The organism is Streptomyces sp. NPDC058701, from assembly GCF_042715295.1.
In the GTDB taxonomy this organism is placed as follows: domain Bacteria; phylum Actinomycetota; class Actinomycetes; order Streptomycetales; family Streptomycetaceae; genus Streptomyces.
Map to the genome: position 1 here is coordinate 3,629 of NZ_JBHXSY010000042.1, position 53,590 is coordinate 57,218.

General features: G+C 70.1%; 42 protein-coding genes and 3 pseudogenes. 23 read left to right on the forward strand and 22 right to left on the reverse strand.

All coding sequences use genetic code 11. The features are described 5' to 3' along the window. Positions 1-1,049 precede the first annotated feature (1,049 nt). On the forward strand, positions 1,050-1,475 hold the full coding sequence (locus tag ACFWW8_RS30930) for a hypothetical protein (RefSeq protein ID WP_386534033.1): 426 nt from the start codon (positions 1,050-1,052) through the stop codon (positions 1,473-1,475). A 1,318-nt stretch (positions 1,476-2,793) separates the two neighbouring features. Here the strand turns inward: ACFWW8_RS30930 and ACFWW8_RS30935 are convergent. The 3 genes from ACFWW8_RS30935 to ACFWW8_RS30945 all read right to left on the reverse strand — a co-directional run bounded on the left by ACFWW8_RS30935 (position 2,794) and on the right by ACFWW8_RS30945 (position 4,463). Beyond that, on the reverse strand, positions 2,794-3,087 hold the full coding sequence (locus ACFWW8_RS30935; RefSeq protein ID WP_386534036.1) for a hypothetical protein: 294 nt from the start codon (positions 3,085-3,087) through the stop codon (positions 2,794-2,796). A 7-nt stretch (positions 3,088-3,094) separates the two neighbouring features. Next, entirely contained in the window at positions 3,095-3,742 is a 648-nt protein-coding gene (locus ACFWW8_RS30940; protein ID WP_386534039.1) for a hypothetical protein, read from the reverse strand. A gap of 244 nt (positions 3,743-3,986) precedes the next feature. Then, positions 3,987-4,463, reverse strand: a complete 477-nt coding sequence (locus ACFWW8_RS30945; protein WP_386534042.1) for a hypothetical protein — start codon at positions 4,461-4,463, stop codon at positions 3,987-3,989. 162 nt (positions 4,464-4,625) lie between these two features. Between ACFWW8_RS30945 and ACFWW8_RS30950 the strand changes: the two genes are divergently transcribed. From ACFWW8_RS30950 to ACFWW8_RS30965, 4 genes are all read left to right on the forward strand, one after another. After that, a complete protein-coding gene (locus tag ACFWW8_RS30950; protein ID WP_386534045.1) occupies positions 4,626-5,486 on the forward strand; it encodes a hypothetical protein in 861 nt (286 codons plus the stop codon). Continuing rightward, positions 5,483-8,140 (forward strand): Helicase associated domain protein, encoded by a 2,658-nt coding sequence (locus ACFWW8_RS30955; RefSeq protein ID WP_386534047.1) that lies wholly within the window; start codon positions 5,483-5,485, stop codon positions 8,138-8,140. The genes ACFWW8_RS30950 and ACFWW8_RS30955 overlap by 4 nt, the downstream gene beginning before the upstream one ends. 58 nt (positions 8,141-8,198) lie before the next feature. Further along, positions 8,199-10,151, forward strand: coding sequence for an ATP-binding protein (locus tag ACFWW8_RS30960; protein ID WP_386534050.1), 1,953 nt, complete (start codon positions 8,199-8,201; stop codon positions 10,149-10,151). 636 nt (positions 10,152-10,787) lie between these two features. Next, complete coding sequence (locus ACFWW8_RS30965; protein WP_386534053.1) at positions 10,788-12,683, forward strand: hypothetical protein; 1,896 nt, start codon at positions 10,788-10,790, stop codon at positions 12,681-12,683. Between the two features lie 317 nt (positions 12,684-13,000). On the opposite strand, the gene ACFWW8_RS30970 is transcribed toward ACFWW8_RS30965, so the two are convergent. After that, entirely contained in the window at positions 13,001-13,321 is a 321-nt protein-coding gene (locus ACFWW8_RS30970) for a hypothetical protein (RefSeq protein ID WP_386534055.1), read from the reverse strand. A gap of 1,819 nt (positions 13,322-15,140) precedes the next feature. Between ACFWW8_RS30970 and ACFWW8_RS30975 the strand changes: the two genes are divergently transcribed. Then, entirely contained in the window at positions 15,141-15,353 is a 213-nt protein-coding gene (locus ACFWW8_RS30975) for a hypothetical protein (RefSeq protein WP_386534058.1), read from the forward strand. A gap of 853 nt (positions 15,354-16,206) precedes the next feature. Here ACFWW8_RS30975 and ACFWW8_RS30980 read toward each other — a convergent pair. Then, positions 16,207-17,634: a hypothetical protein gene (locus tag ACFWW8_RS30980; protein WP_386534060.1), complete on the reverse strand. Its 1,428-nt coding sequence runs from the start codon at positions 17,632-17,634 to the stop codon at positions 16,207-16,209. 105 nt (positions 17,635-17,739) lie between these two features. Between ACFWW8_RS30980 and ACFWW8_RS30985 the strand changes: the two genes are divergently transcribed. After that, entirely contained in the window at positions 17,740-18,639 is a 900-nt protein-coding gene (locus ACFWW8_RS30985) for a hypothetical protein (protein ID WP_386534063.1), read from the forward strand. 961 nt (positions 18,640-19,600) lie between these two features. Next, entirely contained in the window at positions 19,601-19,990 is a 390-nt protein-coding gene (locus ACFWW8_RS30990; protein WP_386534066.1) for a hypothetical protein, read from the forward strand. 157 nt (positions 19,991-20,147) lie between these two features. Here ACFWW8_RS30990 and ACFWW8_RS30995 read toward each other — a convergent pair whose 3' ends face one another. Both ACFWW8_RS30995 and ACFWW8_RS31000 read right to left on the reverse strand, forming a co-directional pair. Continuing rightward, positions 20,148-21,422 carry a hypothetical protein gene (locus ACFWW8_RS30995; RefSeq protein WP_386534069.1) on the reverse strand — a complete coding sequence of 425 codons (1,275 nt, stop codon included), beginning with the start codon at positions 21,420-21,422 and terminating at the stop codon, positions 20,148-20,150. A gap of 327 nt (positions 21,423-21,749) precedes the next feature. Continuing rightward, positions 21,750-21,974 carry a hypothetical protein gene (locus ACFWW8_RS31000; RefSeq protein WP_386534071.1) on the reverse strand — a complete coding sequence of 75 codons (225 nt, stop codon included), beginning with the start codon at positions 21,972-21,974 and terminating at the stop codon, positions 21,750-21,752. Positions 21,975-22,235: 261 nt separating this feature from the next. Here ACFWW8_RS31000 and ACFWW8_RS31005 point away from each other — a divergent pair, with 261 nt between their 5' ends. Continuing rightward, positions 22,236-22,634: an STAS domain-containing protein gene (locus ACFWW8_RS31005; RefSeq protein WP_386534073.1), complete on the forward strand. Its 399-nt coding sequence runs from the start codon at positions 22,236-22,238 to the stop codon at positions 22,632-22,634. A gap of 131 nt (positions 22,635-22,765) precedes the next feature. Here the strand turns inward: ACFWW8_RS31005 and ACFWW8_RS31010 are convergent, their stop codons facing one another. Further along, positions 22,766-23,245, reverse strand: a complete 480-nt coding sequence (locus tag ACFWW8_RS31010; RefSeq protein ID WP_386534076.1) for a hypothetical protein — start codon at positions 23,243-23,245, stop codon at positions 22,766-22,768. A gap of 474 nt (positions 23,246-23,719) precedes the next feature. Between ACFWW8_RS31010 and ACFWW8_RS31015 the strand changes: the two genes are divergently transcribed. The 3 genes from ACFWW8_RS31015 (at position 23,720) to istB (ending at position 26,628) form a co-directional block, all read left to right on the forward strand. Beyond that, on the forward strand, positions 23,720-23,935 hold the full coding sequence (locus tag ACFWW8_RS31015; protein WP_386534078.1) for a hypothetical protein: 216 nt from the start codon (positions 23,720-23,722) through the stop codon (positions 23,933-23,935). Positions 23,936-24,208: 273 nt separating this feature from the next. Next, complete coding sequence (gene istA, locus ACFWW8_RS31020; protein ID WP_386534143.1) at positions 24,209-25,840, forward strand: IS21 family transposase; 1,632 nt, start codon at positions 24,209-24,211, stop codon at positions 25,838-25,840. Beyond that, positions 25,837-26,628: an IS21-like element helper ATPase IstB gene (gene istB, locus ACFWW8_RS31025; RefSeq protein ID WP_386534081.1), complete on the forward strand. Its 792-nt coding sequence runs from the start codon at positions 25,837-25,839 to the stop codon at positions 26,626-26,628. Before istA ends, istB begins: the two co-directional genes overlap by 4 nt. 78 nt (positions 26,629-26,706) lie before the next feature. Here the strand turns inward: istB and ACFWW8_RS31030 are convergent, their stop codons facing one another. After that, entirely contained in the window at positions 26,707-27,075 is a 369-nt protein-coding gene (locus ACFWW8_RS31030) for a hypothetical protein (RefSeq protein WP_386534084.1), read from the reverse strand. 603 nt (positions 27,076-27,678) lie between these two features. Between ACFWW8_RS31030 and ACFWW8_RS31035 the strand changes: the two genes are divergently transcribed. The 4 genes from ACFWW8_RS31035 to ACFWW8_RS31050 all read left to right on the forward strand — a co-directional run bounded on the left by ACFWW8_RS31035 (position 27,679) and on the right by ACFWW8_RS31050 (position 32,559). Next, on the forward strand, positions 27,679-30,390 hold the full coding sequence (locus ACFWW8_RS31035) for a Helicase associated domain protein (RefSeq protein WP_386534087.1): 2,712 nt from the start codon (positions 27,679-27,681) through the stop codon (positions 30,388-30,390). A 58-nt stretch (positions 30,391-30,448) separates the two neighbouring features. Continuing rightward, positions 30,449-30,724 (forward strand): hypothetical protein, encoded by a 276-nt coding sequence (locus tag ACFWW8_RS31040; RefSeq protein WP_386534089.1) that lies wholly within the window; start codon positions 30,449-30,451, stop codon positions 30,722-30,724. A gap of 455 nt (positions 30,725-31,179) precedes the next feature. Beyond that, entirely contained in the window at positions 31,180-31,758 is a 579-nt protein-coding gene (locus tag ACFWW8_RS31045; protein WP_386534092.1) for a hypothetical protein, read from the forward strand. 201 nt (positions 31,759-31,959) lie between these two features. Beyond that, the gene (locus ACFWW8_RS31050) at positions 31,960-32,559 is read left to right on the forward strand and encodes a hypothetical protein (protein WP_386534094.1); all 600 of its coding nucleotides are present in this window, start codon (positions 31,960-31,962) and stop codon (positions 32,557-32,559) included. A gap of 235 nt (positions 32,560-32,794) precedes the next feature. Here ACFWW8_RS31050 and ACFWW8_RS31055 read toward each other — a convergent pair whose 3' ends face one another. Both ACFWW8_RS31055 and ACFWW8_RS31060 read right to left on the reverse strand, forming a co-directional pair. Then, a complete protein-coding gene (locus ACFWW8_RS31055; protein WP_386534097.1) occupies positions 32,795-34,147 on the reverse strand; it encodes an SWIM zinc finger family protein in 1,353 nt (450 codons plus the stop codon). Continuing rightward, a complete protein-coding gene (locus tag ACFWW8_RS31060; protein ID WP_386534146.1) occupies positions 34,144-36,834 on the reverse strand; it encodes a DEAD/DEAH box helicase in 2,691 nt (896 codons plus the stop codon). The genes ACFWW8_RS31055 and ACFWW8_RS31060 overlap by 4 nt, the downstream gene beginning before the upstream one ends. A gap of 538 nt (positions 36,835-37,372) precedes the next feature. Here ACFWW8_RS31060 and ACFWW8_RS31065 point away from each other — a divergent pair. Together ACFWW8_RS31065 and ACFWW8_RS31070 are read left to right on the forward strand one after the other, a co-directional pair. Then, on the forward strand, positions 37,373-38,263 hold the full coding sequence (locus ACFWW8_RS31065) for a transposase family protein (RefSeq protein WP_386534100.1): 891 nt from the start codon (positions 37,373-37,375) through the stop codon (positions 38,261-38,263). Further along, positions 38,218-38,697: a Mu transposase C-terminal domain-containing protein gene (locus ACFWW8_RS31070; protein ID WP_386534103.1), complete on the forward strand. Its 480-nt coding sequence runs from the start codon at positions 38,218-38,220 to the stop codon at positions 38,695-38,697. The genes ACFWW8_RS31065 and ACFWW8_RS31070 overlap by 46 nt, the downstream gene beginning before the upstream one ends. Positions 38,698-39,489: 792 nt before the next feature. Here ACFWW8_RS31070 and ACFWW8_RS31075 read toward each other — a convergent pair. Both ACFWW8_RS31075 and ACFWW8_RS31080 read right to left on the reverse strand, forming a co-directional pair. Then, positions 39,490-39,717 (reverse strand): hypothetical protein, encoded by a 228-nt coding sequence (locus ACFWW8_RS31075; RefSeq protein WP_386534106.1) that lies wholly within the window; start codon positions 39,715-39,717, stop codon positions 39,490-39,492. Positions 39,718-40,499: 782 nt separating this feature from the next. Further along, positions 40,500-42,422: a hypothetical protein gene (locus tag ACFWW8_RS31080; RefSeq protein ID WP_386534109.1), complete on the reverse strand. Its 1,923-nt coding sequence runs from the start codon at positions 42,420-42,422 to the stop codon at positions 40,500-40,502. A gap of 155 nt (positions 42,423-42,577) precedes the next feature. Between ACFWW8_RS31080 and ACFWW8_RS31085 the strand changes: the two genes are divergently transcribed. Together ACFWW8_RS31085 and ACFWW8_RS31090 are read left to right on the forward strand one after the other, a co-directional pair. After that, positions 42,578-42,751 (forward strand): hypothetical protein, encoded by a 174-nt coding sequence (locus tag ACFWW8_RS31085; protein WP_386534112.1) that lies wholly within the window; start codon positions 42,578-42,580, stop codon positions 42,749-42,751. 1,547 nt (positions 42,752-44,298) lie between these two features. After that, positions 44,299-44,568 (forward strand): hypothetical protein, encoded by a 270-nt coding sequence (locus tag ACFWW8_RS31090; RefSeq protein ID WP_386534115.1) that lies wholly within the window; start codon positions 44,299-44,301, stop codon positions 44,566-44,568. A gap of 241 nt (positions 44,569-44,809) precedes the next feature. Here the strand turns inward: ACFWW8_RS31090 and ACFWW8_RS31095 are convergent. From ACFWW8_RS31095 to ACFWW8_RS31130, 8 genes and pseudogenes are all read right to left on the reverse strand, one after another. After that, a pseudogene (locus ACFWW8_RS31095) lies at positions 44,810-45,097 on the reverse strand (IS5/IS1182 family transposase); the annotation flags it as partial. Positions 45,098-45,284: 187 nt separating this feature from the next. Then, positions 45,285-45,971: a hypothetical protein gene (locus ACFWW8_RS31100; RefSeq protein WP_386534118.1), complete on the reverse strand. Its 687-nt coding sequence runs from the start codon at positions 45,969-45,971 to the stop codon at positions 45,285-45,287. A gap of 586 nt (positions 45,972-46,557) precedes the next feature. Further along, positions 46,558-46,911 carry a hypothetical protein gene (locus ACFWW8_RS31105; protein WP_386534120.1) on the reverse strand — a complete coding sequence of 118 codons (354 nt, stop codon included), beginning with the start codon at positions 46,909-46,911 and terminating at the stop codon, positions 46,558-46,560. Between the two features lie 357 nt (positions 46,912-47,268). Continuing rightward, on the reverse strand, positions 47,269-47,517 hold the full coding sequence (locus ACFWW8_RS31110) for a DUF6087 family protein (RefSeq protein ID WP_386534123.1): 249 nt from the start codon (positions 47,515-47,517) through the stop codon (positions 47,269-47,271). A 12-nt stretch (positions 47,518-47,529) separates the two neighbouring features. After that, positions 47,530-48,708, reverse strand: coding sequence for a methyltransferase domain-containing protein (locus ACFWW8_RS31115; RefSeq protein WP_386534126.1), 1,179 nt, complete (start codon positions 48,706-48,708; stop codon positions 47,530-47,532). A 2-nt stretch (positions 48,709-48,710) separates the two neighbouring features. Then, a complete protein-coding gene (locus ACFWW8_RS31120; protein WP_386534129.1) occupies positions 48,711-48,863 on the reverse strand; it encodes a hypothetical protein in 153 nt (50 codons plus the stop codon). Positions 48,864-48,957: 94 nt separating this feature from the next. Further along, positions 48,958-49,161, reverse strand: coding sequence for a hypothetical protein (locus ACFWW8_RS31125; RefSeq protein WP_386534132.1), 204 nt, complete (start codon positions 49,159-49,161; stop codon positions 48,958-48,960). Next, positions 49,158-49,421: a hypothetical protein gene (locus ACFWW8_RS31130; protein WP_386534134.1), complete on the reverse strand. Its 264-nt coding sequence runs from the start codon at positions 49,419-49,421 to the stop codon at positions 49,158-49,160. Before ACFWW8_RS31130 ends, ACFWW8_RS31125 begins: the two co-directional genes overlap by 4 nt. A gap of 234 nt (positions 49,422-49,655) precedes the next feature. Between ACFWW8_RS31130 and ACFWW8_RS31135 the strand changes: the two genes are divergently transcribed. The 3 genes and pseudogenes from ACFWW8_RS31135 (at position 49,656) to ACFWW8_RS31145 (ending at position 52,303) form a co-directional block, all read left to right on the forward strand. Further along, positions 49,656-50,936 carry a hypothetical protein gene (locus ACFWW8_RS31135; protein WP_386534137.1) on the forward strand — a complete coding sequence of 427 codons (1,281 nt, stop codon included), beginning with the start codon at positions 49,656-49,658 and terminating at the stop codon, positions 50,934-50,936. An 11-nt stretch (positions 50,937-50,947) separates the two neighbouring features. Next, positions 50,948-51,496, forward strand: a complete 549-nt coding sequence (locus ACFWW8_RS31140) for a GNAT family N-acetyltransferase (RefSeq protein ID WP_386534140.1) — start codon at positions 50,948-50,950, stop codon at positions 51,494-51,496. 23 nt (positions 51,497-51,519) lie between these two features. Continuing rightward, positions 51,520-52,303 (forward strand): annotated as a pseudogene (locus tag ACFWW8_RS31145) (IS5 family transposase). A 723-nt stretch (positions 52,304-53,026) separates the two neighbouring features. Here ACFWW8_RS31145 and ACFWW8_RS31150 read toward each other — a convergent pair. Next, positions 53,027-53,590, reverse strand: a pseudogene (locus ACFWW8_RS31150) (hypothetical protein); the annotation flags it as partial.

Genomic DNA, 53,590 nt, shown 5'->3' on the forward strand with positions numbered 1-53,590 from the left:
GCTGGCCAGCGGGTCTGCCTTGCCGCGGGCGGGTGTGTGGGGGGGTTGCCTTTGGGGGGGGTGGGGGGGTCCGCCCCCCCGCCCCCCCCGCCCCCCGGAACGTCATGCCCTCCGCCCGCCGGGGTACGGCCACCTGCCACGGCCAGACCCGGCCGGCCCGCCCCGCCCAGGACGGGAGACTCCGGCGCAGTGGCGTCCACGCCAGCAAGCCGTCAGAAGACACAACGGGCTGGGGGTGGGCTGCCCGCGCCGAGCTCTGTCAGACGCGCGCAGCCCACAGCGACCTGCCGGGGAACCGGTGTGTGATCGCAGCACCCATTCGATCATGAAAACCGGCGATGCCCGCCGAGTAGCCGCTACTCCATCACGCACACCCGGCAGCCCCACACCCCGATCACCGACCGGACTGACGCCGGGGTCGGTCGCGACACACGCGACAGCAGACCTTCAGCGGGAAACGACACCGGCCTCCAGTAGAAGAACGACACCACCCAACCCGCCCACCAGCAAAAACACCTGCTGGAAGCCCTGTCGCCAACCACTGAAAATCACACGCCGCGCATCACCCACCGGACACAGGCCCCGCCTCCCACACACCCGCCACAACCCCCCGGAAAGGCCCCGCCGGCCCCAGGAGGGGGCCGGGGTCGCAGGGCCTGCACCCCGAGCGTAGAACGCAGCACAGCCGGACACAGGGCGCAGGTGGGGCCACCCCCCACCGTTCCCCCGGAAGACGCAGAAACGGAAACGAACGGGATCCGGTACGCGCGAACCGTACAAAACGCGTACGAACAGCGTACGAAGGGGTGGGGGCGGGTCCGACGGCGGCAGCATCGGCCGGACGTTGGCACGCCGCCGGACCCGAGGGCCAGTGTGGCCTACTCCGGGCCCGCTGGTACATGCCCGCACCCCATCTGCATGTGGGGCTAGCTTGGGTGGGATACGCGGTTGTCCGTGCGGCCCCATGCCCGCTTCTGGGACCGTGGCCGGATGAATGCCGCTCACATCAGTTGTCCCACAGGCTTCCAGTCCCCCGTCTGGACCCGTTCATGGTGAGCGCCGGGCGCTCCCGGGTCTGGCTGCGGATCGGTCCCGCCCGTATCCGGGCCGACCGGATCACCGCCGTCACCACGGATGCAGAGACGCTGCTACTCCGCGTCACCGGTGACCGCGACCCCGTCACCCTGCCCCTCCCCGGAGGCGCGGACCCGGACGGTACGGGCCGTCCCGGAGTGGAATGGGCAGACGAACTGCTCCGGATCATCGAATACGCCGCACAACAGCCGGCCGGAACCCTGATCAGCTACACGCCCGCCACCACGATGACCCTCGCCGGCTTCACCATCCACTCCCTCACCGACGACAGCCGCCCCCTCCTGCAACCCGCGCTGCAACCCCTCCCCGACACCCTCACCACCCCCCGGTCTCCCGTTCCCGCCACCTGGACCGCGCCCCGCAGCAACACGCGCACCTGACGCCTGGCCCTTGGCCAGGCAGGGAGCCATAGGAGGAGCATGGGGAAGGTGACCAGGAAGAATGTCCGGCGGTGTTCGCAATGTGGGGCCCCGCTCCCGCCAGAGGCAAGGACATCCCGCCGGTACTGCGACGCAGCCTGCCGGACGGCGGCATGGCGGCAGTGGAGAGCCCGGCGGGCGCAGATCGACGCGGGAGGCGAAGCACTGCGTGCGGTGCTGGAGGGGCGTTGGCATCCCTGGCCGCAGTTCGAATGCCCCGAGTGCCGGGGAACGTGGTACTCCAGCGACACCCCGTTCGGGAAACGGAAGCGGTCCGACAGCCGGTACTGCTCCCCACGCCGCCGCACGCGGGCATGGCGGCGGAAGGCTTCCCGTTCAGCAGGCGGCACCGGGTGACGCCTTCCGGTGACGCCAACCAGGGTGCTGCGGCGGTGTGCAGCGCGAAGGAAAGGATGAGGCGGCCCGGCGGTACTGCCCCCGTCGAAGCGGGCACCGGGCCTGACCCACACACCCATGTCGGCGCAGGCTGCCCCGACCCTATCCGCAGGCTGGACGGCCGCTAACCCGCCGAGAGCCTGACGCCTGGACGTGGGCACTGCGGAATGCAGTACGGGCGCCTCAGTCCGGCCCGGGGGGGTAGGCGGGGAGGAGCGTACGGCCAGGCGTCAGGCGAGAGGAGCGTTTCCCGGAAGCTCGGGGGAGACCTCCGGAACGGGCGTTCCCGCCCCACCCAACGAGCCACCCCGCCCACAGGTGCGGGCACCCGCCCGGCAGTCGCCTCTGCCCCGCCCCGTGACGGGCAGAGACGACCGGCCGAGCGGCCCGGATGCTCGGGGCGCCGGGGACCACAGGGTATGCATTCCCGTCCCCTCCAACGACCGCGGCCGGCACCCGGTACAGGTGGCTACGGGCGGCAGGGGTGGGGCGGTTGGGTGGATTGGGAGGGTGGCAGAGTGAGGCGCACGTTCCCGGGGCAGGGCGCGGGGACCCAATGTCCGCGACGGCGCGCCCTACCCCGGGACGCCTGAACGGGAAGGACCATTGCGCTGTGATCCCGCACCCGCACCGTATGAAAGGCGGAGCCGCCACACTCGGCGCAGCTCCCGGCCAGGCCGGCCCGTTCGGCACCGCACCGCCCGCCGACGACAACCTGGAAGCGCCAGCATCCGGCTCCGGCCAGGGACAGGGCGCGCCCTTTGTCCGGTCGCCTGTCTCGATGGCGGGCGTCAGGTCGCATTGACCGCCGTTCCTTCACAGCGCTGGGAAGCTTTCACGGTTCGCCGGCGTGGTCTGCGCCCGACCGGCGGGGGCGCTGCTGCTACGGAGAGACGGTCAGGGCCGCCCTTTCCCGGGCCTGCGTCAGCTCCGTGCAGCGGATGCCTCCGCCGGGGTGCCACTCCATCACCGGTGACGCCGCCGCCCCGTGCTCCGCGCACCAGGAAGCGGGGACGATCCCGCCGCAGGCGTGCCGCGCGCACGGGCACCCCTCCCCCACGGCATGCGCCAGGCCGTGCCGGACGATGCCCGCGGCGGAGTCGGCGCGGCCCCGCACGCGGGCGGGCCAGGACAGCTCGATGTACACCCCGCCCGCCGAGGCAGCATGGTCGGTCACCCGCACGTCACCCGTCACCGAGACCGCTCCGGCCCCGGGGACGGCAAGGCGCCGCACGGTCATCCCCCACGCTGCACCGGAGGCACCGGTCAGGGTGTCCGCGTCGGCCGGCTCCACCCACCCGGACACCCGGTCCGTCCCGTCGACGTCGTCGGCCAGGGCGCAGTTCCGGGTCGGCCAGGCGGACGCGGAGCGCGTCGAATGCCGCGGCGGTCACCGACAGGACGGCGGTGGGAAGCGTGTGGGGGACGGTGAGCTTGTCGTGGGCCAGGAGCCAGGTGTCAATCGCGCGCCGGTCGAAGCGGGGGTGCACGTCGGTGCCTGCGACCGGTTCGGGGAAGCCGGGCAGGTTACGGCGCCAGACGACGACGGCGGCGCGGCCCACCCGGGCGATCCGCGCGACCTCCGCCAAGAACGCCGTGTCGTCGGCGGGGGCGGCCGGTTGCAGCGCGGCGAGTGGGGAGCGGTGGCCGGGTGCGGTCCGGCGGACCTGTCGCCAGTCGACGTGGGGGCGGGTCTGCGGCAGCGGCGCGACCGCGGCCGCGGAGTACAGCGGGACCTGCACCACTCCCCCGTACGCCCGCCCGTAGTCGACGGGAGCGGGGACACCGGGCGGGTACGTGGCCTGCCGGAGGCGCGCCCCAGGAATCGCCACCCGCCCACGCCTGATATCGGTACCGGCGCACGCGGTGCCGCCGAATGATCGACTGACAGGTCCGGGGCTCCCCGTAACCGGCGGCCGGCTCCGGCCCGACGCGTGCCCCCGGTTCCATCGCCGGGCCGGCACCTCACGACGGCCCTGCCCCCGTCCGTCCGGCGGCAGGGCCGTCCCCATGCCGACGCAGGCACCACGCACCCACAGTCCCTCTCAACCGGTTTGAGAGTTCTGTGAAGGCCCTTCAGGCAGCATGTGCGGTAGCGCTGCCGAAGACGTCATCGAAACGACGGGCTCGGTCGGTGCGGACGAGGTGGTAGGCGCCGCTGTGGTGGCGCAGGGCGTGGTCGGTGTAGTGGAGGACTTCTGCGGGGGTGAGGACCTTGAGGTCACCGAAGACGTAGTAGAGGGGTGTGGGCGCGTGGGCGGCGGTGAAGATGAGGCCGGCGTTGAGGGTGGCGGTGCTGATGGCGTAGCGGTCTGAGTGAGTGCTGGGCATGCGGTCTTTGGCGTCGATGGTGATGAGGTCGCTGCCGCGGGCCGCGATGAGGTCGGGGAACTGGCGCAGGGCTGAGCGGGTGCGGCGGAGGGCGTCTTGGATGGTGGGCGGGTAGGTTCCCTGGCCGCAGGATTGGACGGTCCATCCGTGTTGGCGCAGCGCGGTTGTGACGCGCTGCTCGTGGGCGTCTCCGACCGGCTTGCGTTCCTGCCAGCTCGTCACTACGGCTCCTTGTCACGCCAGTTCAGGGACAGTGATACGAGACTTTCAGTTTTCGTATTTCTCCGTAGGGCTATGATGCCCAACATGGCGGCATACGGTGACCCACGATTTCGTCCCACTCTCTGGCCTGGCTCGCCTGTCCCTCCTCCGCAGCTGACGCCTTTGCGCGGAGCGCGGGCGGACGGCGAGTGGGTCATCTGGGATATCAGCGACCCGGAGTGCGTCGACGGAGAGCGAACCTGCCTGCCCGCGGACTTCTACCTACGCGAACTGATGGAGGCGGATCCCCGCGACCTGGTCACAGTGGCCGACTGGATGAGCCACTACGGCCACCTAGGGGGCAACATCCACGCGGGCGGGTGGGTCGAGGAGGAGTACGAGCGGCTGCGGGAGCTGGAGGACCGCGAGCACCCGCGGTACGGCCCGTGGGCCATACACGGCGACCTGGTCGAGTTCCACATCCGCGAAGCTCAGCAGGCCGTCATGACCTGGCTCGCCTGCAGCCGCGAGGGAGGGCTCGACGAACTCGTGGAAGCAGAAGTCACCGAGGAACGCCTCGCCCAGGAGAGGGCCGACAACGCGCACAGCGAGGAGGTACACCCTCGCGACCTCGACCATCTACGGCAGCTCGTTCTGTGGCTGCGGCTGAACCAGCTGCGGACAACCCTGGACAGCGCTCTGCAGCCATTCAGCGTCGGTCTCAGCAGCCTCGAAGATCGACACGTACCGCTGCTGTCCGTGGCATTCCTGCAGATGTACAACCACATGGCCGAAGAAGCCACGGTTCGTACCTGCGCAAACGAGACCTGCCGAGGCTCCTTCGTCCGCCAGCGCGGCCGCGCCGAGTACGGGCAGAACCGCACCACCGGCATCAAGTACTGCACCCGCGAATGCGCCCGCGCCCAAGCCCAACGCGAACACCGGCGCCGCCGCAAGGCCGCCACCGTCCGACCCGGCGCCGGACCGGTCGACATGACACAGGCCGCACCGGCCGCCCGGTCTCGGAAGGAGGCAGACACGTGATTCACCTCCGCGAGCACCAGGTCGACCAGAAGTCGGCATTCCGAAAATGGGTGGGATTCCCTGCAAGGTCATCCGTGCCCCCGCAGGGCGCCAGGGGCACAATCGTGTCAGCGACCGGCTCCGGCAAGACGATCACCGCCGCCGCGTGCGCGCTGGAGACCTTCGCGGGCGGCCGGATCCTCGTCACCGTCCCGACCCTGGACCTGCTCGCGCAGACCGCCCAGGCGTGGCGCCTGGTGGGCCACCGGGCCCCGATGATCGCGGTGTGCTCCCTGGAGAACGACGCGGTGCTAAACGAACTGGGCGTGCGCACCACCACCAACCCGATCCAGCTCGCCTTGTGGGCCGGGCAGGGGCCGGTCGTCGTGTTCGCCACGTACGCCTCTCTCGTGGACCGTGAGGACGTCGACGCTCCCGTGGACCAGCGGAGGGTTCGCGGGCCGCTGGAGGCCGCTCTGGCGGGCGGGGAGCGGCTGTACGGGCAGCAGATGAGCCCGTTCAACCTCGCCATCGTGGATGAGGCGCACGGAACCGCTGGTGATCTTGGGAGGCCGTGGGCGGCGATCCACGACAACCAGCGGATCCCGGCGGATTTCCGGCTCTACCTCACCGCGACCCCGCGCATCCTCGCCGCGGCCCGCCCGCAGAAGGGCGCGGACGGCCAGGAGGCGGAGATCGCGACCATGGCCGATGACCCGGAGGGCACCTACGGCGCGTGGCTCGCGGAGCTGGGTCTGAGCGAGGCGATCGAGCGGGAGATCCTTGCCGGGTTCGAGATCGACGTGCTGGAGATCCGCGATCCCTCGCCGGTCCTCGGGGAGTCGGAGGAGGCGCGGCGCGGCCGGCGCCTGGCCCTCTTGCAGACCGCCCTGCTGGAGCACGCGGCGGCGTACAACCTGCGTACGGTCATGACGTTCCACCAGAAGGTGGAGGAGGCCGCCGCGTTCGCGGAGAAGCTGCCGGAGACCGCTGCCGAGCTGTACGTCAACGACGCCTCCGCCGCCGACCTGGCCGCCGCCGACAAGCTGCCGAAGTCCTCCATCGACGCGGAGTTCTACGAGCTGGAGGCCGGCCGCCACGTCCCGCCGGATCGCGTGTGGTCGGCGTGGCTGTGCGGCGACCACCTCGTGTCCGAGCGCCGCGAGGTGCTGCGGCAGTTCGCCAACGGCATCGACGCGGCCGGGCGCCGGGTGCACCGGGCGTTCCTCGCCAGCGTTCGCGTGCTCGGTGAGGGCGTCGACATCACGGGCGAGCGGGGCGTGGAGGCCGTGTGCTTCGCGGACACCCGCGGCTCGCAGGTGGAGATCGTGCAGAACATCGGCCGGGCGCTGAGGCTCAACAAGGACGGCTCCACCAAGGTCGCCAGGATCATCGTGCCGGTGTTCCTCGAGCCGAACGAGGACCCCACCGACATGGTCGCCAGCGCCAGCTTCCGCCCCCTTGTAGCGGCCCTCCAGGGCCTCCGCAGCCATGATGAGCGACTTGTTGAGCAGCTCGCTTCCCGCGCGCTCACCAGCGGCAAGCGCAAGGTCCACGTCCGGCGTGACGAGGACGGGCAGATCGTCGGGGCCGGCGGCGAGGGCGACGGCGAGGACCAGGAGGACGACACGCAGGCCGCCGCCGAAGCCCCCCTGCTCCACTTCTCCAACCCGCGCGACGCGGCGACCATCGCGGCCTTCCTCCGGACGCGGGTGTACCGGCCGGAATCGCTGGTGTGGCTGGAGGGTTACCAGGCCCTGCTCCGGTGGCGGGCGGAGAACGAGATCACCGGCGTCTGCGCCGTGCCCTACGACGTTGAGGTCGAGGTGGGGGTCACGAAGGGGTTCCCGCTTGGCCGATGGGTCCACCAGCAGCGGAAGGCGCTGCGGGCGGGTGAGCTGGAGGACCGGCGCAAGACCCTGCTGGACGCCCCGGAGGCCGGGATGGTCTGGGAGCCGGGCGAGGAAGCGTGGGAGACCAAGCTCGCCGCACTCAGGTCGTATCGGCGGGCCACGGGACACCTCGCGCCGCGTCAGGACGCGGTGTGGGGCGAGGGCGAGGCAATGGTGCCCATCGGGCAGCACATGGCGAACCTGCGCCGGAAGGGCGGCCTGGGCAAGAACCAGGAGCGGGCCGCCGTACGCGCGCAGCAGCTGGCCGCGGTCGACGAGGACTGGGACTGCCCGTGGCCGCTGGACTGGCAGCGGCACTACCGGATCCTGGCGGACCTGGTCGACGCCGACGGCGTCCTGCCCCACATCGCGCCGGGCGTCGTCTTCGACGGCGACGACGTCGGCCGGTGGCTCCAGCAGCAGAAGCAGCCGGCCCACTGGGTGCGGCTGCTGCCCGAGCAGCAGGAGCGGCTGACCGCGCTGGGCGTACAGCCCAACCAGACGCCCCCTCCCGCCGCCGCAGCCAGCCGCGGAGCGAAGGGGCCGAGCAAGGCACAGCAGGCGTTCCAGCGGGGCCTGGCGGCCCTCACCCAGTGGGTGGAGCGGGAAGGCGCGGACCGGCCGGTCCCACGTGGGCACAGTGAGACGATCACTGTCGGCGGCGAGACCGAACCGGTGACCGTGAAGCTGGGCGTATGGGTCTCGAACACCCGCGCCCGGCGCGACAAGCTCACCGCCGACCAGCTCGCTGCCCTCGCCAAGCTCGGCGTCGTTTGGGTTTAGCCCCATCAGCAGGTGCGACCGGGCTCGCATGGAGCGTCAACGGTGGCATTCTTCGTTCATGCGGATCCCTGTGGAAGTGCGCCCCGACTTCATCGAGAAGGTTGCCCGCCGCACCGACCCTCTAGGCGCTGTTGAAGAGCTGGTCTGGAACAGCCTCGACGCCGACGCCACCGAGGTCCGTGTTGACCTGGAGTTTGACGATCTCGGTGGCATCGCCGCAGTCGTCGTGAGCGACAACGGGCAGGGGATTCCGGCTTCCTCCGTGGAGACCGCATTCAAGGGCATGGGCGGCTCTTGGAAGCGGGGCGCCGCCGGCACCGAAAGCGGCAGGCAACTCCATGGCCGCCACGGATACGGCCGTTTCAGGGTTTTGGCTCTCGGCTCGCGCGCCTGTTGGACTTCCGTGTCGAACGGACCGGGCGGCCGTTCCAAAGTCCTCATCCGCTTCAGCGACGGCGACAGCGACTTTGACGTCGATGACCGCGGCCAGGCCGATACCGAGGAGACCGGAACGGTCGTCCGCCTGACCGGGGAAGCCCAGCGCAAAGACCGGCTCACCCTGGAATCGATGAAGGGGGAGCTGACTGGCCGCTTGGCGATGTACCTGAGCAAGTACCCGACGGCGAAAGTCTGGTGGTGTGGCGCGCTCCTCGATCCCAGTGAGGTCATCCAGCATCAGCACGAGGAGCAGCTCAGTCTCGGCTCGGGATCGGATCGTGAGGGGCCTGTACTGCGCATCGTGGAGTGGAAGACGAAGCCGCCGCGTCGGGAGCTCCTGGTCTGCGACGCGGTTGGGGTCCATCGCATCACCCTTCGGGCAGGTATCCAGGCGCCCGACTTCGATTTCACGGCGTACGTGCTGTGGGACAAGTTCGCTGGCCTGACCGACCACGACATGCTGGAAGGCGAGTTCGAGCAGTCCGACTCCTACCTGGGCCGTGCGGTGGAGGCCGCACGGACGAGGCTGCGGTCGTACTTCCGGGAACGTGAACGCGACCGGGCCAAGGAGCTGATCGCGAAGTGGATCGAGGAAGGGGTCTACCCCTACAGCGGTGAGCCGGCGGTGCCGGTGGATGTCGCCGAGCGAGAGGCGTTCGACTCGGTTGCCGTCCTGGTGAGCCGACACCTGCAAGGCTCACGACAGGCCCGTCGCACGCAGATGGTGCTGCTCCGTGAGGCGCTACGGCGACAGCCCCACGCCATGCCCAAGGTTCTCGACGAATTGTTCGGGCTGAGCGGGCCGCAGAGGGAGCGCCTGGAGGACCTCGTCGACCGCACGCCGCTGGCGAACCTGATCGCCGCCAACGCCCAGGCCGTCGACCGCATCGACTTCCTCGGCATGCTGCGGTCCCTGCTCTTCGAGCCCACGTCCCGAGCCGCCATGCGGGAGGTCGACCAACTCCACCGCATGCTGGAGAAGGAGCTGTGGATCTTCGGAGACGCCTACGCCAGTGCCGTGTCCGAGGTCGGGCTGACCGAGGCGCTGGAGCGGGCCCTCGGTCGCGTCGACGGTGTGCCTCGCCAGCAGGTCCGCCGAGCCGATGGCCGAAGCGGCCGCCTGGACCTGATGCTCTCCGCGGTCTCCGGTGCCGGACAGACCAAGCGGCACCTCGTGGTGGAGCTTAAGCGGCCGAGCGTGACCCTGGCGGAGAAGGAAGTGGCCCAGGTCCGCTCCTATGCCTTCACCGTGAGCCGGGACCAGCGCTACAGCCACGACGACCAGACGAAGTGGGACTTTTGGCTCGTCGGCAACGCCATCGACGACGTCGTGCGGTGGATGATCGAGAGCCACGGGGAAGGCGGCGGCCTCATCCAAAATGACGGCCGGATCAGCATCCGCGTCGTCACCTGGGGCGAGATCCTGGACACCTGCGAGGAACAGCTGAAGAAGCAGCAGGAGCGGCTGAACTACGCCTCCAGCCATGCCCGCAGCGCCGCGTACGCCGAACGCGCCCACGCCGACGCTGACGTTGTGCAGCTCCTGGCCGTCCGCGGTAACGACAGTGCCTGACCCCTGCACCGTGACTCGCAGCCGAGTACGGACCGGGACCCTGAGCGGTGCACGCTCCGGCCGGGCCGCGCCCCTGCGGCCGAGTCCTCTAACTCGCCCTGCGATGTCACCTAATGGCCAACTGCCCGGCCCGGACGTGGCGCGGGCGGGCAACGCAAGGTGCAACACGGGCACCACGGCCCCCCATCCGGGGTATCACCGCAGGTCAGCGCTGCACGACGGGGCGGTGTTGCGCTGGGATGTTGCAGTGAGCGGCCGCATCACCACACCGGGGGACCAGCGGAGATCCGGCGCGTTCTCAACCTCTGAGTGCCGTGATCGACAGCCCCTCTGTAGCCCGTGGGTCGGCTATACCGGAGCGGAGCTGACCGCCCTGTCCTCATAGTCGAAGGAGTCCACTGGACTTACCCCAAGGCGCTCGCACTCTTGGGTAGATTTCGGACGTTTGGTTGGCTATTTGCCGTCGGCTCCCTGGATGGCAATCGCTCTGAGTAGCGTCCTGGCTGGGGTCGGGTCACGAACGGCCTGAGCTTCCGAGCTGAGGAGGAACAAGCCATGGATGGTGGGGAGACGACTGCCCAGCAGCGGCTGGATCGGTTGCGGGGGTTGCTGTCGGGGACGCGGAGCGACTCGCGGGTGGCACGGAACCTGGCGCGGGTGCCGAAGGCGAACGTGATGTTCGGGGCGCTGCTGCACACCGCGGACCGGTTGCGCCAGGGTGAGGAGCTGACCGAGCTGGAGGAGATGCTGCTGGGTTCGCTGCGGGACGGGCTCGGGGAGGAGGAGGTCAGGGAGTGGGGCCGCGTCTACCGTGAGTCGGTGACCGCGCGCGGGACGCTGGTGGGGGTGCCGGGGGCCATCACCAGCCGTCCGGTGTCCGCCGGGTACAGCTTCGCTGATCTGGCTGAGGACCTGCCGGCGGTGACCGCGGAGTGGAGGGCGCAGTCGAACTGGTCGGCTGTGGACCACAAGGCGCTGGCCGCGGGTGAGGACTTCGACAGCCCGGAGTTCATCGAGGGCATGCGCGAGTGGGGATTCGCCGTCACCCTGCCCGCCTATCTGGCCGTGCCCGGGGATGGCCAAGCGAGCCAGGAGCCTCCAGGGGAGGACGAGGCGGCGGCGTACGGGTTCCGGCTGGAGTACGAGAACTTCCATGTCCACCGGCAGGTGGGTGACGGGTGGCCGAGTACCGGGGATGAGATCCGCTGGCTCTCCGGCGGCCGGAGCGACTTGGGTGCGCGTGCCACTCCGTTCGTGTCGCAGGAGTTCGGCGGGGCCTCGGCGGAGGCAGGGCGGACGACGCGCTTCAACGCCAACGACCCCCACCTGCGGCTGGCCTTCCAAGGAGGTGGCGAGCGTGGGCTGATCCTGAACGTCGCATGCTGGGAGTGGGACACCGGTGACGGCACCATCGACAGTGTCAGCGAGGCCCTGATCAGGCTCAACAACGATCCTGTGTTCACCGTCGCGTGGGCGGCTGCCGGCTCGCTGGCGCCCACGTTCCTCGGGCTGCTGATGGACATCAGCTCCCTCGCGATCACCGTCGTCAGCGTGGTCGCGAAGAACGACCTCTCCTCCTCCCGCACCCTCTATCTCGACCGCAACACCCTGGCCGCGCTCTCCCAGAACGGGAGCGCGCAATGGCACTTCAACGGCGACGGCCACCACGAACTGAAGGTCAAGTTCACCGGCGCCGCCATCCCCTACCCCACCCTGCAGTACGCCGTCCGCACCGGCAGCACCTGGGGCGCGCCCATCACCCTGCCCTTCGAGAGTCTGACTCCGCCGGCCCTGGCCTCATACAACGGGAAGCTGTACGCCCTGTTCGTGCGCAGCGACAAGGCGGTGATGTGGACCCGTCTGGAAGGGCAGACCTGGAGGACCCCCGAGCGGGTCGGCGGCCGGGACGGCAGCGACCATCTGGCACCGGCGGTGACCGTGGCCCACGGGAAGTTGTACTACGCCGTCACGGGCGACGGCGGCAAGCTGTGGTGGCGGACTTATACCGAGAGCGGCGGCTGGAGCCCCATCTCGCAGTTCACCGGTTACCACTCCGCCCACGCGCCCGCCCTGGCCGCGCACCCCCACACCAACGGAGTGTTCCTCAGCCACGTCGGTGCCACCGGCAAGGTGTTCACCAACTACAACGACAGCACCCACTGGGGCAGCGCCTGGCGCGACCCGAGCACCTGGGTCGTGCCCAACAGCATCGCGATGGCCCCTCTGCGGGAGCACCTGTGGCGGGTCTCGAACGGGCTGAACAACAGGGTCTACACCAGCCGCTGGATCTACGGCCAGGGATGGCACAACGTCGAGGCCCACCCGACCTGGCACACCGCGCACGCCCCCGCGCTCGCCACCCACGGCGACCTCATGTGGATCTTCATGCGCGGCACCGACGGCCGCCTCTACGCATCGACCTGCGACAACCACACCTGGTCACCCGCCGAGACCATCAACGGAGCCAGCCCCATCGACGCACCGGCCGCGGTCTCCCACGACGACAAGCTGTACGTGATGTACCGCCGCTGAGCCCGGCCACCGACACACAAGATCGTCCTGCCCACGCTCAACGCAGGCAGGACACGCGCCGACACAACGACCGACGGAACCGCGCTGCCCGACGGGGCGGAGGCGGCCCCCGCTCTCACCGAACGGCGCGCAGTTCCTTTGTCCCGACGATGTCGCGCGCCCCTCGGACCGCCCGCTGCCGACCGCCCCCGCGCACGGACCGGTCCCTTCCTAGGCGGAAGTGCGGGTGAGCCGGGCCGGTGCTCCCAAAGGGCGGTGGAGCACCGGCCCGACAAGGCCGCAGCAGTCCTGCTTCTGCCGTGGCGTGCCGAGTCGTACTAGGGAAGTTGGACGGAACCGCGCCTTGCGAGTTCCAGCGTGTACTCGGACAGCCACGGCCAGTCGCTACCGGGCCCGTCATCCGCCCCTGCCATGTACGTCTTGACGGTGTTTCCGGCTCCGTCAATGACCGTCAGCCCCGCTGGAACGTACTTTCCGCCATTGACAACGATCACGGGCCGACCGTCCCGGTACTCGATCGACAGTGTGCCGATGTCCTCGGGCTTGGCCTGGTCGACCGGGATGAATACAGGTTTGGTTGCTTCGGGCGTGAGCTGGACCGGGGCGGGTCCCTTGGAGTTGGGCGTGATCTCTGACATGACGTCTCCAATACCGGCCGGCTCCCTGCCTGCCTGGTCAGAGCGTCGCAGTGCGGAGCATCACCGCAAGACAGCACCCGAGGGAACGGCTGAGAATCGTCAGAATGGCGCGAAAGGCACCACCGTGCGGCGCTTCGCAACTAGGCGTGGATTGGGCGCGGTGATGCGGCCAGGCTGCCAAGCCACCATTGACACCGACCCGACCACCGGCCACACCCCGGACACAGCAACACCCGGCCAGCGGCAGAGTGGCAGGGGCGCGGCGGACCGACGCAGGACCCGCGGGGCGGGGGCCGGACAGGCGGGCGGCGGAGGCGGGCCGAGGCGCGGCCGAGGCGCGAAGGCGCGGCGGCGCGGCGGCCGGGGCGCGGAGCTCAGGCGGCACGGGCGAGCCGAGGTGCGGGGGCGGAGCGGCAGCGCGACGGCCGGACGGGCGGCGCGGCGGCGACGGCGGGGGCGACGGCGCGGGGGGCCGAGGCGCGGGAACGGACCGGCGGCGGGGCGCGGGGCGGACAGGAGCCGGGTACGGCGGCGGACAGGAACGAGGTACGGCGGCGGCCCGGAGCACGGAGGCAAGGGCGGGCCGGGGCGGAACGGGAGCGCGCGGCACCGAGGCCGGGGCGCCGCGCGGCGGCGGCCGGACGGGCGGCGGACTGGGAGCGGGGCGGCACGGTGGCGGCCGGGCAGGCGCCGGAACGGCCGGGCGGCAAGCGCGCCGAAGACGGGACGGCGCCGGACACCGACGGACGGCATCGGACAGCCGCAACCCGCCAGCAGCAGCCGCAACGGCCCAGCGGCCCAGGACACCGACGGACGGACCGCCGAACACACTGGACACCGCTGACCGCTCCAGCCCCGGCACGAACAGAACAGAACACCGGACCACGGGCCACGGGCGGCCGGCAGCGGGCCCGGACCGGTGAACGCGGCAAGGGGCCGGGCACGGGCGCAACGGACGCGCGGCCCGCACACGAAGCGGCGGCGTGACGGCGGCGCGGCGGGCCGGCGGGGCCGGGCCCGGCGGCGGCGGCGGGAGCGAGAACGAGCAGGCCGGCCACGGCGCACAGCGTCCTGACCGCCGCGGTGATGAAGACCGACACGGCGGACACGGCCAGCCCGGACGGCATCGGTGGGACCGGGGCGGGCGCCGCGCCCGTGAGGGACCGTCTGGGGCGCTCTGGATGGTGTTCTCCAGGGCGGTCCCAGCTGCTCGGCGCCCTGGAGGCCAGGGGCAGGTCCTAGGCGTGCATTACCGGGTGACCTTTGTGGGGTCGATGGTGCCCGTTCACCCAACTACTCGCCGCTGCGTCGAAGCCGATGCCCATCTTCCTGCTGACGATTGCGCTCTGTACGTCTACCGCGGGTGCCGTGTAAGCCCCTACGGGGTTGCCGGACGCGCCAACGACCACGATGTCCGCGGGAACGAACGTCCCTTCCCTGACAACGATCACGGGCTGCCCGTCCCGGTACTCAATCGCCAAGGTACCGATGTCCTCAGGCTTGACTTCGGAGGCCGCGGTGGCCGGCGTCTGGTTCAACCACGCAGATGCCTGAACCGGAGCAGGACCTTTGGAGTTACCGGCGTCTGTCATATGTCTGGCTCCCTACCGGCAGACACGGCGCCTGCCTGGTCAGAGCGTGCCAGTACGCAGCGTTACCGATCAACAACCCCTGGCGAAACGGCCGAGAACCGACAAGATGGCCGAAAACACCCCTACCTGTACCCGTCGCAAAAGCCTTGCTGCGCCCGCCCTCCGGGGCACCGTGCCCGCGGGTTACTGCCTGACGCTGGACTCGTTCACGGGGCATGAAGCCATCCATGAAGTCGTACGTCTCGGCCGGGGCAGTCATCGCAGCAGCGCTCGTATGCGGTGCTGCCCCGGCAGCACAGGCCAGTGACGACATCACTTCCAACACCGTCAACACCGACCACATCCAGAAGATCACCAACCACCCCGCCGTCCTCCAAAACAACGGCGGGTTTGACGGCCCCGGCAATGTTGCCGGATCCGTCATCGACAACCTGCCGTAGCCGAGGCACAGCGAAGCCGGATCGGCACATGCCGACCCGGCTTCGCCATCACGCCTCTGGCCCCCATCCTCACCGACTTGAGCGCCGTAGAGTCCGCTACGAGACGGGCAGCCCAGCACATCCCCGGGCCAGTTCCGCGCAGCGGATCCCGCCCCCGGGATGCCACTCCATCACCGGGCCCACCGCGTCCCCGTGCTCCGGGCACCAGGAGACCGGGACGACTCCCCCACAGTCGTGGCCCTTGCACACACCCTTCCCCCGGGCCGGCGTACGCCACCCCGTGACGGACCACCCCGGCCGCCGACCTCTCCGCCCCGCAGGCCGGACGGCCACGCCAGCGTCACCCGCAGACCGCCCGACCCCGAACGGAATGGTCGATCACCCGCACCTCGTGTCCAAGGCGGGTCCCGGACACACGAAAGCGCGGGCCGCCACCAGGTGGTGGGGCCCGCGCTGGGGCTCATCGAAGGCAGTCGCTCAGGCGCAAGCCTCGCGGGCCAGGGAGGGCCTACTCCTCGTGGTCATGGCCGATCAGGCCGGGCAGTGACTCGACCGCATCCTCCTCGTACGGGCGGCTCGCCTCCCTGACCACACCATCCCGCCCGCAGCGGCACGGCGAGGATGCCGGAAGTGATCTTCATGGCCTGCCCAACGACCGGATCGTAGGACCGTCACCCGCAACGCGCTCCTGGACCAGCACGCTACGCAGGGCCCCGAACCCCGGCACGTCCTCGGCCGTGACGTCCAGGCGCAGCCGCTTGAACCGGAGCGGGTGCCGTGCCCCGACCTTTCCCCCGCCGACGCCCCCCGCTGGTGAGAGGGCGAGGGCCGCTGCGGTGACGGTGTCCCGCTGTCAGCCTTGGGCTGCCAGCGGCACTTGGGACGGACCGGCGGGTGAGCGTTCGAGGAGCGCGGCGAAGAAGTCGGCAAGGAGGGGTTGGGCGCGGTCGCGGTCGCGGAGTTCGTCGTGGCCGAACCGGAAGACCTCGTAGCCGCGGAACTTCAGGGCGCGGTCGCCGGCCATGGTCGCGGCGTACTTCGTGCTGTCGGGTTCGTACTTCGTGCTGTCGGGTTCGGTTCCTGCGTTGCGGGTGTAGTGCTGCATGCCGTCGACCTCCAGGACCACGCGCCGGTTTCCGGGGAGCAGCATGAGGAAGTCCATGCGCAGGTTCTGCATGGCCTGCGGCCCGCGTTCGCGGAGGGTCTTGGGGTCCCAGTGGAGCCAGATCTCCGGCAGGAGGGCGGGGACGTCGTTCAGGTGGTCCCGGTGGGCGTGGTGGTAGTGCCAGAACAGGTTCTTCTGCCCTGGAGACTTCGGGGGCAGGGAAGCCTCCATGCGGCTGTAGAGGGCCCGGGCCGCCTGCTCGTGGTCGGTGATGTTCCGGGTCTCCTGCCACCAGGCCAGGAGGTGGCGCCAGAGCAGTCCCTCTTTGCCGACGGGGTGGTCGTAGACCAGGACCTTGTCGTCGCGTTGGGCGACCTCGATGTCGTTGTCGAGGGCGCTGGTGAAGCGGATGTCGGGCTTGCCCAGGGTGGCGAAGATGAGGTTGCGCGGCCGGCGCGCGGTGCCGCGGCCGTGCTGGACCAGGTGGAACCGGGGGTAGCCGTCGGCCTCTCCATCCTGGCTCAGGATGGCGCCGGCTGGTTGTAGATGCCGGTTGGCGAGCTCGACGAAGCGGCGCTGGGCTTGCTCGTCGGGAAGGACGGCGGCGGAGGCCAGCCCTTCAAGGAAGACGCCGAAGCGTGGGTGAGGGGCTTCGAAGGCGCCGAGCTGCTCGAAGAACTCCTCGGTTGACCAGTCGCCCGGGAACCTGACGACGTGGCGGTTGATCTGGTCGCGGAGGCTGCTGGTCGAGGTGACCCACCCGCTCATCGGGTCGTTGTCCAGGTGCCACAGGCGGCTCAGCAGTGCCATGAAGCGGTCCGGGTAGCCGAGGTGGTCGGAGAGGTCGAAGTCCCTGGCGAGCTCGCGCCGCGTCCGGCTCGGGATCTGCACGTGGTGGCGGCCGAGCCACAGAACGTCCTGCAGCGCCATCTTCTCGGCCTGGCCCAGCTCCTCTTGCTCGAGAACGGCGTCGGCGACATCCGGCAGCCGGTCGTCGGGGCAGGCGTTCAGGCTGGCGACCAAGCGCTCGTGCTTGGTGCTTCCCTCATCGGGTGGGGGAAGGCCGAGACGCTGGCACAAGGCCGGGAGCTCCTTGTGCCCGTAGCGCGTGTACAGCGTGGCGAGCACGCCGTCGATCAGCCTCCGCAGCAGCGCCAGGTCCATCTGTTCCCCCATCTCCTGATGATGAGCGACGCCTGGGCTCGATTCCACCTGTCTGTTCTTCTTGCCCGGCAGCCAAATTCGCGGTGCGCCCGCACCTCGCCCTCTACCTTGATGCGCATGTCGCACGAATCAATCCACGAGCACCTGCTGATATCGGCCCGGAAGTGGGCGCGCACGGCTGTCGATGCGTACCTGGAGGAGCCCATCGACCAGGACTTCGCTGTGCATCACATGGCGGTCGCGGTGGAGCACGCGTCCAAGGCGTACCTGGCGTCCATCTCTCCCGTGCTTCTCGCGTCGGAGAAGCAGCCGAGCGTGGACGACCTCCTGGTCCTGAGCGGGAACGAAGACAGGACGAAGAAGGGCCGCGCTGGGCTGAAGACTATCGGCGGCGAGGGAGCCATCCTCAGGGCAGCCCAGATCCTCGGACCCGAACACAAGGCGCCCGTCAAGCTCAAGGAACTGCGGGAGTCTCGTAATGGCATCACCCACATGGGGTGGGGCCAGCCCGTGAACGAGTGCCGCGAACTCCTGGCCGCCGGTATCGAGCACATCAACGCGCTGCTGAAACACCTGTCGACCGAGCCCGACGGCTTCTGGGGCACGCACCTCGACGCCTGCACCGCGCTGGTGGCCCAGGCCACCAGCGAGATGGAGATCCGGTACCAGGCGAAACTCCGGCAGGCTCGTGAGCAGTTCGCCAAGACCACCCGGCGCCTGTCCGAAGAGGAGATCACTGAACTCGTCAGCAGTCTCTCCTCGCTGCCGACTGCCGCTCCGTGGCCGCTGGCCGTGCCCGCAGACTGCCCTGCGTGCGGACACACCGGCTTCGCCAGCGGCCGGGACAAGTCAGGGGACTACGGGGACGTCTGGTTCCTCCCCCGGCACTTCGGCTGTCGCCTGTGCGGGCTCACACTCACGAGGTGGGAGCTCGATCTCGCTGGAATCAAGGCCCAGGTACTCAACGACGATGAAGAGGCCGACCCTGACTGGGAACCCGACTTCGAGACGGACTGAGGGCTCAGGCCACTGACCGGTACGTGTACCCCTGCGGCGCCGCCGGCCCCCAGGCGCGGAGACGGTCCTCTTCGTCCGGCTATCGCGGACAAAGAGGTGTCGTTTTCCGAAGGGGGCTTGCCCACGGCATCTGACCTGCATAGAGGGAAGATCACCAGTTTCGGGGGGTCCCACCTCCGGTCACACCTGCGGTCCCCCGCCTAGTGCACCCCTGCAAGCACCTGTGCACGCAACCTCCGATGCAACCCCCATACGGCCCATGTGGCATACGGGCGGGGCGGGCTGGGCAAGCCCCCGGCAACCATCCGACGGAAGGTCGGCCGTGCGGCGCTCTTGGCCGGTCGGTCTCTTGCGCCTGGGCGGCGGACTGCTTGACCGTTTGGGAATCTGTTGTGCAGCTCGGGGGGAGTAGGGGTTTGGGGAACAACCGGGTGCGGCTCAGCAGTGGTGCGGCATGGCAGACGGACTTCCGTCGCCGGACCACAGGCCGGGCTCCCAGGACCGCGATGGAGATCGCCACGGTCCGCCGCACGCTGAACCACACGCTGACCGAGCTGAAGCGGCCATCGACCGGTACGCGGTCGCGGTCGCCGCCGACCTGTACGCCCTCGCCTGGCAGCAGGCGGCCGGAGCGCCCCCCAGCGAGACCCGCGAGCAGCGGGCCCAGCTGAAGGACCTCAAGGCGATCCTTGGCTCCCGCCGGTGGCAGGAGGAAGAGCGCCGCCAGGCCGCCGCGGCTCCCCCGAAGTCCGTCCCCTCACAGCCCCGGGTAGTCGCTGCCGCGCCCCGGGTGCGGCCGGAGGCCGCCCGGGCCGGCGAATCCGTCACCCGGTCCCCACGCCGGAACCCCTCGTCGTCTACGGCGCCCCGGCGTTCCCCCGTACCACCCCGGCCGCCCGTCCGGGTATCGGCGCCGGCACCGATCCCGGCCCCGGACCCTTCGCCGGTCGTGGTGCCGGTCGTGAGGGTTCGCCCGCCGCACAGGGAAGAGCCGGCTCTCCTGGAAACCGGGCAGCTGTGGGAGATCGCGACCGAGCTTCGGCCGCTGCTGGAGCAGACCGCCCGGGCCGGCTCGACCACCACCTGGCCCCAGATCCACAAACGCCTTCCGGGCCTGCCCCGCCTGCACGCCGACGACCAGTGCGTGCTCCTGTGGCTGGTCGACAAAGACGGTCGAAAGGGAGAACCGCTCCTGTCCGCGCTCGTCACGGTGGGAGACCGCCAGATGCATCCCCGGTTCCCGGCCGTCGCCGAACAGCTCGGCTGGACGACACCCGGCGGCAGCCGTCCGCACACCGCATGGAGCTACGAGGTCCTCAAGACCCACCAGCACTGGCGCCACCGACGCTGACCCGACCGGGTCGCCGGCCCTGGGCAAGCCCCCTAAGGACTTGCCCAGGGTCTCCTCGGGCTTGCCCAGACGCGTCTGGCTTGCCCGGCCGCCAAGTTCCCCATCTGAACCTCGCTGGACCGGGCCCTGGCGGGGCGCAGCCGGCTGGGTCTCAGGGCTAGCTTTCGGCGGCTTTCGCGGACGGCGGCAGGGCCGTGTCGAGGAGCGCGTCGATGGTTTCCTTGCCGAGCGTGCTGTCGTGGTGGAGGGATCGGCGGATGAGTTGCCCGACGGTTTCCGGGTCCACGTCCAGCCGTGTGTGGGCGTCCAGGCAGATCTCGCTCAGGAGTCCTGCGGTGTGGTCCGGCTTTCGCTGGACGTACCAGTCGAAGACCTTGACCACGTCACGGCGGAGGGTGCCGATCCAGATTCCGCTCCTCCCCTTCTTAATGCCTGTGGCCAGATGGGAGAGCACGGCCTCGATCAGCGTCGTGCGCAGCGCCGACATGGGGACGAGGCTTTCGGTTCCCACCGTGAGCGAGACCGCGGGCCACCAGGCGAGGGTCTTGGCTGCCTCCTCGGTCTGCTTTCCGTCCACGTGGATGACCTTGGTGAGGCGGTTGTGGTCGGCGACGAGCCCCTGGGGCTGCGGGGTGCCGAAAGAGCTGGTGGCGGAGAGGAGCGCGCCGGGGCCATGGTCGCGGTGATGCTGTTCAGCCCAGTCCCGGGCCACGGACTGCGACCACAGAGGTCCGCCTGCGCCGTGGGCCTGCGGTTCGGGCATCTTGTGGTCTTCGTACTTCGGGTCCGGGAGGTCGTCCTCGGGGATGTTCGCGATCTTCGCCAGCCCGGCGCGGTCCACTAGGCTGCCCGGCTCCAGCTCGGGAGCCTTCAGGTCGACGACGCACTGGTGCAGCGGCCTTGCATCCGGCACGCGCCGGCGGTGATCCGCCCACAGCGCCAGATGATCACGCCAGTTGGGCAGGGCCGTCTTGTGCGCGGTGAACCCGGCGATGGTGGCGATACTCCCCTTACCCGGGTCGGCGGGGTGGACCAGGAGGTCGGCGGCCGTGACGGTGAGCGCGTCCTGGACGGGGCGGGCGTCGTAGCGTTCGAAGGCGCCGTCGAAGACCACGCCGGGCCGGTGCCAGGCGGTGCCGTCCCACCAGTAGCCGCCGTGCCGGTAGAGGAAGCCGGTGTGGCCGTACATCCAGTCGTGGTGGAGTCCGCTCCAGCTGCCGTCGGTGACCAGCAGGACAGTGCGGCCGTGATCGGGGTGGTAGTGGACGGCCCACGCGTACGCGCGGTTCTTCGGCTCGGTGGTGAACGCCACCCAGCCGCCTCCCGGTAACGGGTCGGTGCGGCCCCACAGTCCCTCGCCCTGGTCCCGGCCGGTGCGCTCGATCGCGTCCGGGTCGTTTAGCGGCAGCCGTTCGTCGTTAATGAACGGCAAGCCAGGAACGGGGTGATCGGTACGAAGTCCGTTGGCCACCGGACGGAACTCACCCAAGATCCAGCTCTCCCTTGCGACATGAGAACCCCACGCGGCGCGGGGTAGGTCCCCCCATCCCTGCGGCAGCACCGGCTCCGTTAAACCGATCAGGCCATCCCTTCGGTTTGCCCAGCCGGAGGACCGGCCAGCCAGGACGGCGGCCGGTCCTCCGGCCATCGGTCAAACCGCACGTCACCGCTACGAGCGGGCCGTGCAACCTTTCCCGGACAGGAGTCGGTCACCCCGACGTCGGCGCAAGTGGCCGGGCAGCGTCAGAGGCCGCCGGTGCTACGACCTGCCTTCAGTCAGACCGTTGGCCATGTTCTCGATGTAGAGCAGGGTCCACTCGACACCGCCCTGCCAGCCGGCTGACTCGTGGGCGTACCGGCCTTCGGCGTCAGCCCGGATCCGGGCGGCCAGGGTGCGCAGGTCTGTCTGAAGGCCCTGTCGACGGGCGCTGTCCGCGGCCTGGCACATCTCGTCGGTCAGCCAGCTAGGGTTCTCGTTTATCACTCCAGCATGGCGCGGGTCCCGCTTCCGGCGGAAGCGGCGTGTCCCGCCAGCGTGACGTTCGTTGTCCCGGCGACGCGTGCCTGCCCGCCCCCGACGAAGGCGCGTAGAAGGGGCCCCTGCCGCGCCCGGCCGGGGGCCCCTCACTCCCCCCGTTCATACGGCGCCGAGCAGAGCGCGCCGCATCCAGGCCAGGGGAACACCGGGCCACGATGGAGCTCCGCATGCCGGGGCCGCGGGTGACGGGAGACGAAATTGATCAACGTGGGCGTTCAGTACTGCGGCGGCTCGGTCCTGATCAGCATCGACGGAACACTCGATGAGGACGCGGACGAGGTGCTCCGTCAGGCTCTGAGCCGTGTCATCACCGACGAGAGGGACCTCTTGGTGGACCTGCATGGGGTGACGGCCATGGACACCGACGGCCTGTTCCACCTCTTGGCCCTGCACCGGCGCGCCGAAGGTCGGCGCCTGCGTGTGGTGGTCACCGGCTGGCAGCCCCAACCCCAGCAGCTCATGGCTGAGGTGGCCGGGATCCCGGGGGCAGGGGCGGCCGCCGGCGAACGGTACGCGGTGGCGGGCTTTCGCCGGCTCCTCGAGGACCGGGCCCAGCGGGCACGCGACCAGGCCGACTTCGCCGCCGGCTGGCTGCCCCGCGCCTAGCTCAGGATCCGAGACTGCGGGCGAAGGACTACGACGGCCAGGGATCCATCCGGCGCTGGGCAAGCCCTTAGCGGACCTGGGCCCCCGTCCGGCGCGGCTTGCCCAGGCTCCCCTTGGGCTTGCCCAGCCGCTCAGGCTTGCCCGGCGGCCGGCTCCCACAGCGGGTGGGCACGGCCGGTGCCGTCGCAGTGGAAGCACCGGCCGCCCCCGGGCGTGCTGCGAGCCCCGATGGTGTCGACTGCCTCGCGCAGGAGCCGGGTGAGGCCGTCGACGTGGGCCGGGTGCAGGGCCAGTTCGTGGCGCTTGCCGACCAGGACCTCCAGTGCGACCCCGGGCCCGGCGTAGCCCAGTTCCGCGGCGACACCGTGGGTGACCGTGCGGATGAGGTCGTGGAGGTGGCCCATCGTCTCCATCCCGGACAGCTCGACCCGTGCGGTGAAGAGGAGGTCGTCCGGGTTGGTGAGGGACAGCAGTGCCTCCGGTCGCTCGAACGGCACGAGGCGGCCGACGGGGTCGCGGTGGGACGCGTGAAGGCGCGCCAGGGCCAGCCACATGTCGCCCGCATCGCTTTGCCCGGGCGCGGCCGGGTTCTCCTGCTTGCTTCGTCTCATGGCTCCGGTCTACAGCCAGCGAGGAGGCGTCGGCCGCCTTCAGGCCGTCGCGTCCCAGCCGGTGACGCTGCGACCTTGGGAGCCGTCCCGCCACGCGATCCGGGCGCTGGGCAAGCCATTCATGCCGAGCCGCGTGCCCAGCAGTACCCCGTGACCCATCGGCAGGCCAGGCGTGACCGATCCTCCTCCCGCGATCGGTCAACCAGCACGTCAGGGCCGTGACCGGTCCGTGCAACTCCTGATCGAGCCGGTGACCGGCCATCGGTCACCGGTCAGCCGTCTCCTCACCGGGAGGCGCCGGGCCGACCGTGACCGACGTCCCCTGCCGACAGGCCCCAGCCGGGGTGAGCAAGCCGGGGTGTGGGGTGGCTTGCCCAGGCTCCCCTTCGGCTTGCCCTCGTGATGCAGCCGATGCGGTAGCCCGGATGGCTGCCTCCACCTGCTGAGCGGCAGTGGCGCAACCATGGTGGAGGCATGGCCGCCAAGCTGATCGTCTACCCGCCCGACCAACAGGGGTGGCGCCGGGTCCGCTACGACGGCGTCGCCATCGGAGTCGCGCACCGCCCATCCGACATCAGGGTCTTCCTGGCCGCCGCCGGCCTGGAGAATGCCGAGGACGTGGACCTGACCGATCCCGACTTCGTGGAGTGGAGGGGTGCCGGCCCCGAAGCGTGGGAGCCGACGCCGTAGCGGCCGGGCCGGGTGTCCGGCCGGACGGGAGACCTCCGGCCGCAGCCCGCAGGCCTGACCTCACCGTGCCTTCGGGAGCGCGGCCAGGGCACGGCGTTCCTCGCCGCGGCCGTTGCCGATGGCTTTATTCACGGGTTGTGAAGTCAGTTGTTCACGGGTTTGGGAGGCGCCCAGATCCACGGTCGGGTGATGTTCACGAGTTTTGAAGTCACCGGGGTGCTTGCCAGGGCAGCATCGGGATGCTCCCGGTGAAAGGGCCTGGTCATGCCGCAGATGTCGAAGGTCGAGCTGTACGCGGCGATCCGGCGCGACCACCGCGGCGGCATGAAGATCCGGGAGATCGAGCGCAAGTACAACGTGTCGTGGCGGACGGTCCGCAAGGCCGTCGACTCGGTCTGGCCGGAGCCGAGGAAGCAGCTGCCGCCGCGACCGACCGGGCTGGATCCGTACAAGCTGGTGATCGACGGGATGCTCCAGGCGGATCTGGACGCGCCGCGCAAGCAGCGGCACACGATCACGCGGATCTTCCATCGCCTGGTCGAGGAACACGCGGCGGACGTCTCCTACCAGATGGTCCGGCGCTACGTTGCCGATCGGAAGCCTCAGATCCTCGTCGAGTCGGGAAAGGCGCCGGTCGAAGCGTTCGTGCCGCAGACCCACCATCCCGGTATGGAAGCCGAGGTCGACTTCGGCGACGTGACCATCCGCCTCGCCGGCGAGCTTGTGACCTACTATTTGTTCTCCTTCCGCCTGTCCTACTCGGGCAAGGCCGTCCACCGCGTCTTCGCGTCCTGCGGCCAGGAAGCCTTCTTCGAAGGGCACGTTCACGCCCTGCGGACGCTGGGCGGGGTCCCCCAGAGCAAGGTCCGTTACGACAACCTGAAGGCCGCCGTCGCCCGGGTGCTGGGGCTGAGCCGGGCCAGGGTGGAGGCTGACCGGTGGATCGCGTTCAGGTCGCACTTCTCGATCGAGAGCTTCTACTGCAGGCCGGGCATCGAGGGCGCCCACGAGAAGGGCGGAGTGGAGGGACAGATCGGCTACTTCCGCCGCAACCACTTCACCCCGGTGCCCGAGGTCGACACGCTGGCCGAGCTGAACGAACTCGTCGACCAGTGGGATCTTCATGACGGGCGGCGCCGGATCGGCTCGCGGCCGCGGACCATCGACGAGTACTTCGAGACCGAGCGCCCTCTGCTGCTGCCGCTGCCCGAGGAGTCGTTCGAGACGGGCCGGCTCTTCACTCCGAGGGTCGACCGCTACAGCCAGATCGCGGTCCGCACGAACCGCTACTCGGTGCCGGTCCGGCTGATCGGCAAGCGGGTCCGGGTCGTGCTCCACGCCTCTCACCTGGTGGTTTATGACCAGAACGTGGAAGTGGCCCGGCACGAGCGGCTGATCGCGAAGGGCGGCTGCCGCCTGGATCTGGACCACTACCTCGAGGCCCTGATCCGTAAGCCGGGTGCTTTCCCCGGCGCCACCGCACTTGAACAGGCCCGCTCAGCAGGCAAGTTCACGCCGGTCCATGACGCCTGGTGGGACGCAGCGGTCAAGGCTCACGGAGACACCGCCGGCACCAGGGCCCTGATCGAGGTGCTGTTGCTGGCCCGCCACGTCTCGCACGAGCACCTGGTCGCCGGTCTGGCGACTGCCCTGCGGGCTGGGGCCCTGACCGCGGACGCGGTCGCGCTCGAGGCACGCAAGGTCGCCCAGGCCGAGGACGAGTCGGCCGGTCACGCCTCGCGGGCCGGCGCCGCGGGTGAGGCGACGGTGACGTTTCTGCACGAGTGGCGGCTCGCGCATCTTCCCCCGGACACCAGGCCGCTGCCCTCGGTGACCCACTACGACCAACTGCTCCGACGCCGTCGCGCCAGCGGCGGTGAACACCGCGAGGGAGAAGCACAGTGACCCTGCCCCGCCAGCGAGGACTGACCGAGCAGGCCGCCACCACGGCCATCGACACCGCCTGCCGCCTGCTGCGGCTTCCGTCGATCAGGAACGAGTTCGCCGACATCGCCGACCGGGCGATGAAGGACCAGATGACCTACCGCGGCTTCCTCGCCGAACTCCTGATGGCCGAGTGCGACGACCGTGCCCGACGTCGGTCGGAACGACGGATCAAGGCGGCCGGCTTCCCCCGGGACAAGTCGTTGCGGACCTTCGACTTCGACGCGAACCCCAACATCGACGCGGCCGCCATTCACACCCTCGCCAGCTGCGAATGGATCAAGAAGAGCCAGCCGCTCTGCCTGATCGGCGACTCCGGGACCGGCAAGTCCCACATGCTGATCGCGCTCGGCACCGAGGCAGCGATGGCCGGCTACCGGGTCAAGTACGTGCTGGCGACGAAGCTGGTCAACGAGCTCGTCGAGGCCGCCGACGAGAAGCAGCTGACCAAGACGATCGCCCGCTACGGCCGCGTCGACCTGCTCTGCATCGACGAGCTCGGCTACATGGAACTCGACCGTCGCGGCGCCGAACTCCTCTTCCAGGTCCTGACCGAACGCGAGGAGAAGAACAGCGTCGTCATCGCCTCCAACGAGTCCTTCGGCGGTTGGACCAAGACGTTCACCGACCCCCGCCTCTGCGCGGCCATCGTCGACCGCCTCACCTTCAACGGCACCATCATCGAGACCGGAACAGACTCCTACCGCCTCGCCAGCACTCGAGCCCGCGCCGAAGCCGCGGCCAGCTAGCTCCCGCCAGGGCCGTCGGCCACCTCTCCATCCTCACGGGGAGTTGGCCAGCGGCCCATCAGCGCGAAGAGCGGTCCGCTACTCGCCAGGGGACGCAGGCTCTGGGTCAGGCACTGGCTGGCCGACGTCGGATGGCCAATTAGGGCGGAAGTGTTCGACCAAGGCTGTGAAGTCGTCCCGCAGATACCGAGAATCGCACGGCACCAGCCGGATCTGTTGGCGGCTGTCAGCCCAAAAGATCTTGAAATCGGCAACCGTGCCTTCCGCTGGCCAATCCTCGATCTCGCCTGACAGCCACAGGGCGTCGACAAACCCTCCGACGCTCAGGCCGATGTCCACGAAGATCCCGATCGTACCGGGCCGGGGAACCAGCACCACGGTGCCTTCGAATACCTGCCCGAAGCGCAGGCCCCTCCGGATCCGAGTCCACTCGGCATCTGTCACCACCAACAGATCATCGCACCTTCGTCAGGGACGCCAGCATCCGGGACTCAACGTGAACCGAACCAGCTTCCCCTCAGGATGTTCGCCTCAGCGACACGGCACTGCCGCTACTTCTCATGAACATCCACGAGCCAGATGCTGACCAACCGCTGCTGAAACCCATCGACAAACGCTGCTGCTGAACGTGAACAAAGCCAACCTCCCGGACGATGTGGTGGTGCTGGCCCGTCTGCTGCCGGTAACGCTCTCCGTCGTGGAACCTGCGGAAGGCGATCTGCTGGACAGAGCCCTCCAGGTGCTGCATTCGGCGGGGTGGGGACAGGTCACATGGATGGCACTCAGCTGGCCTGCGGTGCCCGAGCTCGACCTCGGCCCAGAGCACGCCCGGACCGGGATCCAGGCCTGCTTCGGAATCGACGCCAACCACGGACCACACCGTGTACGTCCACGTCCATCCCCTCGCAGAAGAACGGGCGCAGCACCTCGCCCGGCAGATCGGACACCGTGTCGTCGGTCCTTCGGAGCCCGGGTGGTAGGCCCGGGCCGGTTTTAATCGCACGGGCCTTTCGCCCTTCAAACCGATCGCAGAAGGGCGGCAGCATTCTGATGATTCAGCTGCGAGAACACCAGGTCACGCAGGAGTCAGCGTTCCGGAAATGGGTTGGATTCTCTGCAAGATCTTCTGTGCCCGCTCAGGGGGTTCGGGGCACGATCGTGTCCGCGACCGGCTCGGGAAAGACGATCATGGCCGCCGCGTCCGCGCTGGAGTGCTTCCCGGGCGGCCGGATCCTCGTCACGGTGCCGACGCTGGACCTCCTCATGCAGACCGCGCAGGCGTGGCGCAGGGTCGGGCACCGGGCTCCGATGGTCGCGGTGTGCTCGCTGGAGAACGACGCGGTCCTGGAGCAGCTCGGGGTGCGTACGACCACGAACCCGATCCAGCTCGCCCTGTGGGCCGGGGCGGGGCCGGTCGTCGTGTTCGCCACGTACGCCTCGCTGGTGGACCGGGAGGACGTCGACGCACCCGCGGGCGAGGGGAAGGTGCGGGGGCCGCTGGAGGCCGCGCTCGCGGGCGGGGACCGACTGTACGGTCAGAAGCTCGCCGGCTTCGACCTCGCGGTCGTGGACGAGGCGCACTCCACCGCGGGTGACCTCGCGCGGGCGTGGGCGGCGATCCACGACAACACCCGCATCCCCGCGGCCTTCCGGCTCTACATGACCGCCACCCCCCGCATCCTGGCCGCCCCGCGGCCGCGGAAGGGCGCGGGCGGGTCCGAGCCGGTGATCGCGAGCATGGCCGACGATCCGGACGGCACCTACGGCGCCTGGCTCCCGGGGGCGGAGCTGGGGTTGTCGGAGGCGGTGGAGCGGGGGATCCTGGCCGGGTTCGAGATCGACGTCCTTGAGATCCGCGACCCCGACCCCATCCTCGGCATCTCCGAGGACGGGCTGCGGGGGCGGCGCCTGGCCCTGCTGCAGGCCACGCTCCTGGAACACGCGGCCCGGCACAACCTCAAGACCGTCATGACCTTCCACCAGCGGGTCGAGGAGGCCGCCGCGTTCGCCTCGAAGCTGCCCGAGACCGCGGCCGAGCTGTACACCGCGGCAGGCGCGGACGAGGGGGTGGCCGCGGCGGCCATGGAGCAGGCAGCGCTGCTCCCCCGCTCCTCGATCGGCGCCGAGCCGTACGAGCTCGAGGCCGGCCGCCACGTCCCTCCGGACCGGGTGTGGGCGGCGTGGCTGTGCGGGGACCACCTCGTCGCCGAGCGGCGTGAGACCCTGCGGCAGTTCGCCAACGGCATCGACGCCGGGGGGCGGCGGGTGCACCGGGCGTTCCTCGCGTCTGTACGCGTCCTCGGCGAGGGCGTGGACATCACCGGCGCACGGGGTGTGGAGGCGATCTGCTTCGCGGACACCCGTGGGTCGCAGGTGGAGATCGTGCAGAACATCGGCAGGGCGCTCCGCCCCAACCCGGACGGGACCACGAAGGTCGCGCGGATCATCGTGCCGGTGTTCCTGGAGCGGGGTGAGGATCCCGGCGACATGGTCGCCTCGGCGTCGTTTGCACCCTTGGTCGCTGTGCTTCAGGGCCTGCGCTCGCACGATGCCCGCCTCGTCGAGCAACTCGCCTCCCGGGCCCTGTCCCGGGGACGGCACGAGCGGCAGGTCCACGTCCAGCGGGACGAGGACGGCCGGATCACCAGCGCCGCGGCCGGCGCCGGGGCAGGGGCAGGGGAGGGCGGCGCGGGTCAGGAGCAGGACGGTGCCGGCGCCGCGGCCGCGTCGGCGTTGCTGCACTTCTCCAGCCCGCGCGAACCCGCGACGATCGCCGCGTTCCTGCGGACGCGGGTCTACCGGCCCGAGTCCCTGGTCTGGCTGGAGGGTTACCAGGCCCTGCTGCGGTGGCGGGCCGAGCACGGGATCACCGGGCTGTACGCGGTCCCGTACGACACCGAGACCGCGGTCGGGGTGACCGAGGCATTCCCGCTGGGGCGATGGGTGCACCAGCAGCGCAAAGCCCTGCGCGGCGGGGAGCTGGAGGAGCGGCGCAAGATCCTCCTCGACGCGGCCGAAGCCGGCATGGTTTGGGAGCCCGGCGAGGAAGCGTGGGAGACCAAGCTCGCCACGCTCCGCTCCTACCGGCGGGCCCACGGGCACTTGGCGCCCCGGCAGGACGCCGTCTGGGGCGAGGACGGCGAGCAGCTCGCGATCGGACAGCTCATTGCCAACCTCCGACGCGCCGGCGGCCTCGGGAAGAACGAGGAGCGGGCCCGCACCCGCGCGCAGCAGCTGGCCGCGATCGACCCGGACTGGGCGTGCCCGTGGCCGCTCGACTGGCAGCGGCACCATCGGGTGCTGGCCCAGCTCGCCGAGACTGAGGCCGACGGCCGGCTCCCCGCGATCGCGCCCGGGGTGCTCTTCGACGGCGACGACCTCGGCAGGTGGCTCACCCGGCAGACCCGCAACTGGACACAGCTCTCCGCCGAGCAGCAGGAACGGCTGACCGCGCTCGGCGTACGAGCCGCCGCAGCCTCGGCCCCCGCCCCGGCCGCGGGCGCGGCGAAGGGCGGCGGTTTGGGGAAGGCGCAGCAGGCCTTCCAGCGGGGCTTGGCAGCCCTCACGCAGTGGGTCGCGCGGGAAGGCGCCGACCGGCCCGTCCCCCGCGGCCACGGCGAGCCGATCGCGGTCGACGGCGAGGCCGAGCCGGTGATCGTGAAGCTCGGCGTATGGATCTCCAACACCCGGGCCCGCCGCGACAAACTCGACCGAGCCCAGCTGGACGCGCTCGCCGAACTCGGGGTTGAGTGGGCCAGGTAGATCAGGGTCCGGTCGAAATGCGTGGAGGCGACAGAGAACCGCTGCGAGAATCCTCCCCATGCCCAGCACCACCGTGGAAGAGCTCCTCAACAACGTTGGCGGACTGTCGCCTGAAGTCGCGCAGCAGGCTGCCGGCCACATCGACGAATGCCGACGGCTGCTCGCGACGGGCACCGACATGGACGCCGTGCAACAGCACCTGAAAGACCAGGACGTCAGTATCCTCCTGGCACTCCTGATCACCACCAGACTGCTCGGAGACCACCCCAGCAAACTGCGCGCAGCCCGCGAGATCGTGGAATGCAGCCCAGCACGAACGCCGGGAAGCCCGTAGAAGGCCATCGTGCGCGGTACATCTCCCGCAGAGGCCGACTGCGATCGGCCCGACCGGCGCAGCTGGCCGCGGCTCGCCGAACTCCGTGAAGTGGGCGCAGTAGCGGGGCAGCTTGCGGGCCCGGACAGGGCGCCCAACTCCGTGAAGCGTACATATCGCGTACATGTGGCGTGCGTCGGATGGTTTGCTTCGGGTCCGCTGCCGGGCGGGGTGTGGCGGTCTGTTGGTGGCGGGTGCCAAGGCCTTTGGCGGGCTGTCGGGGTGGTGGTCGGGTTGGCGGGAGCGGGGTAGCGGTGCGGGCCTCTGGGTCCTTGGTACAGCCCGGATTACGTGGATACGGGAAGGAGCCAGCGCGTATGTTCAGGGATCGAGGCCGGGAGGGTGCAGTGCGGGAAGAAGAGGGACGGGCCGGGGTTGCCGTGAAGGGGCCGGAGGCGGGCTCCGGGAGCAGGGGGATGTCGGTGAGCCGGGCGGAAGAGGATCTGATCGCATACGTGCGCGCCCGCGCCGAGGAGACCAGTGCCGCTGGGCGCCAGGCTGCGGAAGTCTGGGCCTACGCTTCGGTCTATCACCTGCTCCTCGATGTCGGCCGGCTGTTCACCCCCGCTCCCCTGCCCGCCTCGCTGTCCCCGCGGTTTCCCGGGTTCTGCTTCTCCAACGCGACGGCAGCCTGCCAGGAGCAGTCCGGCAGGAACCTGACCTACGTGGAGGGTTACGGTTCGACGCCGGTCGACGGCCACGGCACTGTTCATGCCTCCCACGGCTGGGCCTCCACTCCCGCAGGCGACGCCGTGGATCCGACCTGGCCCCACCGGGACGGTCTCGCCTACCTCGGCATCCCCTTCGCCGACCCGGACGACTGGCCGCACCCCCTGCTCGGCGGCGGACTCCTCGTCGAAGCACGCACCCTGATCCCCATCCTCCGACACGGCCTCGATCCTGCCCAGCTGGCGCCTCTCGGACGACCCCTTCCCCTGCTCACCAGCGGGCTCCGCCGGCCCAGCGAGCCCAGCCGGTCCGGCGGGCGTGGGTAGGTCCTTGGCTGCGGCGGGCGCCGGCCGCCTCACTTCGCGGCGGTCGCCGGGCTCGGCGGGGTGGCGCTCTGGCAGGCGGAACAGGCCGGTACGGCCCGGCAGGAGGCGCGGCTCTCTTTACCTGCGTGGATGTACTTGGGCCGGCCGCCGCGCAGCCGATGGCCAAATCGGAAAAGCTCGATGAGGAGAGAAAGGGCTGACGTGTGTCAGAAAGAAAGCCCCGTAAACACGGCGGAGACACCGCGAGAGCAGACGAGAGCGGATACCGGACCGGAAGCGCGGGACAGGGCCGAAGCCGCGCTGATCGCGCACCTGCGGCTGCTCGCCGCCACCATCGCCGGACCCGACTCGGCCCCCGTCACGGAGAGCTGGGCCCACCCGTCCGTGTACCACCTGCTCCTCGACGCCGGCAGATACTTCACCCCCGCCCCGCTCCCCCAGACAGTAGTCCGCGGACCGGAAAGAGAGTGCTTCGCGAACGCTGCCGCGCTGGTACGCGAGCACCGGATGCCTTCAAGGTTGACGTACTGCGAGGGATACGCCAGCACCCCGATCGCCGGAACAGACGATTTCCCCACCATGCATGCCTGGGCCAGCACCACCCAGGGCACAGTCGTGGACCCGACCTGGCCACGCCCCGGCACCGCCTACCTCGGTATCCCCATCACCAACCCCACAGCCTGGCCCCCGCCCCGCTTCGGCACCGGCATCCTCCAAGACCCAGCCAACCTCCTCACCATCCTCCGCGACGGACTTGCCACCACCTCCCTGCCCAACCGCGGACGCCGCACAGACTCATGACAGCGGACCGCCCACACCTGGCGGGGACGATCCTCATCCGGCACACGGCTGGCGGGAAGAACCCGGCCGACATTGCTGACCACTGGCCGTCTGACCGGGGTAACCGAGACAGGCGACCTGCTCGTAGGTGATCTCCTTCGCCTCCAGAAGCGATCGCGGTGGAGGGCGAGACCACGCCGGTGGTCGTGAAGCTGGGCGTGTGGATCTCCAACACCAAAAGCCCGCCGTGGCAAACTCAGCACCGACCAACGCGTGGAGCTGGGCGCGGAGTGACATCCAGGCTGGCGAGCAGCCCGGTCAGTACTGCTGTCACGTCCCGGTCTGCGGGACCGGCCGGCCACCAGCCGCCCTGTTCCTTGCGGTACGGGTACCAGCGTCCATCGGTGCCCAGCCGTAGCTGGACCTCGTGTCCGATCACCGTCAGCCGGTTGCGCGTGGTTCGCAGTCCTGGGGGCGGTTCGCCCTCCCATGCTCGCTTGATCGCCTCGCGGGCCAGGTTGAGTTGCGAGGGGTCCGGGTCCCACGCGTCGTCCAGGACCGGCAGGGCTGCGGCGCCGCCCTGCTGCCAGGCCCGTACCGTTCGTGTGAGCGCCTGTGGGGTGCGGCCTGCGTGCCTGCAGAGCCGGGCGAAGACTTCCGATGGGGGTGCGGCCGCCGCGAGGCGTACGAGATCCTCGGCCGCGGTGAGGCTGGCCGGGCCGGTGGGCCGGTGCGGGACGTCGTGGTGCAGGGCGGCCTGGTGAAGCAGTCGTGCCGCGCGGGCGGCCGTGTCGGCCGCCAGAAACTCCAGGGCCGACGGGTCCAGTCCGGGTATGGGGTCGCCCGCGGTCGCGAACGATGCCACCTGCCCTGGGCGGTCAGCCTCGGGCGGCGGGGCAGGGAGGGCCGCTATCCCTGCGCGGGCGGCGGCGTACACGTCGCGGGCGGGCACACCGAGCGGTCCGGCCGGGGAGGGTGCCTGCGGCGCGGCGTCATCAGCCGCCGCCCGGACGGCGTTGCGCCGCTGGAGCTCGTCCATGAGTTCGCGCTCGCCGCGCCCGCGCAGCAGAAGCAGAACGAACGGGTCCTCGTCGAGGAGGCGGGCCACCTGGTAAAAGACTGCGGCGGCGTGCTTACAGGGGTAGCCCCAGTCGGGGCAGGAGCAACTGGGGGTCAGTTCGCCTTGCCGGGGCAGCAGTCGGACACCGGCCAGGGCGGCGTCGTCGACCAGCGTGGTGGGCATGTCCCGGTCGAGCAGGGCCGCGATATGCCCGGCCTGGGCAGCGGCGGTGTCCAGCAGCAGCTCCCAGTCGCGGGGGCTGAGTTGGGGGATGTCCATGGAGGTTCGGTACGGCGTGGGCCGGCTGCCCTGGACCCGGGCTGCCACCCGGCCGGGGGTGACGGTGATCTCACCGACGTTGCCGCCGCGCGCGTAGGTCCGCCCCCTCGCGAGACGCCCCGTCGCCAGGCGCTGCTTGCCTTCCAGAGCTTCCACCCACGCGTTGCCCCACCAGGACTCGGCGAAGGACCGCCGCCCCCGGGCCGGAGACAGCGGCGGGAAGGTCCGGGTACGGCCGTCGTCGGCCTTCTTCACGACGCTGCGGCTCATCGGGGGCTCACCTGAAGTCGGACCAGGTCGGCCAGTTCGGCGTCGGTCAGCTCGGTGAAGGCCGCTTCACCGCCGCTGAGTACGGACTCGGCGAGATCTTTCTTCCGTTTGAGCATCTCGGCGATACGGTCCTCTACCGTGCCCTCCGCGATCATGCGGTGCACTTGTACCGGCTGGGTCTGTCCGATGCGGTAGGCGCGGTCGGTGGCCTGGTCCTCCACGGCGGGGTTCCACCAACGGTCGAAGTGGATGACATGCCCAGCCCTGGTCAGGTTGAGGCCGGTACCCGCGGCTTTGAGCGAGAGGAGGAAGACGGGGGCCTCGCCGTCCTGGAAGCGCCGCACCATCTCCTCGCGCCGGCTGACCGGGGTGCCGCCGTGCAGGAACTGGACGGGCACCGAGCGTGCTCTCAGGTGCGCCTCGATCAGCCGGGCCATCGCGGTGTACTGGGTGAAGACCAGCACCGCGCCGTCCTCCGAGAGGATCGTGTCGAGGAGTTCGTCGAGGAGTTCGATCTTTCCGGACCGGCCCGCGATCGTGCCGCCCTGTTCCTTCAGGTACTGGGCGGGGTGGTTGCAGATCTGCTTCAGGGCGGTCAGCAGCTTGACCACCAGGCCGCGCCGGGCGATGCCCGCGCTTCGCCCGATCTCGGCCAGGGTCTCGCGGACCACCGCCTCGTAGAGTGCGATCTGTTCCTTCGTCAGGGCGACCGTCCGGTCCGTCTCGGTCTTCGGCGGCAGCTCGGGAGCGATCCCCGGGTCGGACTTCTTGCGGCGCAGCAGGAACGGCCGCACCAACGCGGCGAGCCGTACGGCCGCCTGCGGGTCCTGTCCGCTCTCCACATCCCGGGCGTAGCGGTCGCGGAACACCTTGAGCGGGCCCAGCAGGCCGGGGGTGGTCCAGTCCAGCAGCGCCCACAGTTCGGAGAGGTTGTTCTCCACCGGTGTGCCGGTGAGGGCGACCTTGGCCTGGGTGCCGATGGTGCGCAGAGCCTTGGCGGTGGCGGAGAAGGGGTTCTTCACGTGCTGGGCCTCGTCCGCGACCAGCAGGCCCCAGGCGCCCGCCGCGGTCAGCTGCTCAGCGTGCAGCCGCATCGTGGCGTAGGTGGTGAGGACGAATTCGCCTGCCGCCAGGTCGTCCAGGCTGCGGGCTGGGCCGTGGAAGCGGCGCACGGGCGTGCCCGGGGCGAACCGTTCGATCTCGCGGCTCCAGTTGCCGAGCAGCGAGGTCGGGCAGACCACCAGGGTCGGCCCGGACAGGCCCGGGATGCTCTGCCGGTGCAGGTGCAGTGCGATCAACGTGATGGTCTTGCCGAGGCCCATGTCGTCGGCGAGGCAGCCGCCGAGTCCGAGCGAGGTCATCTGGTGCAGCCAGGCCAGACCGCGCAGCTGGTAGTCCCGCAGGGTCGCCTTCAGCGCGGCGGGCTGCGCGAGCGGTGCCCGTCGGGCGGTGGCCTCGGGGTCCGCGAGCCGTTCTTTCAGTTCGGCCAGCCAGCCGCCGGCCGTGACCTCCACCCGCTCCCCGCCGACCTCCACGCTGCCGCTCAGGACCGCGCCCAGCGCCTGGACGGGGGTGAGCTGGCGGTCCTTGCGGTCCCTGGCCCGGGCCAGCACTTCGGGGTCGATCAGCACCCACTGGTCGCGCAGTCGCACCACGGGCCTCTGCGCCTCGGCAAGCCGGTCGAGCTCGGCGATTTCCAGCTCGCGGCCGCCGACTGTGAGCTGCCAGCGGAAGGTGAGCAGAGTGTCGGCGCCGAGCATGGACGGCAGGTCGGAGCCGGCTTTGTCTGCGGGCTCGACCACGGCGCGGGCGAGGAGTTCGCGGGCCAGCTCCTTCGGCCAGTGCAACTGGATCCCCGCGGCGGCCAGAGGGGCGGCGGCTTCCCCGAGGAGCTCGGACACCTCGGTGTCTGAGAGTTCCAGCTCGGCGGGAGCCACCGCGGTGAGCAGCCGGCCCAGCGGCGGCCAGGCCCTGGTGGCCCGGCGCAGCGTCAGCAAGGTGTCGATCTTCGTACGCGGACCGAAAACGCCGCCGGCCGCTGACCGGCCCGACCAGATGTCCGCGGCGTCGGCCACCACGGTGGCATCGCCGAGGCTGTGCAGCTGGACGACAGCGCGGAAGGGACTGCCCTCGTCTTCGTCTTCCCAGGCGTCGGCCCAGTCGTCTGGATCGCCGGTGTCGTGGCGGTCGCGGGCCGGCAGGCCGGGGAGTTCCAGCCGCAGCGAGACTCGCACCCCGACGTCGAGCCCGGCGGCGACCTCCGCCGCCCAGCCGCGCTGGTGGGGCACCGGCTGCGGCACCTGAGCGGTCCAGGCCGTGGCGCCGGCGGCCGCCGGCGCGGCGGGCGTACGGGGCAACGCATCGGCCACCGCATCGAGGAAGGCCCGCAGCAGTTGCTCGGCCTCTGGCAGGCGAACCGGCGCCGGACCGGCCAGCGGCACCGCCCGGGCCTCGGGCGGCATCGCAGCAGCCAACTCCCGCACCCGCACCACATCCTGCTGGTCGAACGGCCCGATACGCCAGGCATCGAAACCTGCGGGGCTGACACCGGGCAAGAGCCTGCCACGGGCGACCAACTGCAAAGCAAGCACGCTCGCCGCGCCCCAGAACGCGGCGGCCCGGTCCGCACCCGGCACACCGCGCATCCGGCCGAGTGCAGGCAGGGCCTGGGAGACCGGCACCATCATGGCTTCGACATCACGGCGCCGCACAGAAACGCCATGCGGCCTCACCACGGTCAGCCGGCCGGTCACCACAGGCGGAGCGTGACCGTCGCTACGCCAGAAGGCCACCCGGCCAAGCCGGGGCGGGTCAGCAGGCAGGAAAACGGCGGCACAGGCAGCCAGCTCCCCAAGCCGGGCCAGGTCCACGACAGCCGGCGGGGCGCCGAATATCTCGTCGTTGAAGGTGACGTCGACGGGGGTGGCGGTGACACGCGGGACGGTTGCCACGGCAGTGAGCTGCTTTCAATCCGATTGCACGGCGGGTACCAGCCGCCCGCCGAGCGTAGCCGAGACCGGGGCTTGGCCGCCGCCCAACCCCGATCCCCGGCCAGGGAGCCAGACGGGGCGACGGCCAGAGCCGGCGGCCCTGTAGCGGGTGGTGACAACTGCTGTTAGCCGTATGCCGATACCGGTCAGCTGGGTGCTGGATACCTGGGACACCTGAGGCCTCGGTGACGAAGCAGGCCGCCTGTGCCGGCGGTGAGAGGAGAGGGGCATGCGTATGGAACGACCGCTTGCCGAAGACGCCGGCAAAGGCCCGGCGGCCGTATTCCTACCGGGGACGGGGCGGGCGGCGGCGATGCCCCGGCTGGTGGCCCTGGAGGAGCAGGGGGAGTTGACGTCGGCGCACGTGCGGCTGGTCGCCCAGGCGTTGGGGAAATCGGAGCGGACGGTATGGCGGTGGCTGGCCGCCGCCCGAAAAGATCAGCGGCTCGCCCGGGTGGAAGCGTCGCACTTCGCCGTCACCGCTGAGATCCGGCGGTTGCTGGCGTTGTGGGGCGGCAACGCCTCACGGGTCCACGCCGAGCTGCTGGAACGGGCGGCCAAGGATCCGGACGGGGCGGTAGTGCCGTCGTTGTCGACGCTGCACCGGGCGATCCGCCGGGACCTGAGCCGCGGCGAGCGGGCCGGGCTCAAGAGCGGGGAAGCCGCGCGGCGCGCCCACGACGTGTTCGGCCAGCGGCCCCCGACGCACCGTAACGCGGTCTGGGAGGGCGACCACAAGCACGTGCCCGTCGAGGTCGACTTAGAAGGCGAACTGGCCACACCATGGGTGACCTGGTTCATCGACTGCGCGACCAAGGTGGTCACCGGGGTCGCGGTCACCGCCCACGCGCCCAGCCGGGACGCGGTGCTGGCTTGCCTGCGGATCGCCGTCACCCGGACCGAACCGTTCGGACCGGTCGGCGGGCTGCCGGGGCAGATCCGGGTCGACCGCGGCAAGGAGTTCCTGTGCGCCACCGTCACCGCCGCGATGGGCGCGTTCGCCGTCCCCGTGCGGGACCTGCCGGCCTACACCCCGCATCTGAAGGGCACGATCGAGGCGCTCACGACGCGGTGGAGGAGATGTTCTTCGTCTCGCTCCCCCGCTACACCCACCGCCAGACCCTGACCGGCGGCCGGACGGCGGACCCGGACGCCCCGCCGCTGGTCTACGAGGCGTTCGTGGGCCTGCTGCTGGACTGGGTGGCCTGGTGGAACACCCGCCACCGCCCCGCCGCCCTGAACGGCAAGACCCCGCTCCAGGCGTGGCAGGCCGATGCGACCCCGCTCACCGACGTGCCCGCCGGGCAGCTGGCGACCTTCGCGCTGGAGGACGACGGCCGCACTTACACGATCCCGACCAGCGGCGTGCGGTGGCGCCGCCGCAACTACCTCGCCCCCTGGATGAACGGCCACACCGGCACCAAAGTCTCGGTACGCCACCTGCCCCACCACGACGACGCCATCGAAGTCTTCGACGCCGCCACAGCGCTGACGATCTCCTCGATCAACACGTCGCTGCCGTCAAAGTCGGCCGGCGGCCGCGACAGGACCCGAGCCTGACCGTGCCGACCGCTCAGACCGGCTGCACCCGCTTCATCCGGTGGCATGAACACATTCAACGGCCCCCGCATGCCGACGTCACCACCCTCAGGGGTGGTTCCGAAGTCGGCCGGGCGTGGTCGCCGGAGGCATCAGGCCGCTGGCCTGGTAGTGCGCGGGCCTGCAGGGGGTGGGCCTGACGCCGGGACGTGGCACCGCGGTATGCGGTGCGGGCCGCCCGATCAGGCCCGGGGGGATAGGCGGAAAGGGGCGCACGGCCAGGCGTCAGGCGAGAGGAACGGTTTCCCGGAGGCTCAGGGGAGACCTCCGAAAACGGGCGTTCCCGCCCCGGACAACGAGCCACCCCGCATACAGATGCGGGCACCCGCCCGGCCGGTCGTTCCTGTCCCGCCCCCGTGACGGGCAGAGACGACCGGCCGAACGGGCCCCGGGCACTCGGGGCGCCCGGGGACCACAGGTGTGTGCATTCCCTACCCCGTTCCAACGACCGCGGGAGACACCCGGTACGGGCGACCCTCGTCAGGGCTGAGGCGCGGGCGCCGGAAGGGCGGGGCGGGGCGTAGGAAGAATGGGGCGGCCCGGTGGTACTGCCCCCGACGTAGCGGGCACCAGGCCTGACCCACACACCCATGACGGTGCAGGCTGGCCCCGACCCTAACCGGCGCTCGGGCCACACCTGGCCGGCGGGGGCACCACCGCTGCGGAGAGAAGGCCAGGTCCGCCACCCATTCCCGGGCCTGCGTCAGCTCCGCGCAGCGGATGCCCCCACCAGGACGCCACTTCCCCCACCGGTCAGGCGCCGGAGGCGGTACCCGCCTCACGGGGCGGCATGCCGCCGGACCTCTTCCGAGGGCCACGCCAGCGGCCCGACCACGGGCGCAGCGACGCCCCGAGCGTTCCGACCCCCAGGGCTGCCAGCGCGTGGGGGTCCTCGTCGGTGGACCAGCCGGACAAGCACTCCTCGCCGCCTGCGTCGCCGGCCAGGGTCAGCCACGGGGTCATCGAGGCGGAACTACCCACGTCCCCACCATGGCGGGCCGAATCGACCACCCCGGCCCCCAAACCGGGCGGCTCCTCCCCCGAACCCCCGGGACCCCACCCCCGGACCCCACCCCGCCAGGGCCGCCAACGGCCCCCCTACGGCTTTGTGGCCTGCGCGAACCCCCCAGCACCCCGCCAGTTCGACCACCACCACCACCAAAACACAGTGAACTGATGGACCATCAGAGAGCTACGAGAATTTGGAGCGTCGCTTTGAATGATCGAATAAGGGCGTTCAATTCTTATCCATAAAGCGCCGATGAAGCTAGTTCTATCAATTGCTAGAGGGTCGTTCATTCATCAAACATCCCACGATCTGTGTTATGCTAACAGCATGCAAAGCCAGCAACCACAAGGGGTAGTTGGCTATTTTTATTTTAGGAATATTGGTGGATCTTGATACTATTCTACAAATTCCAGGAGCCGTTTTGGCATGCCTTACACTAGCTAAACCACTATGGGATGGATTGCGAAGCTTTTGCGCAAACAGGAGGAGCCGACCTTAGGTCGACTCCTCTTCTCGTTGGGGGGCACGTCAGGGGTGCTCGGTGGGGTACCCATCGAGTGCTCAGAGGGTGCTCACAACGCCCAGCCTCCAGAACGGTATTAGCGCTCTGAACTGCGCTTATGAGTCGTGAGGCTCATGGGTACCGGGGGTGCTCACGGGGTGGTCACCCGCCTCGGGCGCGGTCAGAGGTTCACGGCCTCAGTGGCTTCGGCAGCCTGAGCGGCCAGCAGCCAGCCTGCGACCTCATCACGGTCTACAGCAGGCCGATCGTCTCGGCCAGCCACCGCGGACCGGGTTGGTCCCCGAGTGCAAGGGAGGCAAGGCCGACGCTCAGGACCTGCGCAGTGATCCCAAGTTGCACGAAAATCTTCAAATCCGTGGATATGGTGCCCCGCCGGGCTCCGTACGAGGCCGCAGCGAGAAACAGGATGTCCATGACAACCCCGAGGACCGCGTAGAGGGCCATGTCCGCCCCGGAGGGCCCGGGGTCTGCCGCGATGCCGGCTCCATACGCGGTTCCTGAACCGGTGAAGAGCGCGAAGAAGGTCAGGCCCCCTACGAGCTGCGTAAGCGGCAAAAGCATGCCCGTAAACTGCGCGGCGGCGGCGCCCAGCCCATAGGCAGCCTTGACCAGCAGGGCATCCCCGTCAGGAGCCGCCCTTGTGCTGGCCTGGTGACCGCCCTCGGGGTCGGGTGCCCGCAAGCTTGGCGGGTAGGCGGAGACAATCCTCTTGTGGGCGGAGTGGAACGCGGCGATCTCCGGTGCCGTGGCTCCCAGGCTATCCACGATGCGTTGCAGGTGCTTCCAGTCGGCGGGTACCTCCACGCCGCCCAGCCAGTGGTGCACCCCCAAGGTCGCCCACCGGGGGTCCTTCTCATCGTCGAAGAGCTCCCTGAGTCGTCGGCTCGGCCACTGTGTCATTCCACCGGCCCTGTGCCGGAGCTCTTGCAGGGCGGTTCCCAGGTCTTCCGGCGTCGTGGCGTACTCGGTGAGTTGATGCACCCTCGCAAGGGTCTTTTCGCCCGGGGACGCCTGGATCGGTACGTAACGCACGATCCGGGGCGGCTGTTCGATCATCAGGTACTTCGGGTTGTCCTGGGGTTGTTCCGGGAGAACTCGAGACCCCGAGGTCGCGGCTTCCTCCGGTTGTTCCGGGGCAAGCGCGGGATCCGGGACCTGGGCCTCTTCCGGTTGTTCCGGGACAACGCCAAAGTCCGCCTTCCACTGGTCCCCACCGATGTCGGTGAACACTGCACGTCGGCGTTCTTCCTCCGGCCCCGTGTCATCGGCTTGTTCTGGAACTACCAGGCCGGGATCCTGCGGTGCGGGGTCGAGGCCGATCAGGTCCTCGAGGTCGTCGAGTTCGTCGTCCTGGGCCTCCAGCTGTTCCTGAGCCGCCTGAAGAACGTCTCGGATCTGCTCCAGCGGCGGGAGCCCCAGGTCGTCCAGGCCCGCGGCCGAGAGCTCCGGGGCGCCATGCGTGGTCTCCTCGTCTATGCGGTTCACGGCGAGGCGCTCGCGGGCGACCTGCTGCTCGGCGGCCAGACGGAGCTGGTAGGCCTTCTCCTCCGCCCGGCGGGCGTGCTCGAGCTTCTCGTCGGCCTGGCGCCGGTACTCCCGGGAGACCTGCAGTTCGCTCTCCAGCTCGGCGCGGACGTCCTCGCGGGCTCGGTCCCGCTCCACCTCCAGCACAGTGCAGCGTTCCTGGAGGACGGAGACCATGTCCTCCAGCTGCGCGCGCCTGCGTTCGGAGGCCGCGAGCTTCTCCAGCGCTTCGATCTGCCGCATGCGTGCGTCGTCCAGCCGCAGCAGGGCTTTGGTGACTTCGTCAGTGCCCCGCACCACCGGCACCGGCACCGGGGCCTGCCCGGGTGCCGACGCATCGCCCAGGGCGGCCTCGGCCTTCTTCGCGGCTGCTAGGAGGCGCAGGCCCTCCGCCTCCTGACGGTCACGCATCGCGGGCTCCGCCACGTAGTAGCGCTCGACCACGGCCTTGAGGAGCTCCTCGGACGGCAGGCGGCTACCACTGCGGAACTCGCTCCAGGAGGTCGTGCTGTAGGCGAAGTGCTCCTGAAGCATCCGGACCGCCTTGCCGAGCGTCACTTTGCGCAGCCACACGGCCAGCTCGTTCGCCTGCTCGGTCCGGCCCCGTAACGCGCCCAGCGGTCGCGCCATGGCTCCCCCGCATCCTGTTGTCCCCGGGAACAACCCGGGGATTGTTCCCGATCTTCGGCCCCCACCTGCAAGGACTGTCATCGCCCGCAGCGGACAATCACACCATCGAAGACGGTGAGACCTCCACCCGATCAGACGATCACAGGAGGCCCGTCGTGACCACCCCTAACACCACCCAGCCCCCGCGCCGTTCCTGGCCCTACGCGGTGGTCGCCATCACCGTCCTGGCCATTCAGCAGGGCTGGGACGCCCAGCAGGTCACCACCCTCGCCGTCAGCCTCCTCGTCCTCGTCGCCGTGATCACCTCCGCAGGACGCGGCAACGACTAGCCGGCCATGTCTGGCAGCCGAGACCGCCGAAACGTTCCGCGCCCTGGCGGCGGACACCTCCCTGCTCTTGAGCGCGGACCGGGGGCGGAGACTGCGCAGGCGGATGGTCAAGGCCACCCCCTGGACGCAGGCCCGCGCCAGACGCCCGGCCCGAAGCGTGCGCCCTGCCCAACCACAGTTGGGCAAACTGGGTTGGCCAAGCCAGTTGCGGGACCCCTGGCGCTGCGCGCCAGGGAAGGGACACCCGCCTCGCTGCGCTCGGCGGGCCGGCCTTCGGCCGGTTCGCCTGCGCTGCCCTCCGGCGAGTTGACCCCGCTTCGCGGGGTCCGGGCTCGCTGGGCTCGCCCTTGGGGTGGTGGTCCGCTGCGCTCCCCACCACCCGACCCGGACTCGCTGCGCTCCCTTGGGAAACAGGCGCTCCGCGCCCGTTCGGGTCCGGTCGCTCCGCTCCCCGACCCCAGGGCCCGCTGCGCGGACCGGCCGGCAACAGGAAGGGGGTCCGCGGGTTGAGAAGTAGCCGCGGAGGTCACCCGTTTAGGTGCTCCCAGAGGACCGGCGGCTCCGGCGAATCCTCTTGACCAGGGCAAGGAAGATTTCATGTCTGAAATGGCCTTGTCCTAACTTTGAGACTCCCCGCGCCCCCGCCCGATCTTCTGCTTGATTAGGCATGAGCCAAGGTCGGACCGCACCACCACTGCCGAGAAGGCTCGCCTGCCATCCCGGGCAGTCGGCTGCGAATGCAGGCCACCTAAAGGAGACGGACAACTGTGATGCAGTGTGTAGCTTTCCGAGAACTTCCCCAGAACTCAGCCCCTACAGCCCCTGACGGTCCCGCTGCGACGCTCTGACCAGTGAATATGGTCAGAGCGAGAGCGGCCGAACGCTTCCCTCGGAGCCGCACGGCCCCTGCGCAGGCCCCCGCCCGGCGGAGCAACTCGAACCCCAACCTGAACGACAACCGCAGCATCTGACGAGACGTCAGATAAATTCGGCGAATTTAAACGTCGCATTGATCGGCGCCCAGAATACCCAAGGAGGGTTGGAATATAAATTCCTGATGCTTTGAAGGGTCACGCACACCGATTATCCAGGCCTTCGATTCTAATATTATCCGCCTAAATGAGGTGTGACCTTTCCCAAGCAGCGTGGAATTGCCCTGAAGGCCGTTTGCCGACTGAATGAACGCCACAGGGATCAGCGGAGCATGCTCCGGCTTCGGGCTCTCCGTGGAGCCTGCGCATCGTAGGCTCCTGAACTGGGCCAATGTCAGGATGAGTTGCTTTGGGTGTATTCGTTCTTCTGCTCAATTGGCGTGTCTCGCCTACGGGGTGCCCACACTTCGGCCCTCACCTGCACAAACGTCCTGTTACGGAACGCAAGTAGGGACTGACGTCAGGGGGGTCGGCAGTTGAGCAACCGGGCCTTCGTGGTGCCTGATTGGACACACCTCGGACGACCCGTTCGAGGGTAAGGAGCGGGCCTGCCCTACCCAGAGATCTTTGGCGGGATCAAGGCGGGGCAGGCCCGGGAGGCCAAGGAGGCCGTAGTTGACCGTACACATCCCCTTCGCCGGGGCAGCAGCCTTTGTGATGAGCGCCCTAGTGGCCTACTTCGTCTTCAAGGCCTCCCGACGGACACACCCGGGGCCGCCCGGGGCCGGCGATCTGGTCGGCTCGATCACCGCCGGAGCAGCGGTGTTCGCCGTTCTATACACCCTGCTGAGCACCAACCTCGCGGCAGGACCGACCGAAGAGGCAGGACCCTCCGAACGTGCTCCCGTTGTGAGCAACACCACCACGCCCACTACGGCCAACTAGGTGGTGGTCGCCCTATCCAGGGGCGACCACTCCCCCGGTGCTGTATCGCGCTGAAACCCTCCCCGGTCAACGTTCGGGTGGATCAAGCAGGCGACTCCTGCGGCTCGCGGCGTCCAACGCCTCCCCGATCGCGGTCCCGTAGTGGCCCCACTCGCTCGTGTGACACCTCCGGCGCCGAGCTTGGGTAACGAGCTGGTGCGTGATTGCGTTGGAGACATAGGTGCCTGACCTGGGGGCTTTGTCAGCCGGTGGTGTTGCGGTCGGAGACGAGGCCCGCGATGGCTCGGTAGGTGGCGGGCAGGTTCTCTCGGCGGTGGGTCCAGCGGACCAGTTGCTTCCAGCGTTTGTGGTCGGCGAGGGCGTGTTCGACGGTGATGCGCATCGAGGAGTGGCGGTGCCGGGCTCGTAGGCGGGCTTCGATGACCTCGGGCGGGCTGATCTTGTTTCCCTTCCTGGGCGGGGTCACCGCTTGGCCGGGATGATCGCGACGGAGTCTGAGGTAGCCGTCGTCCAGAAGCACTCGGAGATCCTGAGCAGCCCGACCCGCCAACCCGTAACCGGTAACCGGTAACCGCACCGGAGCAAGTTGGGACCGAAGGGGAGCTCCCGCGAGCGACGCAAGTGGAAGCGAGAGCCGTGCTCTCCGCTCGCAAGTCAGGCCGAAGGTGGCCTGACAGCTCTTGCAGCTCCGTTCCGTTCGAACGAAACCCTGCCGTTTAGCGGCGCCCCTTCTTCACCTCGCGTTCCCGGCGCCGACGCTCCGCGCGGCTCATCGGTGACGGCTGCTCGGGCACCGGGGCCGCCCCGGCCGGGCGCGTTCGGAGCTGTTCGGCGGCGATGGTGAAGGCGTCGGCGATCCTGTCCCGCTGCTGCTCGCTGTACGCGCCGGCGCGGACGGAGACGAGCAGCTGCGGCAGCTGTCCGCACCAGCCGTCGACCGTCGTGGGCGGACCGCCGATCACCGTGCCGGGGAAGTCCTCGGTGGCGAGCTGCCGGATTACCTCCCGCAGCTCGCCCGCGCGGTAGTGGCTACGGAGCTCCGAGGCGTCGGCCTGGAGCAGCGCGAGCATCGTGTGCCAGTCCTCGAAGGTCTCCGGGAAGCGCAGCGTCTCCTGCTGTTGGGCGGGCCTGGAGGGCACGGGCTGGAGCACCGTGGGCCCCTTGCGGACGACCGTGCGCACGATGGTCTCGGTCCGCTCGATCACTTCCCGGACGACCGGGGACTCGTCGGCGGCGCCCAGTTCGGCCTGCGCCTTCTCCCGCTCGTGCGCGCGCTTGCGGTGCCCGGCGCTGCAGAACCTCGCCGGTCTACCCGGTGTGCTGCAACGGGACCCACTCCAACCGGAGACCACCGGCCCCACCACACCACCGCCAACCACCACCCGCACCACCACCACCACCACCAGCTAACACCCCACAGCCGCACCACCGATCCCTGACCGCGCCACTCTCCCCGCCGCCTCCCCAACCGCGAGACGGGAAGCAGCAAGGCGACTAAGGGCGCTTTGCAGAGCGCGGTGCAGGGCCTCTCCCAGGACGCCTGCGGAGGCGACTGCCAGGGCGCCTCACCGTCGTCGGCAGCGACCGATGCGCACCTCCCTGACCTGTTGGTCAAGGGGGTCACTCGCTCCCCGCCGCCTGCCGACTACTTCCTATAAGAGGGGTCCGAGGAAGCGCGGGCGCGATGCCGACGCCCGGTCGGCGATCCCCCCGCGGTGAACCGGCACGGGTACCGCTCGTCCAAAGTGCGCCCAGGAGGACGGGAAGTAGCCGCCCCCCGGGCGGGGCGCCGGCGGGTGGTGGAAGGAAGCCCGGCGGCCGGTGGCCTCTTCACTCCGGGCCGGATACAGGTCCACCGCGCGGTCACAGGCGGAGCCGGATCCGCGGGCGCCTTCCGGGCGGGGTGAAACGGGCCGGCCCCGGGGTCCCACCGGGAGCGGCTGTCTCCGGTCGCGCCGCTCTGAGCCGGCGGCAGCGGGCGGCCGGCCGTCACGCAGTGGGCGGCTCGTAGGTGATGCCGACGTCACCGGCGGACGTCGCGGCGAGGGCCACGACCTTCCAGATCACCTCGGGGACGCCGGCGCGAGGTCCGTCGCAGGCATCGTTGAGGAGATCCACCGTCAGCGCCACGGATGCGCCGTCCGGTCCCTTAGCCGAGAACCTGGCCTCTTGTGCCGTCCAGGGCTGCCCCTCAGGGGAGGCGAACTCCACCAGGGCGTGGTGAGATTCGTAATCCGTGCCGCCCTGGCTGAGGACGATTGTGCCCTGCTGGAGGTCGAGGCCGACGTGGACCTGGGGGTCTGCTTGCGTCACAACGGGATCGCCGGTGGCGCTCAGGTCCATGCTGCTCTCCTAGGGAAGACGCGGTCGTGTGCCGAGCATCGCAGCCGGGCGCCCTCCGTGGGCGCGGTTGTCCGCCGCGCCCCTGCGGTTCTACGGCGGGGACCCCTTGACCAGCAGGCGGTCAAGGGGTCCCCGGCAGACCACCACAGCGGCTCCCCGAAAACCGGTCTCCCAGCGGGCCGCCGCCGAAAGCAATCATCCTCGAGCCACTCCCGCGCCGTGGTGACGTCTGTGGTCATCGGGCGCAGCGTCCACGGCGAAGTCGGATCGCATACAGCGAAGAGCGCCTCAGGCCGTCGGTGGCGTTTCCGGTACGGCTTGCGGCCGAAGGTCCGCTTGACGAGCAACGGGGGCCGGTCACCACCCGTGGATGAAGGCGGCGGCCTCGGCGGCATTGTCGGCCACTCCGACGGGTACCCACTCGCCGGTCTGGTCATCCAGTTCGAAGAGCATGCGTGGCGCGTCGGGGGCGAGGTGCGCGGCGCGGCCTCGGGCGGCCGGGTCGAGTGGTTCGGCGCGGCGGCGGCCCGTGATCTGCCAATCGGATTCACGTCGGCGGTCACGGCGGGCCGCCCACTGGTCCAGCGGTTCCTCGTGCTCGTCCACGGTGCCCTTCCGCTATCGCCACTGCGCCCCGGGCAGCAGGTTGCCGGGTTCGTCCAACCATGGTGTCTCACCAGTGGGGGCGACTGTAAGGCCGAAGGAGACGAGACCGGGCCGGCCTTGCTCCTCCCACCACGAGTAGGCGCCTTCCACGGCGTCCCACAGGCGTCGGGGCCCGTGCTGGTAGACGATGCCGGGCCCGTCCTCCTCGGGCCAGCGCACGGCCGCCCATGAGCGGTTGTTGAGGGAATAGAACCAGGCGGCCTGGGTGCCGTCGGCCTCGCGGAACGTGGTGTGGGTGATGTGGGGGACGGCGAGTCCGATGACGAACTCGGCGTCGGTGTCGGCAAGCTGGTCGGGCTGCACGGCCGTGCCGGTCGAGCCGGGCCAGGTGATGACGTAGTCCTCGTGGGTCGGCCACACGGTCCGGTGCGACCGGGCCCGCATGAACTCGATCCCGGCCCTGAAACGGCCGGACGCAGTTCCGTCGCCGTACGCGGTGAGGCGCAGCAGGGCGTCGCGGTTGCTGTAGTGGGTGCCGTAGGGGACGGCGATGATTCCGCCGGGCCGGATCTGCTCTGTCCAGGCCCGGGGGATGGAGCGGACGCCGAACGTGCACAGCACTCGGTCGTACGCGCTCGCCGGGTGGCCGGCGAGGGCGTCACCGGTGAGGACGTCGGCGTACAGGCCGAGCCTGCACAGCCGTTCCCGGGCGGTGGCTGAGACGGTCGGGTCCACGTCGATGGTGACGACGTTCTCGGCTCCGCAGCGGTGGGCGAGGAGTCCGGCCGTCTCGCCGGTGCCGGTGCCCGCGTCCAGGATCCGCATGCCGGTATCGGCGTTCAGGGCGGCGAGGAGTTGGAACACGACGGTGGGCTGTGAGCTGGACGACGTCGCGACGCGCCCCGGGTCGGTGCCGCGATGGTTGCCGTCGTCCCACTGCGTGACGATCGACAGGTCACTGTCGGCGTACCCGTACCAGGCCGCCGGGTCCGCGCGCATGTCGACGGTGACGGCCTGCGCTACCGAGGCCTCGTCGCCGGGTAGGAACGGCCACATCAGGGGCGGCAGGAACGCGGCTCGGTCTACGGCGGCGAACGCGATCGCCCAGTCGGAGGTGAGGGCGCCGGATTCCATGAGGCAGCGCCCCAGCTCGGTACGGCTGGGGCGCTGCTGGTGTGCGGTGGCGGTCATGGCTACCGGTGCTTCCCGCCGCCGGAGGGGGTGCTGGTGTCGGGGTTGGACGGCGGGGGCGGGGGTGGGGTGGAGATCGGCGCGGACCCGCCGCCGTGGCTCCCGCCGCTTCCTCCGCTCCCGCTGCTTCCTCCGCTGCCACTGTTCTTGCCCATCACGGTCTCCTCTCGTCGGTGGTGCGGTACCGGCCGGCGGGGCGCCGGACCGGTGGCATGCGCCCTGCGGCCGGGGATCCGGCCGCAGGGTGGTCTATGGGTTGGCGATTCGTTCGGCGCGGGTTTTGACGATGCCGAGGGGGTCGGGCTGCTCGGTCTCCCAGCGGATGTGGGAGTTACCGCCGTAGACGGGGCGCAGCACCCACACGGTGCCGCCGGCCCGGACGTCGGTGACGATGGCGGCGCGGCCTTCGGGGTCGGTGACCTCGTCGCCGACCCACGCGCGGGGCCCCTTCACCGGGTGCCTGCGGGCATGTCCGGCGCGAGGTGGCGCAGCGGGGCCAGCTCCTTGGGGTCGGCCGTCCACTCCCGGCCTGATCCGTCCAGGGGCCGCATGTGGGCGGTTCGGCTGATGGTGCGGCCGGTGGCTTTCGCGGTGCGTACGAGGAGGGTTCCGACCGTGCCGGTGCGGCCGGTGGCGGGATGGATGACCTCGCGGCCTGCAAGGGGGTGGCCGGCCTCTTCCCTCACCCACGCGTTCGTGTCGCTGTAGATCACGTCCGTGCCTCCTACCGGTGTCGGCATGGGGTGGGAGTGCGCCCCGCTGCTAGGGCGGGGCGCACTCCCGTGGGGATGTGCTGTGGGTAGTCAACCCGCTACCGATGTCGGCAGGCTTGGGGTGTGCCGGACTTTGTGCCGGACTTTCCTGACCCGGTCCGCCTGAAAGTCCGGGGCGCCTGCCTCTACCGTGCGAAGTGAGGCCACGGCGCGGTGACAAGAAGGGGGCTGCTGATGTCCGAACCGGCGGAGGAGCAGACCGTGTTCGCCGGCCTGGTGGACGGGTTCGGGTGGCGCAGCCCGTCCCAGTTCATCCGCGTGTACGCGGCGGTAGCGGGGCGGATCGGTGAGCGCAAGGACGTCACCGACCGGCAGGTGCGGCGTTGGCGGGCGCCTTCGCCGCCGTGCCCGCAGCCGGGCCGTCAGCGTGTCTTAGAGGCCATGCTGGGCATCCCGTTGGAGCAGGCGGGGTTCCAGGTGCCGGAGCACCGCCGTAACCCCGTCACCGTCCCCGTGCCGGTGCTGGACCCGATCCCTGAACTGCGTGAGAGGCGGCCTGATCCCATGGAGCGCCGAACCGTCCTGGCCGCTGTGGGCGGCGCGGCCCTCGCCGTGGCCGGGATAGGGGCGCCGGCCGCCACCGCCTACGAAGGCCACCGTGTCGGTACCGACACCGTGACCGACCTGCGCCAGGGCCTCGCCTCGCTCTACGGGCTCGATGACCGGTTCGGCGGCGCCACGGTCGGCCCGCTCGCCGCTGCCCACCACACCCGGATCCGGCGCCTGATCGATACCGGGTCCTACCCCGAGACGATCGGCCGCCAGCTACGGCTCATCTCCGGCGAGACGGCCGAGCACGTCGGGTGGCTCAGCTTCGACGCGGGTGACCACACCCGCGCCCGCACGTACTGGAGCCAGGCCCAGGACACCGCAACCGAGTTGCGCGACGACTCCCTCGCCGTCGTCGTCCTCGCCTCCTTGTCGCTCCTGGAGCTGCGCGAGCAGCAGCCCCGCCTCGCACTGGACCACGCCCGGCGGGCCGCCGTGCTCGCCGCCCCGTGGGCGCCGCCCTCGCTGCTGTCGATCCTCGCCACCCGCGAGGCGCGGGCGCTGGCGATGCTCGGCGACTCGGCGTCCGCGCGCTCCACGCTGGCGAACGCGGCCCGTCTCTACGAGAAGGACCGCGGGTCCCGGCCGGCACCGGACTGGACGACTTTCCACGGCCCGGCCGAACTCGCCGCCGCGCAGGCCGAGCTGTTCACCGCAGCCGGGCACCACCGCGCGGCCGTGTCGTGGCTGCGCCGCGCCCTGGAGCGCCAGGAGACCACCTACGCCCGCAACGAGGTACTCCAGCGGGCTGGACTGGCCGGTGCGCTCGCCCGCTCCGGCGAGGCCGACGAAGCGGCACACCACATCGAGCAGGGCGAAGCCCTGCTCACCGAAGTCTCCTCGGGGCGGGCACGGGAGTCGCTGGCCGTGGCCCGTCGCGAACTACTTCATATTCGCCCCGCCTGATGAGGAGCCCCGTGGAATACACCATCATCACCGACACGACCGCCGCCGGGCGGGAGCTGGACGACCTAGCCCCCGTCTACGAGGCCGTGTTCGCCGAGCCCCCCTACAGCGAGGGCCCCCGCGATCTCGCCGACTTCCTGGAGCGCTACCAACGCGAGCACACCACACCCGGCTTCCGCCTGATCCTCGCCCGCGACGGCGGCGAGCTCGCCGGGTTCGCGTACGGCCTGCCCCTCGCCTCCACCACCGGGTGGTGGTCCGGCTTCCTCGACACCGACCTGCCGGAAAGCTTCACCCGCGAGGACGGGCGCCGCACGTTCGTCGTGATGGAACTCGCCGTCCTGGCCGAGCGGCGCGGCCACGGTGTCGGCCGTGCCCTACACACCGCGCTGCTGGACGGCGTGAGCGCCGAGCGGGTCACCCTCACCGTCCGCCCCGAAGCACCGGCCGCCGCCTGGTACGAACGTCTGGGGTACAGCCTGGTAGGCCTCACCCGGCCCTGGGACGGGGCGCCCGTGTACCGATCCCTGATCAAGCCGCTGTCGCCTAACGAGCCCTAACGAAATGATCTTCGGCTGGTTGGATGTCCCGGAGAGCGTCGATCTGGGGGTGCGGGGTGGCTCGGCGGAAGCCGTGGGAAGTGGACGATGAGTTCTGGGCGGTGATCGAGCCGCTCCTGCCGAAGGTCGAGCGGCGGGTTCGTCATCCGGGGCGGAAGCGGCATCCGGACCGGCTGGTGTTCCAGAGCATCCTGTTCGTCCTGCACACCGGGATCGCGTGGGAACACCTACCGCAGGAACTGGGTTTCGGCTCGGGCATGACCTGCTGGCGACGCCTTGCCGAGTGGACCGATGCCGGCGTCTGGCCACGACTCCACGAGACCCTTCTAGCCCGGCTCCGTGGAGCGGATGCTCTGGACTTCTCGCAGGCTGTGGGGCAGGAAGGGCAGCAAGCACCACCTGATTGCCGACGCCACCGGCATTCCGCTTGCCGCGACCTTGACCGGCGGGAACCGCAACGACGTCACCCAGTTCATCCCCTTGCTCCAGGCCGTCCCACCAGTCCGCGGCAAACGCGGCCGGCCCCGCCGACGGCCCGACACGGTGCTCGGGGATCGCGGCTACGACCACGACAAGTACCGTCGTATGGCCTGGGCCTTGGGCGTGAAACCCGTCATCGCCCGACGCGGCGTCCCACACGGATCCGGCCTCGGCACCGACCGCTGGGTCGTCGAGCGGACCTTCGCCCACCTCCACTGGTTCCGCAGGCTGCGGATCCTCTGGGAAGTAGGGGACGACATCCACGAGGCGTTCCTCAGCCTCGCTTGCTCACTCATCTGCTGGCGGCGCCTGAAGTCATTCCGATAGCAGTTCTAAGGGCTGACAGTCCGGACAGGGCGCAGCGGCCAAGCAGGCACGCAGGTCACCTGCAGCCCGACGCAATCACGCGATGGAGCGTTCCTAGGGACGAGCACTCTCCGACGCGGGCAATCCGTCGGCCGTCAGCCTCCGCTGCAACGCCGCGACGTCCCCGCCCGGCTCCGCCATGACGCCCACTGCTCGTCATCCAGATTGAATCCGTCCTGCCGCCCCACCGACTCCAGCCGGCCTCACACGCTTCCACCAGCCACTTCCACACCGTACGACCGTCACCCCAGGGCTCCGGGCTGGTCCAACTGCACTTGGGCGTCGGTGTCGTGGAAGTTGCGCGCACGCTCCGTCACCATTACTGCCGCAGCGGCTCGCGCGTCCTCTGGAGCTGTGTTGGGCGCCCGCAGAGCATGTCGCTTCCAAGGTGGGGACGCTGAAGCGCCAGCCCTCCGTCGTCGCCCCTCCAAGGCTCAGCCCGGCCGCACCCGGTTCATCGGCTGGCATGAACACATTCAACGACCCCCCGCATGCCGACGTCACCACCCTCACGAGTGGTTCGAGCGGCCGGGCGAGGCCATCGGAGACATCACGCTGCCCGCCCTGGTACTGCACCGGGCTGCAGGGGGTGAGCCTGACGCCGGGACGTGGCACCGCGGTATGCGGTGCGGGCCGCCCGATCAGGCCCGGGGGGATTGGCGGGAAGGGGCGCACGGCCAGGCGTCAGGCGAGAGGAACGGTTTCCCGGAGGCTCAGGGGAGACCTCCGAAAACGGGCGTTCCCGCCCCGGACAACGAGCCATCTCGAATACAGGTGCGGGCACCGGCCCGGCCGGTTGTCTCTGTCCCGCCCCCGTGACGGGCAGAGACGACCGGCCGAACGGGCCCCGGACGCTTCCCGGTCCGCGATCCAGTTGCCCGCGCCCTTGCCGGCCTGGTCCGTCTTCGAGGTGGCGATGACGACGTACAGGCCGCCGTCGTGGACCCGGATACGGCCGTTGAGCAGGTCGGTGAGCTCGGACTCCCGGCGCAGGTTGCCGTAGGCCAGGGCGGCCAGGAACGCGTCGCGTTTGCCGATGTTGGTGGACTCGTCGATCTTCTCGATGATGCGCACGTTGTACTCGATCGTGACGGCCGGGGCCCGCCTGACCTCTCCACCGGCCTGCGCCCACTCCTTCTTCGGGACTGTACGAAGAACGGTGTAACTCCGATCATGGAAGAGTGCACCTGTGACCAGCGAGAACATAGCCAGGGCATCTGAGGTGGGGGCTGCGCCTGCAGCTGTGGA

What these genes read in the sequence shown, in the direction of transcription:
- ACFWW8_RS30980 (WP_386534060.1), bottom strand. Translation starts at nt 17,634, where the DNA reads ATGGGGGAACAGATGGACCTGGCGCTGCTGCGGAGGCTGATCGACGGC.
- ACFWW8_RS31065 (WP_386534100.1), top strand. Translation starts at nt 37,373, where the DNA reads ATGGAACGACCGCTTGCCGAAGACGCCGGCAAAGGCCCGGCGGCCGTA.
- ACFWW8_RS31120 (WP_386534129.1), bottom strand. Translation starts at nt 48,863, where the DNA reads ATGGGCAAGAACAGTGGCAGCGGAGGAAGCAGCGGGAGCGGAGGAAGC.
- ACFWW8_RS31060 (WP_386534146.1), bottom strand. Translation starts at nt 36,834, where the DNA reads ATGATGGTGCCGGTCTCCCAGGCCCTGCCTGCACTCGGCCGGATGCGC.
- ACFWW8_RS31135 (WP_386534137.1), top strand. Translation starts at nt 49,656, where the DNA reads ATGTCCGAACCGGCGGAGGAGCAGACCGTGTTCGCCGGCCTGGTGGAC.
- ACFWW8_RS30930 (WP_386534033.1), top strand. Translation starts at nt 1,050, where the DNA reads ATGGTGAGCGCCGGGCGCTCCCGGGTCTGGCTGCGGATCGGTCCCGCC.
- ACFWW8_RS31115 (WP_386534126.1), bottom strand. Translation starts at nt 48,708, where the DNA reads ATGACCGCCACCGCACACCAGCAGCGCCCCAGCCGTACCGAGCTGGGG.
- istA (WP_386534143.1), top strand. Translation starts at nt 24,209, where the DNA reads ATGTCGAAGGTCGAGCTGTACGCGGCGATCCGGCGCGACCACCGCGGC.
- ACFWW8_RS30985 (WP_386534063.1), top strand. Translation starts at nt 17,740, where the DNA reads ATGTCGCACGAATCAATCCACGAGCACCTGCTGATATCGGCCCGGAAG.
- ACFWW8_RS30970 (WP_386534055.1), bottom strand. Translation starts at nt 13,321, where the DNA reads ATGTCAGAGATCACGCCCAACTCCAAGGGACCCGCCCCGGTCCAGCTC.
- ACFWW8_RS31015 (WP_386534078.1), top strand. Translation starts at nt 23,720, where the DNA reads ATGGCCGCCAAGCTGATCGTCTACCCGCCCGACCAACAGGGGTGGCGC.
- ACFWW8_RS31105 (WP_386534120.1), bottom strand. Translation starts at nt 46,911, where the DNA reads ATGGACCTGAGCGCCACCGGCGATCCCGTTGTGACGCAAGCAGACCCC.
- ACFWW8_RS31045 (WP_386534092.1), top strand. Translation starts at nt 31,180, where the DNA reads ATGTCGGTGAGCCGGGCGGAAGAGGATCTGATCGCATACGTGCGCGCC.
- ACFWW8_RS31035 (WP_386534087.1), top strand. Translation starts at nt 27,679, where the DNA reads ATGATTCAGCTGCGAGAACACCAGGTCACGCAGGAGTCAGCGTTCCGG.
- ACFWW8_RS31040 (WP_386534089.1), top strand. Translation starts at nt 30,449, where the DNA reads ATGCCCAGCACCACCGTGGAAGAGCTCCTCAACAACGTTGGCGGACTG.
- ACFWW8_RS30975 (WP_386534058.1), top strand. Translation starts at nt 15,141, where the DNA reads ATGAAGTCGTACGTCTCGGCCGGGGCAGTCATCGCAGCAGCGCTCGTA.
- ACFWW8_RS31070 (WP_386534103.1), top strand. Translation starts at nt 38,218, where the DNA reads ATGTTCTTCGTCTCGCTCCCCCGCTACACCCACCGCCAGACCCTGACC.
- ACFWW8_RS31055 (WP_386534097.1), bottom strand. Translation starts at nt 34,147, where the DNA reads ATGAGCCGCAGCGTCGTGAAGAAGGCCGACGACGGCCGTACCCGGACC.
- ACFWW8_RS31080 (WP_386534109.1), bottom strand. Translation starts at nt 42,422, where the DNA reads ATGGCGCGACCGCTGGGCGCGTTACGGGGCCGGACCGAGCAGGCGAAC.
- ACFWW8_RS31010 (WP_386534076.1), bottom strand. Translation starts at nt 23,245, where the DNA reads ATGAGACGAAGCAAGCAGGAGAACCCGGCCGCGCCCGGGCAAAGCGAT.
- ACFWW8_RS30960 (WP_386534050.1), top strand. Translation starts at nt 8,199, where the DNA reads ATGCGGATCCCTGTGGAAGTGCGCCCCGACTTCATCGAGAAGGTTGCC.